This is a genomic window from Roseibium sp. M-1 (genome assembly GCF_054515675.1).
Genome location: NZ_CM137257.1, coordinates 6,027,077 through 6,083,638 on the forward strand (window position 1 = coordinate 6,027,077; position 56,562 = coordinate 6,083,638).

At 61.6% G+C, this 56,562-nt stretch carries 53 protein-coding genes and 1 riboswitch (2 of these 54 only partly in view); of the genes, 22 read left to right on the forward strand and 31 right to left on the reverse strand.

The window, feature by feature from the left end:
- Nucleotides 1-433, forward strand: the 3' portion of a protein-coding gene (locus ACX3M4_RS27100; RefSeq protein ID WP_459356036.1) for an MFS transporter. It extends 419 nt beyond the left edge of the window; only the last 433 of its 852 coding nucleotides appear in the window; its start codon lies off the left edge, out of view; the stop codon is at nt 431-433.
- A gap of 157 nt (nt 434-590) precedes the next feature.
- On the opposite strand, the gene ACX3M4_RS27105 is transcribed toward ACX3M4_RS27100, so the two are convergent.
- Both ACX3M4_RS27105 and ACX3M4_RS27110 read right to left on the reverse strand, forming a co-directional pair.
- A complete protein-coding gene (locus ACX3M4_RS27105; RefSeq protein ID WP_459356037.1) occupies nt 591-1,028 on the reverse strand; it encodes a hypothetical protein in 438 nt (145 codons plus the stop codon).
- A gap of 93 nt (nt 1,029-1,121) precedes the next feature.
- Nucleotides 1,122-2,117, reverse strand: coding sequence for a helix-turn-helix transcriptional regulator (locus tag ACX3M4_RS27110; protein WP_459356038.1), 996 nt, complete (start codon nt 2,115-2,117; stop codon nt 1,122-1,124).
- Nucleotides 2,118-2,379: 262 nt separating this feature from the next.
- Between ACX3M4_RS27110 and ACX3M4_RS27115 the strand changes: the two genes are divergently transcribed.
- The 8 genes from ACX3M4_RS27115 (at nt 2,380) to ACX3M4_RS27150 (ending at nt 10,167) form a co-directional block, all read left to right on the forward strand.
- Nucleotides 2,380-4,353 (forward strand): TonB-dependent receptor plug domain-containing protein, encoded by a 1,974-nt coding sequence (locus ACX3M4_RS27115; RefSeq protein WP_459356039.1) that lies wholly within the window; start codon nt 2,380-2,382, stop codon nt 4,351-4,353.
- Nucleotides 4,354-4,431: 78 nt separating this feature from the next.
- Complete coding sequence (locus tag ACX3M4_RS27120) at nt 4,432-4,734, forward strand: DUF2218 domain-containing protein (protein WP_459356040.1); 303 nt, start codon at nt 4,432-4,434, stop codon at nt 4,732-4,734.
- A gap of 35 nt (nt 4,735-4,769) precedes the next feature.
- Nucleotides 4,770-5,195 (forward strand): hypothetical protein, encoded by a 426-nt coding sequence (locus tag ACX3M4_RS27125; protein ID WP_459356041.1) that lies wholly within the window; start codon nt 4,770-4,772, stop codon nt 5,193-5,195.
- Between the two features lie 23 nt (nt 5,196-5,218).
- Nucleotides 5,219-5,935, forward strand: a complete 717-nt coding sequence (locus ACX3M4_RS27130; RefSeq protein ID WP_459356042.1) for a MotA/TolQ/ExbB proton channel family protein — start codon at nt 5,219-5,221, stop codon at nt 5,933-5,935.
- Nucleotides 5,925-6,299 (forward strand): ExbD/TolR family protein, encoded by a 375-nt coding sequence (locus ACX3M4_RS27135; RefSeq protein ID WP_459356043.1) that lies wholly within the window; start codon nt 5,925-5,927, stop codon nt 6,297-6,299. Before ACX3M4_RS27130 ends, ACX3M4_RS27135 begins: the two co-directional genes overlap by 11 nt.
- An 8-nt stretch (nt 6,300-6,307) precedes the next feature.
- On the forward strand, nt 6,308-6,706 hold the full coding sequence (locus ACX3M4_RS27140) for an ExbD/TolR family protein (RefSeq protein WP_459356044.1): 399 nt from the start codon (nt 6,308-6,310) through the stop codon (nt 6,704-6,706).
- Nucleotides 6,703-7,821: an energy transducer TonB gene (locus ACX3M4_RS27145; RefSeq protein ID WP_459356045.1), complete on the forward strand. Its 1,119-nt coding sequence runs from the start codon at nt 6,703-6,705 to the stop codon at nt 7,819-7,821. Before ACX3M4_RS27140 ends, ACX3M4_RS27145 begins: the two co-directional genes overlap by 4 nt.
- Nucleotides 7,822-8,139: 318 nt before the next feature.
- A complete protein-coding gene (locus ACX3M4_RS27150) occupies nt 8,140-10,167 on the forward strand; it encodes a TonB-dependent receptor plug domain-containing protein (RefSeq protein ID WP_459356046.1) in 2,028 nt (675 codons plus the stop codon).
- Nucleotides 10,168-10,281: 114 nt separating this feature from the next.
- On the opposite strand, the gene ACX3M4_RS27155 is transcribed toward ACX3M4_RS27150, so the two are convergent.
- The 8 genes from ACX3M4_RS27155 to ACX3M4_RS27190 form a co-directional block, all read right to left on the reverse strand.
- Nucleotides 10,282-11,040, reverse strand: a complete 759-nt coding sequence (locus tag ACX3M4_RS27155) for an iron ABC transporter ATP-binding protein (RefSeq protein WP_459356047.1) — start codon at nt 11,038-11,040, stop codon at nt 10,282-10,284.
- Nucleotides 11,037-11,981, reverse strand: coding sequence for an iron chelate uptake ABC transporter family permease subunit (locus ACX3M4_RS27160; RefSeq protein WP_459356048.1), 945 nt, complete (start codon nt 11,979-11,981; stop codon nt 11,037-11,039). Before ACX3M4_RS27160 ends, ACX3M4_RS27155 begins: the two co-directional genes overlap by 4 nt.
- Nucleotides 11,971-12,954 carry an ABC transporter permease gene (locus tag ACX3M4_RS27165; RefSeq protein ID WP_459359508.1) on the reverse strand — a complete coding sequence of 328 codons (984 nt, stop codon included), beginning with the start codon at nt 12,952-12,954 and terminating at the stop codon, nt 11,971-11,973. The genes ACX3M4_RS27160 and ACX3M4_RS27165 overlap by 11 nt, the downstream gene beginning before the upstream one ends.
- 21 nt (nt 12,955-12,975) lie before the next feature.
- Entirely contained in the window at nt 12,976-13,884 is a 909-nt protein-coding gene (locus tag ACX3M4_RS27170) for a siderophore ABC transporter substrate-binding protein (RefSeq protein WP_459356049.1), read from the reverse strand.
- Nucleotides 13,885-14,025: 141 nt separating this feature from the next.
- Entirely contained in the window at nt 14,026-14,661 is a 636-nt protein-coding gene (locus tag ACX3M4_RS27175) for a TetR family transcriptional regulator (RefSeq protein WP_459356050.1), read from the reverse strand.
- Between the two features lie 196 nt (nt 14,662-14,857).
- Complete coding sequence (locus ACX3M4_RS27180; RefSeq protein WP_459356051.1) at nt 14,858-15,139, reverse strand: hypothetical protein; 282 nt, start codon at nt 15,137-15,139, stop codon at nt 14,858-14,860.
- Complete coding sequence (locus ACX3M4_RS27185) at nt 15,111-15,509, reverse strand: hypothetical protein (RefSeq protein WP_459356052.1); 399 nt, start codon at nt 15,507-15,509, stop codon at nt 15,111-15,113. The genes ACX3M4_RS27180 and ACX3M4_RS27185 overlap by 29 nt, the downstream gene beginning before the upstream one ends.
- 128 nt (nt 15,510-15,637) lie before the next feature.
- Nucleotides 15,638-15,846: riboswitch (cobalamin riboswitch) on the reverse strand.
- 274 nt (nt 15,847-16,120) lie between these two features.
- On the reverse strand, nt 16,121-17,278 hold the full coding sequence (locus ACX3M4_RS27190) for a trans-sulfuration enzyme family protein (protein WP_459356053.1): 1,158 nt from the start codon (nt 17,276-17,278) through the stop codon (nt 16,121-16,123).
- A 91-nt stretch (nt 17,279-17,369) separates the two neighbouring features.
- On the opposite strand from ACX3M4_RS27190, the gene ACX3M4_RS27195 reads away from it, so the two are divergent.
- A complete protein-coding gene (locus tag ACX3M4_RS27195) occupies nt 17,370-18,269 on the forward strand; it encodes a LysR substrate-binding domain-containing protein (RefSeq protein WP_459356054.1) in 900 nt (299 codons plus the stop codon).
- A 275-nt stretch (nt 18,270-18,544) separates the two neighbouring features.
- On the opposite strand, the gene ACX3M4_RS27200 is transcribed toward ACX3M4_RS27195, so the two are convergent.
- The 4 genes from ACX3M4_RS27200 to ACX3M4_RS27215 form a co-directional block, all read right to left on the reverse strand.
- Nucleotides 18,545-19,210, reverse strand: a complete 666-nt coding sequence (locus tag ACX3M4_RS27200; RefSeq protein WP_459356055.1) for a DUF1826 domain-containing protein — start codon at nt 19,208-19,210, stop codon at nt 18,545-18,547.
- A complete protein-coding gene (locus tag ACX3M4_RS27205; RefSeq protein WP_459356056.1) occupies nt 19,207-20,436 on the reverse strand; it encodes a GTP-binding protein in 1,230 nt (409 codons plus the stop codon). Before ACX3M4_RS27205 ends, ACX3M4_RS27200 begins: the two co-directional genes overlap by 4 nt.
- Before the next feature lie 67 nt (nt 20,437-20,503).
- Nucleotides 20,504-22,276, reverse strand: a complete 1,773-nt coding sequence (gene aztD / locus ACX3M4_RS27210) for a zinc metallochaperone AztD (RefSeq protein ID WP_459356057.1) — start codon at nt 22,274-22,276, stop codon at nt 20,504-20,506.
- Nucleotides 22,277-22,360: 84 nt separating this feature from the next.
- Complete coding sequence (locus ACX3M4_RS27215; protein ID WP_459356058.1) at nt 22,361-22,582, reverse strand: hypothetical protein; 222 nt, start codon at nt 22,580-22,582, stop codon at nt 22,361-22,363.
- A 412-nt stretch (nt 22,583-22,994) separates the two neighbouring features.
- On the opposite strand from ACX3M4_RS27215, the gene ACX3M4_RS27220 reads away from it, so the two are divergent.
- Entirely contained in the window at nt 22,995-24,149 is a 1,155-nt protein-coding gene (locus ACX3M4_RS27220; protein WP_459356059.1) for an aromatic ring-hydroxylating oxygenase subunit alpha, read from the forward strand.
- A gap of 12 nt (nt 24,150-24,161) precedes the next feature.
- Here ACX3M4_RS27220 and ACX3M4_RS27225 read toward each other — a convergent pair whose 3' ends face one another.
- Both ACX3M4_RS27225 and ACX3M4_RS27230 read right to left on the reverse strand, forming a co-directional pair.
- Nucleotides 24,162-25,148: a DMT family transporter gene (locus tag ACX3M4_RS27225; protein WP_459356060.1), complete on the reverse strand. Its 987-nt coding sequence runs from the start codon at nt 25,146-25,148 to the stop codon at nt 24,162-24,164.
- 286 nt (nt 25,149-25,434) lie between these two features.
- Entirely contained in the window at nt 25,435-26,181 is a 747-nt protein-coding gene (locus tag ACX3M4_RS27230; protein WP_459356061.1) for an SDR family NAD(P)-dependent oxidoreductase, read from the reverse strand.
- 308 nt (nt 26,182-26,489) lie between these two features.
- On the opposite strand from ACX3M4_RS27230, the gene ACX3M4_RS27235 reads away from it, so the two are divergent.
- Nucleotides 26,490-27,776 (forward strand): flavin monoamine oxidase family protein, encoded by a 1,287-nt coding sequence (locus ACX3M4_RS27235; protein WP_459356062.1) that lies wholly within the window; start codon nt 26,490-26,492, stop codon nt 27,774-27,776.
- A gap of 68 nt (nt 27,777-27,844) precedes the next feature.
- On the opposite strand, the gene ACX3M4_RS27240 is transcribed toward ACX3M4_RS27235, so the two are convergent.
- Entirely contained in the window at nt 27,845-28,453 is a 609-nt protein-coding gene (locus ACX3M4_RS27240; RefSeq protein ID WP_459356063.1) for a TetR/AcrR family transcriptional regulator, read from the reverse strand.
- 203 nt (nt 28,454-28,656) lie between these two features.
- Between ACX3M4_RS27240 and ACX3M4_RS27245 the strand changes: the two genes are divergently transcribed.
- Genes ACX3M4_RS27245 through ACX3M4_RS27255 form a run of 3 tightly spaced genes read left to right on the forward strand, consistent with a single transcriptional unit; the run spans nt 28,657 to nt 33,839 of the window.
- Entirely contained in the window at nt 28,657-29,520 is an 864-nt protein-coding gene (locus ACX3M4_RS27245; RefSeq protein WP_459356064.1) for an ABC transporter six-transmembrane domain-containing protein, read from the forward strand.
- Nucleotides 29,521-29,562: 42 nt separating this feature from the next.
- Nucleotides 29,563-30,687, forward strand: a complete 1,125-nt coding sequence (locus tag ACX3M4_RS27250) for an efflux RND transporter periplasmic adaptor subunit (protein WP_459356065.1) — start codon at nt 29,563-29,565, stop codon at nt 30,685-30,687.
- On the forward strand, nt 30,684-33,839 hold the full coding sequence (locus ACX3M4_RS27255; RefSeq protein WP_459356066.1) for an efflux RND transporter permease subunit: 3,156 nt from the start codon (nt 30,684-30,686) through the stop codon (nt 33,837-33,839). The genes ACX3M4_RS27250 and ACX3M4_RS27255 overlap by 4 nt, the downstream gene beginning before the upstream one ends.
- Before the next feature lie 21 nt (nt 33,840-33,860).
- Here ACX3M4_RS27255 and ACX3M4_RS27260 read toward each other — a convergent pair whose 3' ends face one another.
- From ACX3M4_RS27260 to ACX3M4_RS27280, 5 genes are all read right to left on the reverse strand, one after another.
- On the reverse strand, nt 33,861-35,024 hold the full coding sequence (locus tag ACX3M4_RS27260) for a M20 aminoacylase family protein (RefSeq protein ID WP_459356067.1): 1,164 nt from the start codon (nt 35,022-35,024) through the stop codon (nt 33,861-33,863).
- Nucleotides 35,025-35,044: 20 nt separating this feature from the next.
- Nucleotides 35,045-35,860 carry an ABC transporter permease gene (locus ACX3M4_RS27265; RefSeq protein WP_459356068.1) on the reverse strand — a complete coding sequence of 272 codons (816 nt, stop codon included), beginning with the start codon at nt 35,858-35,860 and terminating at the stop codon, nt 35,045-35,047.
- A 1-nt stretch (nt 35,861) separates the two neighbouring features.
- Nucleotides 35,862-36,590: an ABC transporter permease gene (locus ACX3M4_RS27270; protein ID WP_459356069.1), complete on the reverse strand. Its 729-nt coding sequence runs from the start codon at nt 36,588-36,590 to the stop codon at nt 35,862-35,864.
- 79 nt (nt 36,591-36,669) lie between these two features.
- The gene (locus tag ACX3M4_RS27275; RefSeq protein WP_459356070.1) at nt 36,670-37,449 is read right to left on the reverse strand and encodes a transporter substrate-binding domain-containing protein; all 780 of its coding nucleotides are present in this window, start codon (nt 37,447-37,449) and stop codon (nt 36,670-36,672) included.
- Between the two features lie 110 nt (nt 37,450-37,559).
- Entirely contained in the window at nt 37,560-38,333 is a 774-nt protein-coding gene (locus ACX3M4_RS27280) for an ABC transporter ATP-binding protein (RefSeq protein WP_459356071.1), read from the reverse strand.
- 306 nt (nt 38,334-38,639) lie between these two features.
- Here ACX3M4_RS27280 and ACX3M4_RS27285 point away from each other — a divergent pair, with 306 nt between their 5' ends.
- From ACX3M4_RS27285 to ACX3M4_RS27295, 3 genes are read left to right on the forward strand one after another with little or no spacing between them, the layout of a single operon-like run.
- Nucleotides 38,640-39,284: a TetR family transcriptional regulator C-terminal domain-containing protein gene (locus ACX3M4_RS27285; RefSeq protein WP_459356072.1), complete on the forward strand. Its 645-nt coding sequence runs from the start codon at nt 38,640-38,642 to the stop codon at nt 39,282-39,284.
- 11 nt (nt 39,285-39,295) lie between these two features.
- Nucleotides 39,296-40,492, forward strand: a complete 1,197-nt coding sequence (locus ACX3M4_RS27290; protein WP_459356073.1) for a pyridoxal phosphate-dependent aminotransferase — start codon at nt 39,296-39,298, stop codon at nt 40,490-40,492.
- Nucleotides 40,483-42,093: a 5-guanidino-2-oxopentanoate decarboxylase gene (locus ACX3M4_RS27295; RefSeq protein ID WP_459356074.1), complete on the forward strand. Its 1,611-nt coding sequence runs from the start codon at nt 40,483-40,485 to the stop codon at nt 42,091-42,093. The genes ACX3M4_RS27290 and ACX3M4_RS27295 overlap by 10 nt, the downstream gene beginning before the upstream one ends.
- Here ACX3M4_RS27295 and ACX3M4_RS27300 read toward each other — a convergent pair.
- Nucleotides 42,063-44,060, reverse strand: a complete 1,998-nt coding sequence (locus ACX3M4_RS27300; protein ID WP_459356075.1) for an ATP-binding protein — start codon at nt 44,058-44,060, stop codon at nt 42,063-42,065. The genes ACX3M4_RS27295 and ACX3M4_RS27300 overlap by 31 nt on opposite strands.
- Nucleotides 44,061-44,146: 86 nt before the next feature.
- Between ACX3M4_RS27300 and ACX3M4_RS27305 the strand changes: the two genes are divergently transcribed.
- The 3 genes from ACX3M4_RS27305 to ACX3M4_RS27315 all read left to right on the forward strand — a co-directional run bounded on the left by ACX3M4_RS27305 (nt 44,147) and on the right by ACX3M4_RS27315 (nt 46,387).
- On the forward strand, nt 44,147-44,800 hold the full coding sequence (locus tag ACX3M4_RS27305; RefSeq protein WP_459356076.1) for a response regulator: 654 nt from the start codon (nt 44,147-44,149) through the stop codon (nt 44,798-44,800).
- A 98-nt stretch (nt 44,801-44,898) separates the two neighbouring features.
- Nucleotides 44,899-45,567: an SH3 domain-containing protein gene (locus ACX3M4_RS27310; RefSeq protein ID WP_459356077.1), complete on the forward strand. Its 669-nt coding sequence runs from the start codon at nt 44,899-44,901 to the stop codon at nt 45,565-45,567.
- A 16-nt stretch (nt 45,568-45,583) separates the two neighbouring features.
- A complete protein-coding gene (locus tag ACX3M4_RS27315) occupies nt 45,584-46,387 on the forward strand; it encodes a hypothetical protein (RefSeq protein WP_459356078.1) in 804 nt (267 codons plus the stop codon).
- A 102-nt stretch (nt 46,388-46,489) separates the two neighbouring features.
- Here the strand turns inward: ACX3M4_RS27315 and ACX3M4_RS27320 are convergent, their stop codons facing one another.
- The 8 genes from ACX3M4_RS27320 to ACX3M4_RS27355 all read right to left on the reverse strand — a co-directional run bounded on the left by ACX3M4_RS27320 (nt 46,490) and on the right by ACX3M4_RS27355 (nt 56,414).
- On the reverse strand, nt 46,490-48,358 hold the full coding sequence (locus ACX3M4_RS27320; protein ID WP_459356079.1) for a vWA domain-containing protein: 1,869 nt from the start codon (nt 48,356-48,358) through the stop codon (nt 46,490-46,492).
- Nucleotides 48,359-48,478: 120 nt separating this feature from the next.
- Nucleotides 48,479-48,889, reverse strand: coding sequence for a hypothetical protein (locus ACX3M4_RS27325; protein ID WP_459356080.1), 411 nt, complete (start codon nt 48,887-48,889; stop codon nt 48,479-48,481).
- A gap of 360 nt (nt 48,890-49,249) precedes the next feature.
- The gene (locus tag ACX3M4_RS27330; protein ID WP_459356081.1) at nt 49,250-50,677 is read right to left on the reverse strand and encodes a carnitine 3-dehydrogenase; all 1,428 of its coding nucleotides are present in this window, start codon (nt 50,675-50,677) and stop codon (nt 49,250-49,252) included.
- Nucleotides 50,674-51,438, reverse strand: a complete 765-nt coding sequence (locus ACX3M4_RS27335) for an SDR family oxidoreductase (protein WP_459356082.1) — start codon at nt 51,436-51,438, stop codon at nt 50,674-50,676. Before ACX3M4_RS27335 ends, ACX3M4_RS27330 begins: the two co-directional genes overlap by 4 nt.
- Before the next feature lie 2 nt (nt 51,439-51,440).
- Entirely contained in the window at nt 51,441-52,358 is a 918-nt protein-coding gene (locus tag ACX3M4_RS27340; protein WP_459356083.1) for a beta-keto acid cleavage family enzyme, read from the reverse strand.
- An 82-nt stretch (nt 52,359-52,440) separates the two neighbouring features.
- Nucleotides 52,441-53,223, reverse strand: a complete 783-nt coding sequence (locus ACX3M4_RS27345) for a carnitinyl-CoA dehydratase (RefSeq protein WP_459356084.1) — start codon at nt 53,221-53,223, stop codon at nt 52,441-52,443.
- Nucleotides 53,223-55,250, reverse strand: a complete 2,028-nt coding sequence (locus ACX3M4_RS27350; RefSeq protein WP_459356085.1) for an acetate--CoA ligase family protein — start codon at nt 55,248-55,250, stop codon at nt 53,223-53,225. Before ACX3M4_RS27350 ends, ACX3M4_RS27345 begins: the two co-directional genes overlap by 1 nt.
- Nucleotides 55,251-55,253: 3 nt before the next feature.
- Nucleotides 55,254-56,414, reverse strand: coding sequence for an acyl-CoA dehydrogenase family protein (locus ACX3M4_RS27355; protein WP_459356086.1), 1,161 nt, complete (start codon nt 56,412-56,414; stop codon nt 55,254-55,256).
- Nucleotides 56,415-56,491: 77 nt separating this feature from the next.
- Here ACX3M4_RS27355 and ACX3M4_RS27360 point away from each other — a divergent pair, with 77 nt between their 5' ends.
- Nucleotides 56,492-56,562, forward strand: the start of a protein-coding gene (locus ACX3M4_RS27360; RefSeq protein WP_459359509.1) for a GlxA family transcriptional regulator. Its footprint extends 877 nt past the window's final position; the window shows 71 of its 948 coding nt (coding positions 1-71); it begins with the start codon at nt 56,492-56,494; the stop codon falls past the right edge of the window.

The following is a 56,562-nucleotide window of genomic DNA, read 5'->3' on the forward strand; positions in this document are numbered from 1 at the left end:
GCGCATGGGCGGGCTCATCGAAAGGTTCGGCGTTCACTGGATGATAACGGCAGGCTTTGTCGCCTATGCCCTGTCCTACGCGAATTTCATCAGGATCGGTGAGGAGACGACATACCTTTGGGTCGTCCTGCCAAGCGTCGTCCTGATCGGTATTGCCTTTCCGCTTTCGTTTCCCGCCGCCAATGTTCTGGCGACGACAGGCATCGCTGAAAACAGGCGCGGCGTTGCCGCCGGGATACTGCAGACCGGTTATCAGTTGGGTGCTGCCATCGTGCTGGCCGTCACGACCGCCGTCATGGGAGGCGACAGCCAAAGGCTTGAAATTACACAATATCACGATGGTCTCTGGCTTCTGTTGGGCCTTTCGGCCCTCACCATCGCGGGCTCGGTCGCTGCGACCTGTCTGCTTCGGGACAAGCGAGCCAGCCGCTGAGGTGGTGCGGTCACGACATCGCATTCGGCGACTTTCAGGGACGTCATGTTGACTTAACTGGAGCGCCACGTGGTGGGTGACTTCATCTAACTCGTCAACAGAGCGGGATGGCCAGAACCTTATCCGGACGCGCGCGGCTCATACCGATGCGCGTCCATTAGGCTGGCCAATCCGAGTGTAATTTCAGGAGGCGCACGAGATTTGCGGCTTGGTGCAGCAACGGCCCGGGGTCAGCGCCTTCGCAAAGGACAAGAGCCTGTGCCTGCCGGCTGGTGCTGTTTTCCGTCCGTATCGCAGCCAGAAGCCGCATAAAGGCACGTTCGTGACTGGACAGGTTTTCCCGGCAGCACGGGCAGGCCGGATTGGTGAAATTGAAGCCGCCGGTTCGGGCCAGTCGAAGAGCCTTGAAGCATTTCAGCACGGCCATTCCGATTTGAGGACCACGTTCAGGACCGAACCGGATGTCGCAGGTTTCCAGCGCGCTTTCCCAGGCAAGGGAGGCGGGTTCCGTATAGCTCATGCAGATCAGCCGGAGGGCAAGGAGAATGGTCCGGTCCTCGCTGGAGAGGCCCTCGTCCAGCATCGTGACGTGCATGCGCTTTCCGTTGTTTGGCAGGTGGTTGTTGGTCAAACTGTCCCCCATTTGCATTCATGCCGGTCAGGCTTGCGAGTTTGGAAAAAGAAATGGCTACTTCACCTGTTTCGGCGACAGCCCGAATTCGCGCTTGAAGGCGGTGGCGAAGTTTGCGGGAGATGAGTAGCCCGCAATATGAGTGGCCTCGGCGATGGTCACATTGTCCCGCTCCAGGGCTTCGCGGGCGCGTTCGAGCATGAAGCGACGGATGAAGCGGGAGGCCGACAGGCCGTAGGTGCGCGAGAGAAGCCGCTGCAACGAGTTTTGGCTCATGCCGGTTACAAGCGCCAGTTCCTCCGCCGTCACCCAATGCCCGCGCTGCCCGCTGAGATGATGCTCTATCGCCAGCAGCCGCTGCCGGTCCTGTGCCCCGGCGATGCCCGCGGCCTGCGGTTCCCGGGTTTCCGAGATTTGCCGGAACGCCTCTTCAAGGAGACCGTAGACCCGCGAGGTAACATGGAGCCGGTGCTGAAACGGAGAACCGCAGGGCGCTGCGATGATCTGTTCGGCCAGGCTTACGGCATGGCTGCTGGGGGACCAGCTCACATGGGCCAGATGGCTGGCAGCAAACTCGCGGATCATGCCGTAGTCCGGCTCAGCCTCCAACATATGCGTGAGTAGCCAGTCGTGCGAAATGGAAATGATCACTTTCTTGAGCCGGACGCCACGTCGGGCATGCCGGACGAAGATCTCGTGCCGCGTCTGGGAAAAGACCGTTGCGACGGGAACCCAGTGACGGGCTTCGGTGTCGTAGCGCGGCACCGGAATGCGGAAGGAGCCGACATTGGCGTCGATTTCGCCTTCCAGAAACAGCGACACGCTCAGCCTCGGGCCGCAATCCGTCTCGATCTTCAGATCATGCAGGTCTTCCGCGTTGGAAAAATGGACCGAGAGACCGTCCTCGATGGTCATGAAGCTGATTGCGCCGCGCAGAACCTCGTCGCCGGTCTCCAGCGCCGGTCCCACCCAGCGCTGCTGGCGGGCGTCCGGCTGCGCCAGAAGATCCTGCTTGGTCACATAGGTCCTGTGGTGGTCCGTCGGTACAAACATTCCGGTGCGTATTTCCGTTTGTCAGCGGTAACTGGTGTTTCAAGGGAGCCGGTTGCCTCTGCCAGGAGCGGAAAAATCGATCGAAAAGACCCACCCGACCCGCTTCAGGCATTCGCAAAAGAGTTTGGGTGACTGGCAAACGACTTTGCGATTGTCCGTCTCCGGCCAGCCTTTTATCAAATACATGACTTTTCAAGTCAAGTTTAAGCGTATTCATCGCGGCCGGTTTGGCACGCGGGATTTCTGGTGGTTGGGGTAGAATATGAGACGTGGTTTTGCGGCACAGGCCGTCGTGCTGGCATCGGTGAGTGCTTTGGCGCTCATGACAGCGGGGGCAAAGGCAGAGGACACGCAGCAACTCGAGACCGTCGTCGTCAAGGACACGGAAGCGGACAAATTCGAAACGCTGGAGCAGAGCGTCAACATCAGCCGCGAGGAAATCGAGGCGCAGCAGCCGGTCGATCTGAAGCAGCTGTTTCAGGAAACGCCGTCCGTCACCACTGCCGGCGGCAGCCCGGCCTCGCAGAAAATCTACGTGCACGGGATCGATCAGTCCAAGCTTAACGTGACGGTCGATGGCGCGCGGCAGAAGAACAATGTCTGGCACCACAATGGCGACCTCGGCATCGACCCGCGCTTTTTGAAGGCGGTCGAGGTCAACGAGGGCGTCGCGCCAGCCGACGGCGGGCCCGGCGCGCTTGGCGGTACGGTGGAGTTCGAGACCGTCGATGCGATCGACATGCTGAAGGAAGGTCAGAAGCTCGGTGCGCTGGTTTCCTTCGGCTACGACACCAATTCCATGACGCTGACCGGAACCGCAGCCGCCTACGGCATGGCGGAAGGGTTTGAATATCTCGGCACGCTGACCCGCGCAGAAGGCCAGGATTACGACGACGGCGAAGGGTTCACGGAACTTGGCACCGCAGCGGATCTGTGGACCGGTCTCGGCAAGGTGGCCTATCAGAGCCAGGAAGGGCACAGGTTCGAAGTCTCGGGCGAATATTATCGTGACGACGGTTACCGGCGCCTGCGCACGAACATGGGCGCCGTCGGGACAGCCTTCAACGACAATCTCTACGAACGCATCACGACGACTTTCCGGTATTCGCTGGAAGGTGCCGAGGGCCAGTTCGATCCGGATGTCCTGCTTTATTACAACCGCAACAAATTGAACCGGCCGAACAAGTCCGGCTACACGAGGGCCAGCGGCGATTTCAACTCCGACCTGCAGTCCATCGGCGGCCACATCGAGAACCGCTTCCACTTCGCCATGGGCACACTGACGGCCGGTGTCGATTTCTACCATGACCAGGTCGACATCGAACGGTTCCACTTTACGACCGATGCCTCGGAAGACATCACCAATGTCGGCGCCTATCTGCAGGCACGCCTCACGCCGGTCGAGCGTCTCGACGTGTCCGCGGGTCTGCGGGCGGATTTCCAGAGCTACAATTCGGTGGACGACCAGACCTTCGACAATTTCGGCCTGTCGCCGAATATCAATCTCGCCTACGAGATCCTCACCGGTCTGACGGTCAATGGCGGCTATTCCTATGTGTTCGGCGGCCTGGAGCAGGCCGAGGCAGCGCTCTATCACGCCCAGGACTACACCTATTCCGCTGACCTCGATCCGACGACGGCGCACAATGCCAAGCTCGGCCTGACCTACCGCTGGAACGGGCTGACACTCGGCGCGGATCTGTTCTATATCCAGATGTACAATCCGATCGCCTATGATTACGCGACCCTCTCGCGGATCAACGGGGACGAACTGACCTCCAGGGGCTTCGATCTGAGTGCCCGCTTCGACTGGGCCAACGCCTATGTTTCCGCCGCCTACACCCACACAGATGTCGAATATGGCGACCGGATTGCCCTCTTCGGCGACGTGAATGCCGCCGTTCCGGTTGGCGACATCATGACGCTGGGTGCTGGCTACACGTTCGCCCAGTGGGATCTCACGCTCGGTGCAAATGCGGAAATCGCGTTTGAATATTCGAACGAAGACCTTGCCGACAGCGGCTTCGAGAATCCTATCCCTGCCTATGAGGTCGTCAACGTCTTTGCCGAGTGGGCGCCCAAGCTTGGTGAGACCGATTTTTCCTTGAGAGCCGAGGTCAACAACGTCTTTGACGAGACCTACTACAGCCGGGGCAGTTACATCGCGACAAGCCGGGTGACCCCGGTCAATTCGCCGGGCCGGAGCTTCTTCCTGACGGCGACAGCAAAATTCTGAATATGAAATTCAACTTTTTTCGTGCGGGCCGGTTCCCCCGGCTCGCCATTTCGGTGTAAAGAACGGATAGCCAGGGCAATGTTTATCGTCACGTCGACGGCCAGGACCGCCTCAGCCTCGAAATATCTCCAGCAACTCTGCAAACACTTCGCTCACAAGGTTCCCGCCGAATGGGACACCGAGACCGGTGAGGTGTCCTTTCCATTCGGCCATTGCCGGATGGAGGCTTCCCCGGTGCATCTGAGCATCCGGTGCGAAGCCGATGAAGAGCAGAAGATCGCTCGCATGAAACTCGTGATCGACGATCATCTCGAGCGGTTCGCCTGGAAAGAAAAACTGAAACTCACATGGTGCGAGGCGGAAGCTCCCGGCCGGGACTGACGCCCGTGAGATTGCTCCAACAGGAGAGCGGCAGGATGAAAAAATCTTTGGTTCCGGTTCTGGCACTTGTTTCGGCCTGCCTGGGTGCGACTGCCGTTGGCGCGCAGCCAGCCGGTACGATTTCCATCCAGTTGAACGGCGCCGAGACGGTCGGCGATGCCTGCAGGCTGACATTCGTCATCCGCAACGAGCTTGCCAGCCCTGTCAACGCGCTGGGGCTGGATCTGGTGATGTTCGACAAGTCCGACGGCGTGTCCGGCTACGCGGCGATCGACTTTGGCGATCTGCCGGCCGGCAAGACGCGGGTGCGTCAGTATGACGTTGCCAAGGGCGACTGCAGCGGCATCTCACGCGTTTTGCTCAACGAAGTCCGGGCCTGCGAAATCGAGGGCAGCCCATCCGAAGATTGTCTGCCCAAGCTGCAGATCAGCGCCCGTTCCGAGATCGACTTCATCCTTTGACTTGTATCGAGTTGGCTTGAGTTATGCCCGAAGACATTCACGCGGCTCTGCCGCACTTCCTTTCGCCGCTGACAGGACTGGTCGATCAGGGAGGTCCTGTCGTGATCTTCCTGCTTGTCCTGTCGCTTGTCGCAGTTGCCCTGATCGCCGCGAAGGTCCTGCAGTTCACATTTCTCGGTGTTGGCCGGTTCGGCACCGCCCGCAAGGCGCTTGCCGCCTGGCTGGACGGGCATCCGCACGATGCCAAGGCAATCGCCGCGCGCGGCAAATCGATCGCTGCGGACATCATGCTGAAGCTGATCCAGGGCAGCAGCCGAGGAAAAGCTCAGCCAGACATCCTGAAGGAGGATGTGGAGCGCATTTGCATCCAGCGGATCAATACGCTCCGGGCGTATCTGCGCCCGCTCGACATGATCGCCCAGACCGCGCCGCTGATCGGCCTTCTCGGGACAGTGCTCGGCATGATCGAAGCCTTTCGGGCAATGCAAGGAGCAGGCGCTGCGGTCGATCCCTCGGTGCTGGCGGGCGGTATCTGGGTCGCGCTGCTGACGACCGCGGTGGGGCTTGCGGTTGCCATCCCGGTCTCGGCCATCGTCGGCTGGTTCGACAGCCGCATCGAAGCCGAACAGTCCGAGATGGAAGCACTCGTAACGGCCTTCTTTACCGGTGCCATCGCAGAACGCGGTGCGGCCCGGGTGGTGCCGCTCGAAGCGCCGTCGGAGACGAGGCATGCGGTTTAGTCAAAGAGCGCGGCGCAGGCCGGTCGGCCTGACCTCGCTGATCGACGTCATTTTCCTGCTGCTGCTGTTTTTCATGCTGGCCTCCAGCTTCACCCGCTATCAGTCCCTGGACATCTCCAGCGGGGGCGAGGGCGGTGGTGCGGATGTTAAACCTGCTTACCTGCGCATTCATTCCGCCGAAAAGATCGACTTGAACGGTAAGTCACTGGAGAAGTCCGAGATGCAAGTGCGGTTTGCCGAACTGAAGGCGGAAAGCATCGTCGCGATCTGGTCCGGGCCGGAGGCCAATGTCCAGGACGTCGTCGACATCATGTCGGCCGCGCGCCAGACCGGCCTCAAGACCGTTCTGGTGACGGGAAGGTAGGTGCCGTCATGCGTATGAGAAAACCGCAGCGCCGGGAACCACCGGAAAACACCATTCCGCTGATCAATGTTGTCTTCCTGATGCTGATCTTCTTCCTGTTTGCCGGATCGATCGCCCGGGACGACGCCCGCAAGGTCGAGCCGCCGCTGAATATCCTGGAAGACGAAACCATCCGTTCTACAGGAGCTCTGATCGTCGATCCTGAGGGCAGGACCTTTGCAGGGGAGACCGAAATCGCGGTTTCCGACTGGCTGGCGCTGCGCGACGAGGAAGCCGAAGAAAGCGGCCCCATCAAGGTTGCCGCTGACGGAAAGCTGAAGGCCGATGCGCTGGAAAAGGTTCTGAAGGACCTGAAAGCGGCGGGGCGCAGCGATATCGTTCTGATTACCAGAAGAGGCTCGAAGTGAGGTTCCCCCGTTTCCTTGCCGCAGGCGTTGTCGTTTCGCTGGCGCTGCACGGCACTGGCTCGGCGTTTTTCGCCAAGGATCCGGATGAAGTGTCGATCGCGGCATCCGAGGGCGGCGGCGTCTCCGTGATCGGGTCTATCGAAGACCTGGTCGCGGGCGCGGAGGTGGAAAAGGTCACGGACACGCCGCCGGTCGAGGAAGTCGAGCCGCTTGACGAGCCTGTCGAACCGGTGAAGATGCCGGTCGAAATCGCGAAACCCGTGCAGGAAACGCCGGTCCGGCCGGTCGAGATGAAACCGGTAATGCCGGTTGCCGAACCCATGCCGGTGGAGGTTGCGGCTCAGCCCTCCGAGGCCGTGCCTGTCGCAGAAGGCGTTACGCTTGCAGACCCCGTGACGGCGGCTCCTGCAGACGCTCTATTGCTCGAAAACCTGCCGCAAACCCGGCCGGCCCCGGTTGAAGAGGTGAGGCCTGTAGAACCTGTCAACGAGGTACAGCCAGAGCCGCTGCCGGATCAAAAGCCGGTCGAGATCGCTTCTGTCGTTCCGACCGAGACGCCAGAACTGACGGAACCGGTGAAGCCGGAAACGGAACTGCTCGAAGCCGTGCCGGACCCGTTGCAGGATGTAACGGAAACACCCAGAACCAAGCCCGAGCCGCCAGTTCGCAAGACAGAGCCGCGCAAGACACCGGAAAAAACAAAGACGGCCCAGAAGAAGGGCGCGGAAGCCAGTACCCGGAAAGGCGGCGAGCGCATTACCAGCGAGACCGCACGCTCGAATGCCAACGGGCGTGCAGACGCCAAGACGAACGATGGAGGCACCAAGGCCACCTCCAACTACAAGGGCAAGGTCGCCGCGAAACTGCGCCGGGCCAAACGCTATCCCAAGGAAGCAAGGCGGCAAAGACTGGACGCCACGGTCGTGGTCGCCTTCACGATTGCGTCCAATGGATCGGTTTCGGGTGTCCGCGTAACCCGGTCGTCCGGACATCAGGTCTTGGACAAGGCAGCGCTGGACATGGTGCGTCGGGCTTCTCCCATGCCCAATTTCCCGAGCGACATGCGTCTTGCGCGGTTGAACATCGAAGTGCCCATGCGGTTCACGCCGAACTGACCGACCGGGATAGAGAGGGGTCAAATGCACCAAGGCTCGTCCACCAGGCGGGCCTTGGTGCATTGAAAGGTGCGTCGCGATTTCATAGACACACGCGCGACCGGTTCTCCTAATCCGCAGAAAAATGCCATTTCTGCACAGCCTGGCTTTGGAGAAAGCCTCTGGCTGCGCGCGCAAAACATTATTTCAAACACTGTTTTACATGAGTGTTTTTGTCATGTATATGTTGCCGCGCGCCGTGCCACTGCAACGGCCGAGCCACAGTCGGCTGTTCAGCCGGTACCAGCTGCTTAAAAATCTGAAAAAGGGAATTCGGCCATGCTTGATCGCGTGCGTCTATCGCTGCTCTTTACCGGCACAGTTTTACAATCGGCACTCCTGGCTGGGGGTGCAAGCGCACAAGATTCTGCGTCTTCCCCGGAAACTGCGCAGGGGACCACGCTTCAGACGATTGTGGTGACGCCAGGTGTTTCGGAAGAAAATGACGAACATCTGGGCGCGGCAGACAGAGAAAATTCGATCTACATCTCGGCGGAAGATCTTCAGCTTACCAACCCGCAGAACCTGAAGGATGTTTTTGCAGGTGATGCCTCGATTTCGGTCGGTGGCGCCATGGGCCCCGCCCAGAAAGTCTATGTGAACAGCATAGATGAACTCAATCTGGCGGTAACCGTCGACGGTGTTCTTCAGAACAATCGTGTGTTCCATCACAACACGACCAACTACATAGATCCGGCATTGCTCAAATCTGTTCGGGTGGACCCGGGCGTGGCACCGGCAGATGCCGGGCCGGGCGCTCTTGGCGGCTCCATCGTCTACGAAACGGTTGATGTCGGCGATCTTCTGGAGGAGGGGCGGTTCTACGGCGGCTATGCCTCGCTCTCCTACGATACCAACAGCAATGCTTTCACCGAAGCCGGCGCAGGCTATGTCCGCTATGAGGGCTTGGAACTTCTCGGCTACATCAAAAATGCCAATGGCGACAATTACACGGCCGGCAATGGCGAGGAAATGGACGGGACGGCACCGGATTTCCTGAGCTATCTCGCCAAGGGAGCGTTTGAATCCAGCGAAGGCCACCGCTTCGAATTCAGTGCGCAGCAAGTCCAGGACGACGCTCAGCGGCCATATCGGGCAAACTTTGGCGGATTGCCGTCAACAGAACCGGCGACACGCCTCTATGACATCACCCAACAGACCTACTCGGGACGATATGAATATGTGAATGGGACGGGACTGTTCGATCCGACAGTGGTGATCGGCTACAGCGAATCCTCGACCGAAATCCCCTACTTCTATCACAGGAGGTCCGGCAATCTTCTCAACATCGAGAGCGACGGAAATGCCTGGACGTGGTCGGGCAAGGTGGAAAACACCTTCCACCTGTCCGAAGACCACAAGATCACGGCCGGGGTGGACTTCTACAATTCGGAAAGCGAATACTCCGATGCCCTGTACAGCCCTGACGGATACAAGGAAAAGGCACGTGATGTTGGTTTCTATGCGCAGGCGCGCCTGTCGCCGACAGACAGGATAAGGCTTTCCTTCGGCGGCCGCGGCGACCAGCAATGGTTCACAGGTGTCGATGGCACCGAGCTGGAAAATTTCGGCCTCAGCGGGAACGCATTCGCTGCCTTCGATTTGACCGAGCAGATCACGCTCAGTGCCGGATACTCCAATGTGTTCGGCGGCATCGATCTGGAAGAGAACTACATCTTCGACAGCATCTCCAGCTATGACGGCCTCAAGCCTGTCCGGTCCCAGAACCTGATCGCGGGCGTGAAATTCGGGCATAACGGCTTTACCCTGTCCGGAGACGTCTACCAGACCGACTTCGAGAACTACCGGGAATTCACAAGCTCGACCGTCTACAATACTGATTTCAGGGTTCAGGGCTTCAAGCTTGGGGCCGGTTACGCCTGGGACGACGGGTTCGTAAAGGTTTCCTACTCAAATAGCGATCTGACGGTCGACGGCGACTATGTAGATTCCTACAGCGCCAGCGATGTTGGCGCTCCCATCGGTCAGGTTATCTCGGCGGAAGTCGTTCACACCTTCACCGAATTCGGTGTCACGGTTGGCTCCAGCATCGATGCCGCCCTTGATTACGATGGAACGGAAGATGCAGGTGAAAACTCTTTGCCCGGCTATTTTGTCGCCAATGCCTTTGCCGAGTACAAGCCACGGCAGGTCGCACAGCTGACCTTGCGACTGGAGGCAAACAACATCTTCGATGAAGCTTATGCGTCCCGTTCGACATATGGAGTTGAATACGGCACCGATGTGCTGACGCCGCTCTATGAGCCGGGGCGCTCCTTTCTGCTGAAGGCGCAAGTCAAGTTCTGATTTCGGGACCCCAAGGCTTCTTGAACATTGCACTGGTGGCTGGATTTCTATCGATCCTGCCGCCAGTTTTTTTGGAGATCGCCGTCTGCGGGGCAGAGCCCGGAGAAAGCGCTTTCAAGCATGGTGAAGCGCCACCAGCTTGCCGTCCAGTTCCCGGATCGGCACATCCATGTCGTAGATAGCGGCGAGGGTGTCTTCCCGCATGAAGTCGGCAGTGGGGGCTATTGCGGCTACTTCGCCGTTCTTCAGGGCGATGATCCTGTCCGCGTAAGCCGACGCATAGTTGATTTCATGCAGGACCACGACGATGGTCTTGCCGTGCGTGTCGGCAAGGCTTCTAAGCTGCCGCATCAGGTTTCTGGCGTAATGCATGTCCAGATTGTTGAGCGGTTCGTCGAGCAGCAGATAGTCGGTATCCTGGGCATAGGCCATCGCCACCAGGACCCGCTGGCGCTGGCCGCCGGATAGTTCGTCGATGAAACGTTTGGAAAGATCCGTCAGATCGAACATTTCAAGGGCTGCATCGACCTTTTCGCGGTCGATCTCCGCCGGCCGGCCGAGGTGATGCGGAAAGCGGCCGAAGCCGACCATCTCCTTGACGGAAATTCTGGAGGCGACGCTGGTGTCCTGGCGCAGGATTGCCAGTTTTCGGGCGAGCTTCATCGCCGGGCTTTGGACGACATCCAGCCCGTCAAAGCTGATGCGTCCGGTTTGCAGCGGCAGAAGGCGTGCCATCAGGGCAAAGAGCGTGGACTTGCCGGCGCCATTGGGCCCGATCAGGGCCGTGATGCCGCCTTTTGCGATCTTAAGAGACACGTTTTTCAAAACCGGTGCGCGGCCGTGGTGGAAGCTGACATTGTCGATCTCGATCATGCCCGCGCCTTTCTCAGGATCAGGAAGAGGAACACGAGGCCCCCCAGAAATTCGATCACGATGCTGAGGCTGCCGCCCATGCCGAGCACGCGTTCGAATAGGGTCTGACCGCCGACCAGCACGATGACCGCAATCAGCACCGACGCGATCAGCAGGCTGCCATGATGATGGGTCTTCAGAAGTTCATAGGTCAGAGCGCTCACCAGCAGGCCGAAAAACGCGACAGGTCCGACAAGGGCGGTCGAGGTCGCGACCAGCACGGTGACGAGCGCCAGGCCGACGAACAGTTCACGCCGGTGGTTGAGCCCAAGGCTGATCGCCTGCTCCCGGCCGAGAGCCATGACATCCAGGACATGACGCTTGCGCCAGGCCAGAACGCAACACAGCAGGATGAGGCCGGCCGAGATCACAAGCAGTTCTGTGTCGACGCGGTTGAAGCTCGCGAACATGGCGCCCTGCACCACGGCAAAGGCATTCGGGTCGATCATGCGCTGCAGCAGGCTCGTCAGGCTGCGGAACAGCACGCCGAAGATCACCCCGACAAGAAGCACGCGGAAGAGATCCTGGAGACCGTTGCCGAGCAGGGTGCCGAAAAGTGCGAGCGCAGCGGCCGTGAGCAGGATGACTTCGAAAGCGAACTTCGTCTCCGGCGCCAGGGCGGCATACCCGAAACTGCCAAGCGCAAAAACCAGGCCCGTCTGGACGAGGAGATAGAGCGCGTCGAACCCCATGATGGAGGGTGTCAGGATACGGTTGCTGGTGAGCGTCTGAAACAGAACCGTCGAAAGGGCGACGGCAGCTGCCACCAGCACAAGCGCGGCCAGTTTGGTGCCCCGGAACGACAGGACAAAGCCCCAGTTGCCCCGCGCACCCAAAGTCAGATAGGCCAGGATCGCAAGCAATGCACAAGCGCCCAGGAGGAGGAGTTTCCTATCGGGCATGAGCCGGCCTTGCAAACAGCAGCCAGAGAAAGACACCGGTGCCGACGGCACCGAAGACTGTTGCGGCCGGAATCTCGTATGGATAGCGCAGGAGCCTGCCTGCCACATCGCTTGCGAGAACCAGTGTTCCGCCGGTCAGTGCAACGAGCGGCAGGGTTCTGCGGGCATTGTCGCCATGAAAGCGGCTGACGATGTTGGGAACGACCAGGCCGACAAAGGGCAACATGCCGACCGTAATCACGGTGAAGGACGTGATCAGGGCAACGATGCCCAGGCCGACAACCAGCACATGGCGGTAGTTGAGCCCAAGGCCGATTGCGGCGTCCCGGCCGAGGCCGGCGATGGTGAACCTGTCAGCGTAGAGATAGGCTGCGAGCGCGACCAGGCCGGAGGCCCAGAGCAGTTCGTAGCGGCCCTGAAGAACGCCGGAAAATTCGCCGTGCATCCAGATGCCGAGATACTGGATCAGGTCGTTCTCGTAGGCGATGAACGTGGTGATGGCGGCAATGACGCCGCCATAGATGATCCCGGTCAGGGGCACCAGCAAGGGCTGTGTTGGCGGCAATTTCTGCACAAGAGCCAGGAATATGGCCGTGCCGCCGAACGCAGCACAGCAGGAGACGGCCATCTTCAGGAAGATCGAGCCTGACGGCATCAGCAGCGTCACGATCAGAAGTCCGAGGGCCGCGCACTCACCTGTGCCCGCGGTTGCCGGTTCGACAAACCGGTTCCGTGCCAGCATCTGCATGATGACACCTGCGACGGCCAGAGATGCACCGGACAGAATTGCCGCGCATGTGCGCGGTACGCGGCTGATCAGAAAGAGTTCAAGACCTTCCTTGCTCTGAAGCAGCTCCACAATCCCGACATCCGCAGCCCCGATGGCAAGACTTGCCAGGGTGAGGGCTGTCAGCAGGCCGGCCACCGCGCAGAACCAGATCTGCGCGGAGGAGGGGAGATGGTGGACGTTCAGGCGCAAGGGTCCTTCTACCGATCAGTTGGCCTTGGAAAACGCTGCCGACAGATCGGTCAGGGTTCCAAGCACGGACTGATATCCGCCGGCGGAAATGTAGATCCTGGCGGCGTCCAGGTAGACGACCTGACCGTTTTTCCAGGCCGTCGTCTCCGCGACCAGCTTGTTGTCCAGGGTTTCCCGGGCAGAAGCGCCGTCTGCGCCAACGGCTGCCGCCCGGTCGATGACCAGCAGCCAGTCAGGATTGACGTCTCGGATAAACTCGAAGGAGACCCCTTCGCCATGGGTGGAGTCCTCGATCTCCTCCACCGCCGGGGCGATCCCGAGTTCCGTGTGCAGCCAGCCGAAGCGAGAGCCCGGCCCGTAGACGCTGATCTTGGGGCCGTTGGTCAAAACGATCAGGGCCTTGCCCGCTGCCGCTCCTTGCTGCTTGAACGCGTCGATCGCCTTTGCCAGATCCTGGTCCAGCTTGCCGGCTTCTTCGGCCTTGCCGAACAGAGTGCCATAGGCGGCCAGTCGCGCACGTGCCTGGTCCAGGAGGCCGTCGCCCCAGATGGTCATGTCGATTGTCGGGGCAAGGGCCGAGAGGGCTTCGACCTGGGTCGAGGACCGTCCGCCTGCGATGATCAGGTCCGGCTGCAGCGCATTGATCGCCTCGAAATCCGGTTCGAACAGGGTGCCTACCGGTTCGGCCGCCTCGGCAACGCCTTCAAGATAGTCGACGTAGAGATTTGCCGGAGCACCGGCGATCTCGACACCCAGGGCAGAGAGCGTGTCGATCGCCGCGATGTCGAAAACTGCGATCCTGGCCGGTTGCGAAGGGACCTCTGCCGGACCGCTCGCCGTTTCAATGGAAATTGTGTCAGCCAGGCTTGCCTGGGTACCGAGTGCAGCCGCAAAGGCGAGCGCCACCCAATGGAAATTGCGCATAATGCGTCTCCAGATGTGGACGCCTGGCTATTCCCCTGAAATGGCTGAGCGTATTGAAATTGAATGTGCCGCAGGACTGATCGATCCAAGCGCCTTCGGCCGGTCCGTCATGCCAAATGCCGACGTGGAATTCAACAGTTCTCAGGCGTCAATTGATCTTTCAAGGCTCGACAGGTAGGCCTTGACCCCGGCGACGAGGAACGCACGGACGGCATTTACCAGTGCGCCATTGTCTTCGCCCGCCGCCATTGCTTCCATGGCGTCGACAGATGTCGTGAACATCAGGCCGATCAGCATCTTAGGATGCAGGGTGTTCCGGTCGAGATCGGGCACAGTCGCGGCCAGCATCTCGAACAGTCTGGATATTCCGGGCGCACTGTAATCCTGCGCCTTGACCAGGACGCTCTCCTGTTCAGAGGAAGCCCGCTGGATCAGAAAGATGAACGGGTCCCTCTGTCCGGTTTTCGGATTGAAGCCAAGATTGACCAAGGCATCGAAATAGGCGCAGGTGAGGTCCTCGATGCTCGGAGGAGAGCCGTTGCCTGCATTCTTGACCGCTTCGAGGCGGCCCAGAAGTTCGGTATCCAGTTGCTGAAAGCGGCTCTTCAGAAGTTCCAGAAGCAGGTCGCTCTTGCTGCCGAAGTAATAGTTCACAGAGGCGACATTGGCTTCCGAGGCGTCCGTGATCTCGCGCACGGAAGTGGCCGAAATACCCTTTTCAGCCATCAGTCTTTCCGCATTCAACAACAGGCGCTGGCGTGTCGGTTCCGGCTCCATACTCCCTCCTCGGTTGGTCTGGAGGATGTAGACCGAAAGACGGGAGAGTTCAAACGTTGTTTGAAAAAGAGAGCCTGTTTCCTTTCATGTGTCAGGACGGTCAAAAAGGGGGCTCCAATCCGGTCGTTTATCTAATTTGCAATTTGATCCCAAAAGCCGCCAATCGTTCCGACCGCAATTTGTGAAGCCGTCGCCGTCAGCGATCACTCGGGTGATCGATGAATGTTATGCCGCGATAGTCCTTGCGGAAGCGGCCGAAGTCGCTGAGTGCCGGGACGACCTGTTCCAGAAACAGGCGCCCCACTTTCGTTGAGCCGCCCGGGAAGGCGACGCAGCCGTCGATGGCACCGGCCTTGGCCCAGTCCTTTATCGCGGCGACGGCATCGGTGGGCGTTCCAACAACCAGCCAGTGCGCCGATCCGATGACTTCCGGCCATAGCAGAAGGTCTTCAAGCGCCGTTGCGCGGGAAAATGACAACGTCCGGATCAAGCGCGACGATTGCCTCATAGTTCGGTTCGCTCTGGGTCTGCCCGGTAACAGCAACCGAGCCGTCCTCGGGCCAGTAACCCGGTTCCTTGAGACCATCAGCATCGAGACCGACAAGGGTTTCGACCCCGGCCACCGCGCGGACGAATTCGCCGTTATAAGCATTGAAGGCGACGATCCGGCTGACCGGGTTTTCGAAGGTGACGGTGACATCGGTTTCGTCGGTCACCGAGATTGGATCAGCCAGGGCAGCGCCGGTCACACCGGCCAACACAAAGACGGCCGCAATGGCCAGGCGAACGTGGCGAAGGTCCGGAACCTTAATTCGGCCGGACAGATTTGAAGAAATGGTCGTGAGCAAGTGTCCCGTGCTCCAGTTGCGGCGAAGCAAACGGAGACGGGTATGACCCATGGCCGGCCAGGTAGCCGGGATCGGTACACCTTCGGGTGCAAGTCATGAGACCCTCCTCCAGGACACCCCGCCCGGGTTTGATTGAACAAGCGCCGGCAGGTCTCCTGGCTTGTGGGTCAACACGCTCCCCGGCCTTCCCAGATCCGTTCCGGTCCAGTGGCCAGCTTGAGGGCGCTCTTCGCTTACAGTTGCGGGGACAGCTCCGGGTTTGCGACGTGCTCAAGCCTCCGCCGTGCACCGGATTCCCTTTTCATTCCTTTCGGAAACCGACGGCTCTTTGTGCGGGATTCCTCAAGACTAGTCAACGGCAGCATAAGGAAAACAGGCAGTGCAGACACATGCGGCCGGCCCTGGCGTTACTGGCAGTATTCACAGTAGGGCATTTTGGCGTTTGTCTTCTGAGCGCCCCTCTTTTCGGTGCTACCGGTTCCCCCCGGGTCAAGACGGCAACCCGGCGTGGCATTTAACGAAATATCTCGATGTCGTATCGGCGGGGCCAATTCCCGTTCTTTCACCTTCAGGACGGGAGTGAAAGAGAACCCCCGCAGATAGGCAGACCCTCAGGCCAGCATGCCGAAGAAGCGATCCAGGTCGTTGCGCAGGTCGCGTTCGTCCTCCAGTCCGATGCTCAGCCGCAGGATGATGCTGTTGTTGCGGGGATGCGGGGGCACGCGCGACGCAGCGACGTTCATCGGGGCGACCAGGCTGCGCGTGCTGCCCCAGGACGAGCCGATGGAGAACACTTCCAGCCCGTTCAGTGCGGCGTCGAGTTTCGGTCTGGCCGTCTCCGGGAGGACCACGGAGAAGACGCCACTTGATCCGCTGAAATCGCGTTTCCAGAACACGTGACCCGGGCTGTCCGGCAACGCGGGAAACAGAACTTCGCCAATGCCCCGGCCTGAAAGCTCGGTGGCGAGACCGGTCGCCACGCGGCCCACATGAGACAGACGCAGGGCCATCGTTTCCAGCCCGCGCAGCACAAGCGACACGGCATCCGGTGCGACCCCGATGCCCAGCATCCGCATCGTGTCGCGCAGCCGGCGGCGCAGATCCGGGTCGGCAACGGTGACGGCGCCCATCAGAACATCGGAATGACCTCCCGCGTATTTGGTCAGCGCCTGGGCCGAAAAATCGATGCCGTGTGCGAGCGGTTTGAAGAGCAGCGGCGTTGCCCAGGTATTGTCGATGCCGGTCAGAATGCCGCGCGCGCGGGCCACGGCCGCAATGGCGGGAATGTCTTCCACTTCCATCGTCGTCGAGCCGGGTGACTCGGTCCAGATCAGGCGCGTCTGCGGGCGGATGTGCTCCTCGATCCCCGCGCCGATGCCGGGTGGATAAACGGACCAGGAAATGCCCATGGGTTCCAGAAGGTCACGGCACAGGCCGGTTGCGGGCGGGTAGACCGTTTCGGGAAGGAGCAGGTGGTCGCCCGGCCGGAGCACGCTGAGGAAGACAACGGATATCGCCGCCAGCCCCGAAGGCAAAAGCACCGTCTTCGCACCGCCCTCCAAGGCACTCAGCTGAGCCTCCAGCACGCGGTGTGTCGGCGTGCCGTGCAGGCCATAGGAATATCCGTCCAGATCGCGCTTTTCGCGGTTTGCGTAGTCAGCGGCATCGTCGAAGACGATCCCGGACGCACGATGCGTCGAAACGCCAAGGGAAGTGTATCCGTCTTTCGAAACCTCGGGATGATGGACGGTGAGGGTTGCATCGTGCATGCGCAGGCTCCTTTTCTGTCGGGGAAACATTGCACGGCGGTCGACGCAGGAATACTGATAGAGGCTTATCAGTCTATGCGAAAATCTTATAATGCAGCACCGTCAGCTCGAGGCCTTCAATGCGGTCATGATTTCCGGCTCAACCGTCCGGGCCGCGGAACTGATGCGGGTAACCCAGCCTGCCGTCTCCCGGCTGATCGCTGAGCTGGAGCAGGCGGTGCGTTTTCCCCTGTTCGACAGGGTGCGTGGCCGGTTGGTGCCCACGCCTGAGGGCCGGCTTTTCTTTCGCGAGGTCGAGCAGAATTTCCGCGGCATGGACCGGCTGCGGGCGGCGGCGGCCAACATCCGGGATTTCGGAACCGGGTCGTTGCGGGTGGCCTCCCTTTCGGCGGCGGGCGTGTCCCTTGTCCCGGCGGCGGTGCGGGCCTTTCGTGCCCGGCATCCCGATGTGCGTATAACGCTACACATCACCTGGTCGGCCGCGATCCGCAACGGGGTGGCGGACGGCCGGTATGACATTGGAATCGCGGCGGATGAGATCGAGCGGACCGGTGTCGACAGCCAGGTCTTCGGCAATTACCCCGGGGTCATCGCCATGCCCTCGGATCATCCGCTTGTTTGCCACGACGAGATAACTCCCGCCCTCTTGAAGGATTGCCCGATTGTCGGCCTTGCGCCGGAGGACCAGGCACGTCACCGGTTCGACACCGCGATGAAGAGGGCGGGGGTAACGCCTCGCTACATCATCGAGACGCCCAACGCGGCGACCGTATGTGCCCTGGTGCTGACAGGCGATGCGGTGGGATTCGTGAACCCGCTGGTGGTTCGCCAGTTCCTCCAGGACGGCCTTGTTTTGCGCCCGTTCTCGCCGGCAGTGCCCTTCAGGACCTACATGCTTTTCCCACCCAACAGCCAGAAATCCCGCCTCGTGAAGGACTTTGTCGGCGAGTTGATGAAGCTCAGGAATACGAGCGAAGCGGCTGGCGGGTGAGGGGCGGTTGTATGCCCGAAGAGGGATCGAATTCAACCTGTTGGAATATCCTCCCCTCGTGAAGCAGCAGGTAAAGGTCGCGCCGTCCGGCAGATCTCACCGGTTGAAGGTTCTCCTGCAAGCATCCGCTTGCTGCCCATTCGCGTGAAGTCGCATGCGTTGGAACCGTCGTCGTCGGTCTGGTTGCAGATCGGGAGCGTAGTATCGGCCTGATTCCATCAAGCGAATTGAAAGGGTACCTGGTGTCGGCAGTCGCGTTGCCCTTTCGCAGCATATCAGATTGCCGGATCCGCAACGTCGATCACCAGCAGCAATCTTGCGCCGGTGTGCGGGTGAACGGCGGGCGATCTGTGCAGAAGGCCGCATCGTTCCTCGGACGGCCATTTTCCGCCTTTGAAGAGGCCCACGGCGCCGGTGCGCATGTTCCGGACGCGTGCGGGGTTTGTCTGGTGCACCTCCGGCACATATTGCGTTCCGTCGCCGCGGTAGGTGCACAGGAGTCGGGCCGGAACATTGTCCAGGTGGAACTTCGGGCACATCGCGTCGTCGGAAACGTCGAAGCGGATCTGCACATACTCCGCTTTCATGATCCGGCCGAAGATTGCCGCCAGCGCTCCGACGTCGCTGGCCAGCATGTTCAACCATCGCTCCTCCGGCATGCCGGCAATCCTGCAGGCGGCCAGAGCCGCTTCCCCGGCAAGAGCGACCGGCAGGGTGGTGCGCATTTCCGGAAGCCGGTTTGCCGGCAGGGCGTCAATCCAGGACTGGAATTCCGGATCGGGGGTGCGTTGCCAAATGGCCGCCGCGACACCTGGGGCCTCGATCAGGAGCAGAATGTCATCATCTCTGCCGATGAGAACATCCTGCGCGCTGCCTTGACGGACACCAAGACGGGCACATTGTGTGTGCCCTGCCGCGTTCGAAGATGCCAGACCGGTCATGCCGCAGCCGCGCCCCTGTTCCAGCGGGGAAAGGGGTCGGGCAGGCGGGCGAAGCGGGCCAGATCGTCGCCGGACGCTTCGTCGATCAGGCAGTCGTCGAGACGCTTCTGCAGCGGTGCCCAGTCGATGCCCGACCCGATGAAGACGATTTCCTGGCGGCGGTCGCCAAAGGGCTCCGACCAGTGGTTCTTGACATAGGCAAGTGCGCGTTCGTCCTGCGGCCACCGATCGCGCGGTACGGAGACCCACCAGGTTCCGAGCGGACTGACGCTGGAGAGCGCGCCGGCGAGCGAGAATTCCGCCACCCAGTCCGGCCGCGTCGCAACCCAGAAATGACCCTTGGCGCGAATGACGCCGGGCAGGGGACCGTTCAGCAGCTCGTGGATCTTTTGCGGATCGAACGGGCGGCGTGCCCGGTAGACATAGGAGGCAACGCCATATTCCTCCGTCTCGGGTACATGATCGGCAAAACCGTAGAGCTCCTTTGCCCAAAGCGGGTGTTCATGGGCCTTCTCGAAGTCGAAGAGCCCGGTGTTCAGGATCTCCTCGATGGCGATCCGGGCATAGTCGGCCTCGATGATCTTCGCATCCGCGTTGAGGCTGCGGATGATCTTGCGCGCGGCATCCACCTGGGAAGGCTTGGCAGCGCCGACCTTGTTGAGGACGACGACTTCGGCAAATTCGATCTGGTCGGTCAGAAGATGCACGAGCGTGCGCTCGTCGTCCTCGCCAAGTGTCTCGCCGCGGTCACGCAGGAAGTCGTGGCTGGAATAGTCTTTCAGGAGATTGACCGCATCCACCACCGTGACCATCGTGTCGAGCCGGGCGACGTCGGCAAGGCTCTGGCCGGCCTCATCGCGGAATTCGAAGGTCGCGGCCACGGGAAGCGGTTCGGATATGCCGGTCGACTCGATCAGCAGGTACTCGAACTTTCCTTCCCCGGCGAGACGGCGGACTTCCTGCAGGAGATCGTCCCGAAGCGTGCAGCAAATGCAGCCGTTCGACATTTCGACAAGCGTTTCGTCGGTCTTGCTCAGTTCCGCCCCGCCTGCCCGGACAAGGTCCGCATCGATATTGACTTCAGACATGTCATTCACGATCACCGCAACGCGAAGCCCGTCGCGGTTGTTCAGGACGCGGTTGAGCAAGGTGGTTTTTCCGGCCCCGAGAAATCCGGAGAGAACGGTTACGGGGAGGCGGTCTGTGCGACTGGTTTTTTCGAGCACGGCAAGCTCCAGCTTTCTCTAAAGGTGAAGTTGCGCCCGGCAAGGCTGCCGGGCGCGTCCAGGGCTGTCAGTGAGCCAGCATTTCCGCGACGATTTCCTCGGCGTTGAGGGACGAGGGATAATAGGTCGGCCAGTTCGTCAGCTCTTCCAGCAGGGCGGCGCGATCGTCCCCCCAGTAAAGGTGGTAGTGATCGGCCTTGTCAGGGGCGATCCTGTGGTCGCTGAACTGGATGAATTGCGGTGCGGCCGCGTCACCCTCGACCTTCTTGAAGATGAAGCGGACCCCGCGATTGCCCTTCTTGTAGGTCAGGATCTCCCGGCCATCGCTTACATAGCTGGCCTTGAGCGGCACCCCTTCGGAGAAGAAGGTCACGGTTTCACCGTCGATCGTGATGCGCTCGACGTCGGTCCGGTAACCGGTGTCGTAATAGGCCTTGTATTCCTCGGCGGTCTTGTCGCCATGTTCCGCCTTGTGGGTCATGACCTTGTCGAGCGATCCGTCCCGGAGATACGGATAGACGGACTGCCAGTCGCCTTCCCAGTCCGACAGGGTTCGCGCCTGGATCTGGTCGTCCTCGAAATAACCCTTGTAGACCTGATCGTCCGCGTGACTGTGGGCGTGCTTCTCATTAGCCGCGTCGCCGTGCATATCGCCGGAGCCTCCGACGGCGACGATGTTGTAGGGCTTGCCGTCGACTGCAATTTCACCCGCCTTCCTGAAGTCGGCGGCACCGACGAGATGAAGCTTGCCGGCCAGCGGATCCGTGACGACGATGGTGTCGCCTGCCACGGCCACCCGCGGACGCGGATCGCTCCAGTGTCCATCCATCGAATAGGCGTTGGTCAATGCCAGTGAGTTGGTGATGGCGCCCTTCAGGATGTCGAGCTGGTGAAGCTGGCCATCTTCGGTGAAGACATAGGAAAATTGCGGCCGGACCGGATCGACGGTGAAGTGAACGCGGCGCATCGGCAGATCGATCAGCCGGAAGTCTCCGCCATCTGTCGGGTCGATGATCACCACCTTGTCAGCGCCGTAGTTGCCAAGGAAGTACTGGATGCCGATGCCGCCGATGACGGTGGTCGATTTGCCTTCGGGAAGCGTGCCGGGATAGGGCACATGGCTGATCTGCGGTGCGCCATCCCCCCCGGTGACGACGAGCAAACCCGTTGCGCAGGCAAAGACCAGCAATTTGCCGGACGCTGCTTCGCCGTGCAGATCCGGGCATTCGGCTATTGTGCCGGTCTGCTCGCCTGCCCGGTCAAGAACGCGGATGCCGACCGGCAGTTTGGACGGGTCCTCGGGATGGGGAACGGATACCAGATCGTGATCGCCATAGGCGACCGCGACCCCGTGATGCGGTGCGCCGGCTGCCACCGCACGCGCGTCGACCTTGCCTTTCAACGCGTCGCTTTCGCTGAAGACACGAGCGACGCCTTCCTTGTCGAAGAAGACAGCCAGTTGTCCGTCATGCTCGACAAAGTGGACAGGATACTCGCCCGCGATCTCCGCTCCTGTGATCTTCGGTAATGCGACCTCGATGTCGCCGTGATCGCCATGGTCTTCAAAGGCGATGCCGCTCGAGATCGCGGTGATGAGATTGCCGTCCCGCTGAACGGCAAAGATCGCTTCACCGCCCTTGCTGCGGTAAAGCGAAGCCGGTGCCTTGAGCGGGAACGTATCGATCGTCTCGCCCTTGACGGCATCCACGACCGTTACCTTCGGAGCACCATGATCCGAAACGAACAGGCGCCATGCCGTCACTTCGTCCGCCTTGGCGGGCACTGCGGCCGAGGCGAAGACGAGTGCCAACGCGGCTGAAGCAAACAGGTTTTTCCGCATTCCGTTCTCCAATATGTTATACCATTACATTTCTTGATCAAAAGAAAGGCGGAGATCCCCGCCTTACCATTCGCCTGGACCGTCTCAGCTTCCCGAGACCACATGTTTGATCGCGTCCATGCCGTGCTGCATCCTCTCGATGCAGGTCACGGCAGGACGATTTTCATCCGACAAGGCTCCCAAGTGGAGCGTGCCGCCGGTTTTCAGAGCCGTTTCGCTGGCGATCTGCTGAAACAGCCGGGGATTGGTGAGCTTGTCCAAGAAGATCGCCGAATCCCGGTCGCGCTTGACCGGCTTCTGCAACACAGGCCGGCTCCGGCAATTTCCTATTGCACACCGTCAGGCCTGCAGTACGAACGACTATGTTATGTTGTTACATTCGTCAATAAAAATGTTATATCGTAACCTGCGTTGAGTTTCGGTGCCGGAGGTTGTCCATAGGGAGCCCGGGTATTCGGTGGTACGGACACGCGGCGCGATCCACGCCTTTGTTGCAGGCCTTTGCGAACTGCAATTTCGCTTCTCTTTTCGCCGGGACACGGCTCCTGCCCTTAAGGCGGTTCCTCTCGGACTGGTTGGTATGTCGCACACGGTTTGCCCAAACGGCAATGTCCACTCTGTTTGCTGTTTCACATTGATTGACAGTTCATTCAAAATAAGGGCATTTTATCACGGTATTTCAGAATGTTCTGTCGGTCGAAAAGTGGAGGTTGGTCCGATGAGCGAGATGATTGCGCGTCCCGAAGGTTCACCTCTGCTTGATCATTGTCCACCATCGTTGCCGGCGCGCTCCTATTTCGATCCCGCGTGGCATGCGGCAGAGGAGAAGGCAGTCTGGCGCCGGAGCTGGGTCTATGCCGGGCGGGACAGGGATCTGCCTGAAATGACCATGCGGCGGATGTCCGTCGGTGGTCAGAATATCGTCCTGGTCAAGGACCGGGAGGGACATGTGACCGCGTTTCACAACACCTGCCGTCATCGAGGTTCGGAGCTCTGTACAAGCGACGAGAAAAGTCTCAAGTCGAAGCTGATTTCCTGCCCCTACCACCAGTGGAGCTACAGTTTTTCCGGCGATCTCGTCCGCACGCCGTTTGTTTCGGTTCCAACGGATTTCCGCAAGGAGAAGTTCGGCCTTTTCAAGGTGCATGTGCGGGAATGGAACGGCTTCCTGTTCGTCTGTCTTGCCGATACGCCGCCCGATTTCGACAATGTGCCCGATCTTGGCGCGAAGGCCTTCGACAACTGGCCGATGCGCGAGCTTGTCACCGGCCACACCTGGGTCAAGCAGCTTTCCTGCAACTGGAAGATCTTCTGGGAGAACTACAACGAATGCCTGCACTGCCCGGGCATTCATCCTGAACTGTCTGAGATGGTGCCGATTTATTCCAAGGGGTATATGGCACCGAACGAAGCGCCGGACTGGCAGCCGGACCTGGAGGCGGTCCAACCGGCACTGAAAGCCGGAGCGCGCAGCTGGACATTGAACGGACAGCCTTGCGGGCCGGAATTCCAGAACCTGTCGGCGGCCGAACGGGAAGCGGGACAAACCTTCGTCACGATGCTGCCGGGTCTGTTCGTCGTCGCCCATGTCGACTATGTGCGTGCGGTCTCGGTGCGGCCACTGGGACCGGAACTGACCGAACTCAAGGCGGAATGGCTGTTTCTGCCCGAAACGCTGTCGGCGCCGGGCTTTGACATGGGCAATGTGGTGAACTTCGCCGGCATCGTCATGAGCCAGGACGGCGACGCCTGCGAGATGAACCAGCGCGGCCTCAGATCCGAGAAGTTCGAACACGGCACCTTGATGCCGCAGGAATTCGAGGTTCACCGCTTCCAGGAGTGGGTGCGCTATGCCATGGCGACGGAGAGCTGATCCTCTGAAGCCCTATCGGCGGACAGCCACGCGCTGAGCCGAGAGGTGTTTCCTGCCGGCGCGGGCTTCACGAATGGCGATGGTGATCCCGGAGACCAGGATGAGCGTGATGCCGATGCTTGCCAGGGCATCGGGAATATCGCCCCAGATCAGGAAGCCCCAGCTGACTGCCAGCGCAAGGCTCGTATATTCGAAGGGCGCGACGATGCTGGCCGACGAGAGCCGGTAGGCCTGGCTGATGAGGTACCCGCCGGCGGTGATGGTAACGCCGGTGATCGTGATCAGCATAAGCTCGCGATAAGAGGGAAGAACCCAGGGTCTGAGCAGGAAGTCGGCAGCCGGTCCGCCGGATCCGGCAAAGCGGCCGTCGCCCAGGGCAAGCGCAAGAACCAGCGAGCCGGCAAGAAAGCCGACCTGCGCATAAACGGCCATCGACAGGGTGCTTTCACGCAGACCCATGCCCCTCGTGATCGTCTGCATCACCGCATAGGCGAGCGCGGAGAGGGCGGGCAGAATATACACCCACTGGAAGTCAGGTGATCCGGGCCGGATAATCAGCATCACACCGCAAAAGCCGACCACCAGGGCGGCCCAGCGGAAGGGCCCGACGCGGTCTCCGATGAAGATTGCCGAAAGGGCCGTCAGCAGCATCGGTGCGATGAAAAAGATGGCTGCAGTGTCCGCCATCGGCAGAGCGGCGAGGGCCGCAAAATAGGTGATGTTGGAGACGGAGACCTCCAGACCGCGCACCAGATGCTGAACCGGCCGGTCCGTCCGGAAGGCTTCGATCAGCGACCTGCCGCCGCGAAACAGCAGCAGCGTCAAGACCAGCGCGATCGCGGACCTCATGGCGACCGCCTGGTGCAACGGGACGGTTGTCTCGGAAATGTGCTTCATCGTCATGTCGCCGAGCGAGAAGCTGACAACAGCGCCAAGGATACAGACAATGCTGGTGACCACAGGATTGCGGTCCCAATTCAGGGCATTCGAAGTGGTCATGCGGCGTTCGATCTACCGATGTCGGAAAGCGGATGTGCCTATCCGTCAAAGGCCCGGACGAGCATGTGTTCATGCTAGGCACAAAGGGATCTGATTTGCTTGTCAGATTTCCGCCAAAGATAGCCAGAATACGACGAGCACCATGGCCTTCAGCGGCTCGCCGGAAAGTGTTCCTGTCATTTCTTTCAAGGCCTTGGTCCCTCCCCACGGCCCGGATGAGAATCATCCTCCGGATGCGGAAACCGCCAGCCCTTCACCCAGCACCCGGACACCGAGCGAAATCTGCCTAAAGCGCCAGAACGCCGCCATCGACGGCGATGGCCTGTCCGGTGAGGTAGGTGTTGGCCGGGCGCAGGATCGAGAGCATGGTTTCGACAATTTCGGCGGGTTCGCCCAGGCGTTTCATCGGAACGCCGGTGGCCAGGAAATCCTGACGGTCCGCAAAGCCGCTTTCGGTCACGAGCGGGGTCGGGCTGAAGAAGGGGCAGATGGCATTGATGCGGACGTTGTGGCGGGCGAACTCGACCGCCGCGGTCCGGGTCAGGCCGACAACCGCGTGCTTGGCGGCGGCATAGGCAGCGAGCTTTGGAGCCGCGTTGAGGCCTGCGACGGAGGCAACGTTCAGGATAGCGCCGCCGCCGCCGTCAAGCATCAAGGGGATCTGATGTTTCATGCCGAAGAAGACACCTTTGGTGTTGACCGCAAAGACCCTGTCCAAATCGGCTTCGGTGGTCTCCAGAAAGCTCTTCATCGGCGGGGCCATGCCGGCATTGTTGACGGCAATGTCCAGGCAGCCGAAGGCTGTTCGCGCAAGGGTACACAAGGCATTGACCTCGGTCTCCTTCCTCACGTCGCAGGGCAGAAACTCCGCAGGGCCGGGCAAGTCTCCTGCCACCCGCTCCAGGCCGGCCTTATCGATGTCGCCGAGAACGAGATTTGCCTCCAGAGCCGAGAGCCGCGCGGCAAGCAATTTACCGAAACCGCTGGCGGCGCCGGTGATGAGAATGGTCTTTCCGGAAAATTCCGATGTCATCTGACGCCCTCCAAGGCAATCTTTTCTGTTTAGCGGTGAGAGGGCGGCAAGAACAAGGGGCGGTCCTGCTGGCTCAGGCGAGCCAACTTCAAGAATGGTCAAGGCATGCCGCGTTTTACTTGGGCTGCCGGGTATCCTCGAGGACATTGGTCCGGCGTGCTTGCTGCAGGCAAACCTGTTCCCGCCTTGCGGGGAAACACTCGGCTGGCGTCGCGATGGGTTCAAAAAATCCTCTCGCCGGTGCTCTTGTCCTGCGGTAATTGCTCATGCAATATTGAATGAACGTTCAACAAATATGGAGGTCCGTCGTGACTTATGACTGCGTTGTGATCGGGGCCGGATATGCGGGGCTGAGCGCGGCGGAGCTGCTGATATCCGCGGGGTGGAGCGTGCGTGTGATCGAAGCGCGCGAGCGTGTGGGCGGACGCACGAATTCCCTGGTCAACGGGCTGGGCGAACGGGTCGATATCGGCGGTCAGTTCATCTCGGACGAGATGCAGAATGTGCTGGATCTGGTCGACCGTTTCGGTGCCCGGTTGATCGCGCCGGATGTCACGGCAGGCCGTCCCGTCGCGCTTCCAGGACCGGACGACGCGGCGCATTTCGCGGAAGCCTTGAAGCTTTACTATTACCAGCTTCCAAGCGGGGCGGACGTGACGGCGGAGGAGGCCGGGCTTTCGGTTGCCGGCTGGATGGAACGGACAATTGCCGACAGGGACGTGCGCCTCGCTGCCCGCTCGATGGCCGAATGCGCCAATTGCATCGACGCCGAGGCATTGCCGTTCAGGGAACTTCTGCATTTGCGCGACACGGGGCCGGAAGGCTTTACGGAGATGCAGTATTTCGTGGAGGGTAGCCTTCATCGGGTTGCCGAGCTGCTGGCCGCGGAGCTCGGTTGCGTCGATCTCGACAGGCCGGTCCGCAAGGTGACCCGCTCCGGTAACGGCTTTCGGATCGAGGCCGGGGAAGACGTCTACCGGGCGCACACGGTTCTTGTCGCCACATCGCCTCTGCAGGCACGGGAAATGCTCTTCGAGCCGGCGCTGTCCAGTGACCTGATGCAGGCGCTGCAGGCATTTCATCCGACGGATACCTACAAGTTCCTGATCCGCTACGATCGGGCGTTCTGGCGGGACGAGGGGCTCAGCGGGCTTTGCCAGTGGGTTGAGCCGTCGGGCATGTGGTTTGGCGATTCCAGCATGTCGCCCGAAAAGCCCATGCTGGTCGGGTTCGCAGGCGGGCCCAGCGCGGCGGTTCTGCGCGCCATGCCGCCGGAAGACCGCAGGGTGAAAATCCTCGGCGATCTGGCAAGGGCACTCGGAGAAGAGGCCGCAGAGCCACTCGATTACGTCGAGCGTGACTGGGGCGGCGATCCGCTCGCAACCGGCGGCTACAATGCCTATGCGGCGGGGCCTTTCGGGGCCGGCGCGGTGGCGGGGATCCGGCAGGGCGAGGGTGCCATCTCCTTCGCCTCAACGGAACTGGCGACGCGGTTTCCCGCTTATGTCGAGGGGGCTATCCGGGCCGGGCGGGACGCCGCCGCACGGATGCTGTCCCGAGAACAGGCCACATCCCGCGATCAGATGACCGCGTGAATTGACTTCCGGCATGCAGGGCAGTGCTTCTGGTGGTTCAATCGAGCCGGTTGAAGCGCTGCCACTGATCAAGTCCCGGCCGGCATAATCATGTTCTGAACAGCTGTCTTGAGCGCCCTGACTTCCTGAGGCGTGGCCAACCTGCCGGCAAAAGCAACGCGCAGGGCCAGACCTTCGACGAGATCCAGCAGGAATTCCGCGCACGTACGGTGGCTGAGGCCATCCTTGCCACTGCCTTTCGGTCTCAACTTGCCGACGGTTGTCTCCAGAACCCGGAGCAGCTCTTCGCGGTTTTTGAGGAAACCGGTCGATATGTCCGGATTACGCATGGCCTCCGACAGGATCTCGATCGTCAGTGCGGCATTCGCAGGTGTGCTGCACATGGCGAGATAATCCGCAACAAAGGTTTCAAGCGCCGCTTTCTGATCGCTCGCGCCGGAAAGCGTTTCCTGAAGAGAGGCCAGTTCCTCCGCTTCGAGCCGGGCAATTTCGGCGATCAGTTCCGCCTTTCCCGCAAAGTGATTGTAGATGTTGCCGAGGGACACCTTCGCGGCCCGGGCAATGTCGCGGATGCTCGTCTGGTGAAAACCCTTCTCGATGAAGCAGGCAGCGGCGACTTCCACGATATGCTCGCGCCGGGCATCCTTGGTTTCGCTTCGGGACAGGGGTAGGGGCATGGCGACTCACGCGGCAAAGATTGTGCTTGATTTTTCCCTTCCTATATGATGAACGATCGTTCGTCCAATTTTTATCTGAACGAACGTTCGTCCAAATTTGTCTGTTGCGGGGAGTGGCGGGCGCTGGGCCGAAACGGAAAGGTCCTTCAGGCAACCCGCCGGCAACGGGACAGCGGAAGCGGTTCGGGAAACAGGGAGGTGTCATGCCCATTCGAATAGATCTTGCCTTTATCCTCAAGGCATTCCGGCGGCAGATCGGCCTGACCTGGGGCATCGTGCTGGTGGAAAACATCCTGATTGCCCTTATTCCGCTGTTCATCGGAATGTCGGTCGACGGTTTGCTGGCCGGCCGGATAACGGAGCTTCTTTGGCTGGTGACGACGCTTTCAGCTCTCGGGATGGTCGCGATCGCAAGGCGTCTCTACGACACCCGCGCCTACGGAACGATCCGTCTTCGCCTGGGCCACGTCCTGCAGGACCGGACGGCGGGGCTGGAGGTTTCCAGGCGGACCGTGCGGGTCGACATGACGCGAGAGCTTGTCGACTTCCTGGAGAAGGAAGTTCCGGAGCTTCTGACCGCGATCATTCAGATCGCCGTCAGCCTCGGGGTGCTGATCTGGTTCGGTCTGCCGCTCGGGATTTCGGCGCTTGCGGTCGGGCTCGGGATCATCCTGGTCTACGGCTGTTTCCATCGCGTCTTCTACGCCCATAACGGCCGGTTGAACGACCAGCGGGAGCGGCAGGTCGAGCTCCTGGCCGGTGGCAGCCGGCTGGCGGTGTTCCGGCATCTGCGCGCGTTGCGCAGCCATGAAGTGGCCATTTCCGATACCGAGGCAGTGGTCTATGGCAGCATCTTTCTGCTTCAGGTCGCGTTCATCGCCTTCAATCTCCACGCAGCCGCGGCTTTGCCCGATGTTACCGCCGGCAGGATCTTCTCGATCGCAACCTATTCCTGGGAATATGTCGAGGCGGCCCTGATGCTGCCGCTGACACTGCAGAGCTGGTCACGGCTGAGCGAAATCACCCGGCGAATCAACAGTCCTGAAACGGGGGCTCAAAATGCCTGAGGCCCTTCCCGTGACCGCAGCATGTTCCCAGGGACAAGGCCTATGAGAAAAGCGTTTTGGGTTCTGCTTGCGCTGGGCGCTGTTGGGCTGTTGCTCAGCGAGGTGGAGGATACGGCCGACGTTGCCGCCTCACACCAGACGGCAGTCTTGCAGCCGGTGGCCTTCACCACAGCCATCACCGGCAGTCATGCCGGTGCCGTGTCGGTTTTCGCGGAAGTGGCACCGCGCTGGCAGGTGGAGTTACAGGCGCGCGTCACGGGGATCGTCTCAGGGGAGGTGCCCCTTGCGCTGGCCGGGACGCGGGTTGTCGCGGGAACGGTGCTCCTGAAACTGGAAAATGCGCCCTATCGGGCAAATCTGGCAGAGGCACGCTCCAGTCTGGAGAGTGCCAGGCTCGAATTGCTGCAGAAAGAGAAAAAACGCGACATAGCCCTGAAGGACTGGCGCGCGGTACGACCCGGGATCGAGCCGCCTGACCTGGCCATCCACCTGCCGGAAGTTCGCGTGGCCGAAGAAGCGGTCGCCGCTGCCCGGACCCGGCTGGAGGCTGCCGAATACGATCTGGCATCCACCGAATTGAAGGCGCCCTTCCATGCCATCGTTGCCCGGCGTCAGGTGAGCCCGGGGCAGAATATCAATGCGGGAGAAAGCCTGTTTTCGCTGCTCGACGACAGCAAGCTGGATATACAGGTTTCGGTAAACGAGCGTGAATGGGCTCTGATGAACCGCGACTGGCAGAGCGTCGAGGCTGTTCTCCTGAATGAGAGCGGCGACAGGGCCGGCACGGCGAGGGTCACACGTGGCGGCGGGTTCCTCGATCCGCAATCGCGCAAGTATCAGATCTTTCTCGAAGTGGAAAAGGACCGCAGTTCCGGGATCCTGCCGGGGCAGTTCGTGCGGGTGGACCTGCCCGGAGCGCCGGTTTCCGGCACGCTGCAGATACCGGAAAGCGCACTTACGCAGGATGGATTTGTCTGGTTCATCGATATGGACGACCGTCTGCGGCGTTTCGAGGCGCGGGCCCTGTTTCACAACAACGGCCGGGTGATCGTGGAGGTGCCGGAGGAACTGCGCCGGACGCAGGATTTCCGGATCGTGACGCTGCCGATGAACGCCTATCTGCCGGGACAGAAAGTCGCCCCGGTGGAAGGGGAGATTGCGAAATGACCCGGCTCACCAACTGGTTCCTCCGCAATCCCGTGGCTGCCAACCTGCTTATGGTTTTTCTGCTGGTCGCCGGCATCGTCTCGATGTTGACCGTCCGCATCGAGGGCTTTCCGAAGATCCCGGCCGACATGATCACGGTCACGACGGTCCTGCCGAATGCCTACACGGCGCAGGTGGACGCGCAGATCACGCTGAAGATCGAGAAGGCCCTGGAGGATCTGGAGAATGTGAAGTCGATCCAGTCGGTCTCAGCGCCGGGGACGTCCGTCATTTCGATACGCAAGACGAACGGCACCGACCTGCAGAAACTCCTCGACAAGGTTCGGCTGAAAGTGGACGGGATCTACGATCTGCCGAAGGACGCCCGCCGTCCGGTGATCGATACCAACGCCTATGACATGCCGGCGCTCTATGTGCAGGTTTATGGCGACACCGATCTGAAAAGCCTGCAGAAGATCGCCCGCGATCTGCGCGCGGACCTGCTGGCCGATCCGCAAATTTCCCGCGTCACCGACATGGGCCTGCAGGATCAGGAGATCGCGATCGAGTTCCAGCCCGGCACGCTGGAACGGTTGGATCTGACGATTGCCGATGTGATGGATCGCATCCGGGCCTCGGCCCTTTATTTCCAGGGCGGCACGTTGCGCACAAGGGGCGGCGACATAACGCTCAGGGCCGACAATCAGGCCTTGTCCAAGCGGGACTACGAGGAGATCCCGGTCGTCACCTGGCCGGATGGGACCGTGACGCGGCTTGGCGATATCGCCACGGTGACGGACGGGTTTGAGGAAATCAACATCGAGGCGCGATTCAACAGGCAGCCCTCCGCCGGCATGGAGATCATGATCGGCCGCAGGGACAATCTGCTGCATGTTTCCGATGCGGCGGAGGCCGTCATCGCCAAGACCCAAAGCCGGTTGCCGGAAGGTGTGCGAATTGCGATCTGGGGAAATTCAAAAACCTATATTTCCGATCGGCTGGAGCTTCTCGGCAGCAATGCGTTGCAGGGCCTGTTTCTGGTCGCGCTGATCCTGGCCGTGTTTCTCGATGCCAAACTGGCCTTCTGGGTTGCCATGGGCATACCCGTCTCCATGGCAGGGGCCTTCGCGCTCGCCACGACGGGCTGGATCGACTATTCGCTCAACGACATCACCACATTCGGCTTCATCATCGTGCTGGGCATCCTGGTGGACGATGCGATCGTGGTCGGGGAGAGTGTGCATGAGCACAGGGGGCGCATCGCCGATCCGATCAAGGCAACGGAAACCGGGGTCGAGCTTGTTTCCACCGCGACGGTGTTCGGTGTGCTGACGACGGTTGCCGCCTTCTTCCCCATGCTCCTGATCGACAGTCCGCTCGGCAAGGTGCTGTCGGGATTTGCCGGTGTCGTCATCCTGGCGCTGTTGTTCTCGCTGATGGAGAGCAAGCTGATCCTGCCGGCACATCTGGCGCATCTGAAATCGCCGCCAGAACGAACGCACCCGGTCGCCCGGGCGTGGAAACGGGTGCAGAAGAGTGCGCAGGCGCTCCTGGCCGGCTTCCGCGACAGGATCTATGCACCAGTGCTGACCTGGTCGCTTGCAAACAGATATGCCGTCCTGATCTGTTTTACTGCCGCCGCGGTCCTGACATTCGGACTGATGGCCAAGGGGCAGATCAAGTCGGCTTTCTTTCCGACCGTGCCCGGGCAGGTGATCACCGTCAATCTGCAGATGGACCAGCGGGCCCCGTTCCATCTGACGAACTTCAATGTCGGTCAGCTGGAAGCGGCCGTTCTGGCGTTAAACAGCGACAAGTCGCTTCAGAACGCCGACGGCGAAGGGCCTGTCGCGCATGTCTTCAGCTTCGTCAACGGCACGGCCTCGGCGGAAATGTATGTGGAAGTGACGCCGTCGGCGGAGCGTCCGGGGCTTGCGGCCAACGACATTCTGCAGGCCTGGCAGAAAAACCTCAGTCCGATGGAAGGTGTGTCCAAGCTGAGTTTCACCGCCAGCGAGGATTTCGGCGGCGGCTTCCAGATCCGGATGACCGCCAAGGACCGCGCGGTTCTGGAACAGGCTGCCCTGGACCTCCGGCAGAAACTGGGTGAATTTGCCGGCGTCTCCAACACTCGCGACACGATCCTGGGCGGACAGCCGGAACTGCGGCTCAAGCTGAAACCGGAAGCGCAAACTCTCGGGTTTACCTCCGAGCGGCTCGCCAGCCAGATCGGTTATGCCTTCGGCGGCGGGGAGGCCCAGCGCATTCATCGTGGCAATTCCGAAGTCCGCGTGATCGTGCGCAACGCCAGGACCGCGCGCGACCGGGTCGAGGATCTCCTGAAGCTGCGGCTTAGGAACGAGAGAGGCGACTGGATACCCCTGTCGGGCGTTGCCACTGTCGAGGCACGTTACGTCGCCGATCACATCGAGCGGCGAAACGGTGCCCTGACGGCGACCGTGCTGGCCGATATCAATCGCGAGGTGGTGGCGCCCGAGGAAATCGGGCAGGCGATCTTCGGCACGTTCAGTGAAGGGCTGGAAGCCAAATATCCGGGGCTGGAGATTTCGGCCGGCGGCGAGCTGGAAGATATTGGCGAGATGAAAGGCGGCCTGGTCAAGGCCTTCATCATCGCCTGCTTCCTGATCTATGCGCTGATGGCAGTACCGCTCAAATCCTATTTCAAGCCGGTCATCATCATGTCCGTGGTGCCGTTCGGTTTCGTCGGAGCCGTTCTGGGACATGTCCTGATGGACCTGCCCTTCTCGATGCTGTCCTTTTTCGGGGTGCTGGCCCTGATCGGCGTCATCGTCAACGACAGTCTCGTGATGATGACCTTCTATATCCGGTCACGCGAAGAAGGCATGGCGCATGCGGATGCGGTCAGGCGCTGCGGCATCGACCGGTTCCAGGCGATTTTCCTGACGACGGCGACGACGGTCGCCGGCCTGATGCCGTTGATGAGCGAAACCTCGGAACAGGCGCGCTACCTCATTCCGGCCGCCGTTTCGCTGGCCTATGGCGAACTGTTCGGAACGCTGATCACCCTGATCATCATCCCGGTGCTGCTGGCGATTTCCGAAGATGTGCGGCGCCTGCTGTTCGGGAAAGAACGGCCACAAGGATTGCCCGTTGGCGGGCAGCTTCCGATGCCGGAACCCGGCTCAAGCTAGGCAATTGAGCCGGGAAACAGGTCATTTTCCGGAGAGGAAATCCTCGGCGAGTTCCACCCAGAAGGTGGTGCCGATGGGCAGGATTTCGTCGTTGAAATCGTATTTGGGATTGTGCAACGGCGGATCATTGTCGGTTTTGGCGGTGCCGAGCAGGAAGTAGCAGCCGGGGCGCTCTTCCAGGAAATAGGCGAAATCCTCGCTGCCCATGAAGGGCCGGGTGAGATTGGTCACCTTGTCGGTACCTGCAAAGCGCTCCGCCAGGGCGCGGACATAGTCCGTCTCGGCCTTCGGATTGATCATCGGCGGATAGCCGCGCTCATAGTCGACCTCGGCGCGCATGCCGTAGCTGGCGGCCTGACCTTCCGCGATCAGGGTGATGCGGCGCTCCTGTTCGTCGCGGACGTCCGGATCGAGCGAGCGAACGGTTAGGCGCATCTCGGCGCGTTCCGGAATGACGTTGCTGGCAACACCGCTGTTGAAAGCACCCACCGTGATGACGGAGGCCTGCAGCGGGTGGATGTTGCGGGAGGCAATGCTCTGCAATGCCATGATGATGCTGGCGCCGCAGACGATCGGGTCTGCAGCGGCCTGCGGTTCCGCGCCGTGGCCGCCCTTGCCGATGACGGTGATCTTGCACTCGTCAGCGGCCGCCATCATCGGGCCATCGAGGAAAGCGAACTGGCCGAAGGGAAGCGACGGGTCGTTGTGAAGGCCGAAGACGGCGTCACACGGGAAACGCTCGAAGAGGCCGTCGTCCATCATCAGCCGCGCGCCGCCGAAGTTCTCTTCCGCCGGCTGGAAGATGAGGTGGATCGTGCCGTCGAAACGCTTGCGTTCGGCCAGGATCTTCGCGGCACCCAGCAGCATGGTCGTGTGGCCGTCGTGGCCGCAGGCGTGCATGACACCCGGATGGGTGCTGGCGTACTCTGCCCCGGTTTCTTCCAGGATCGGCAGGGCGTCGAAATCGGCGCGAATGCCGATGCTCTTTGAGGACGTGCCGTTGCGCAGCGTCGCGACGATGCCGGTCTTCGAAAGTCCGCGGGTGACTTCGTAGCCCATGGCCGTCAGTTCGGCGGCGACATAGTCGGAGGTCTTGAACTCAGACAGGCCGATCTCCGGGATCGTGTGGAGATGGCGCCGCGTGGCGACGAGATCGGGAAGGATATTCGGGGTCTGAATTGTCATTTACGCACCACAAAGGGCCATTAGGCACCGCGACTGGGAATCCGGTTTTCCAGGAAACGGAAGAGCATTACCAGAATCCCGGTGAGACACATATAGATCAGTGCGAGCAGCAGCAGCGGCTCATAGGTCAGATAGGTATCCTGTCGCACTTTGGAAATGACCGCATAGACATCGACGACGGTGATCGTCGCGACCAGGGGTGTCGATTTCAGCTGCAGCACGGTTTCTCCGCTCAAGGTCGGCAGAGCGCGGTAGATAGCGCGGGGCAGCCAGATGCGGCGGAACATGGTGAAGCGGCCCATGCCGAAGGCGCGGGCGGCTTCCAGCTCACCGCGCGGCACGCCGGCAAAGGCGCCGCGCATCACCTCACCCTCATAGGCGGCGAAGGAGAGCATCAGCGCGGTAAAGCCATATGGCCAGGCCTGGCGCAGATAGGGCCAGGCGAAGGATTGGCGGATTTCCGGAAACTGCGCGAAGACCGAGCCGAGGCCATAATAAAGCAGCCACAGCTGCAGCAGCAGCGGCGTGCCGCGGATGAGCGTGCAGAAGCCACGCGCGAGCCAGGCGAGCGGCCAGGGGCCGGTGACCTGGACAAGGCCGATGGGCAGGGCGAGCAGAAAGCCGATGCCTGCAGTGGTGAACAGCAGGAACAGGGTCTCGCCGATGCCGTCGATCAGCCTCCATTGATATTTCGGCAGCCAGTCCCAGCGCATGAACCAGATCGCGCAGAAGACGATCAGTCCGAAGACGGCGATAAGAAAAATCCGGTGCGGTTCCAGCAGACGGCGCGGTGGCGGCGGCACGTAGGCGGGCATGGTGGTTGGGCTATCGCTCATCTTACACCGGCCCCGCTATGCCGCGTCTGGCACGTTTTTCGATGCGTGCGATGACCTGGTTGGAGACCAGCGTCAGCGTGAGATACATGAGACCGGCGGCGCAATAGAAGAGCATGTAGGCCTTGGTGCTGCCCGCAGCCTGACGGGTGACCAGCGTCAGCTCGGAGAAACCGACAACGGCAAGAAGCGCCGTGTCCTTTGTGGCGATCAGCCAGAGATTGGAGAGACCCGGGATGGCATAGGGCAGCATGGCGGGCAGGGTGATGCGGCGCAGCGTCTTGAAGGGCGACATGCCGTAGGAGCGCGCAGCCTCGATCTGGCCCGGCGGCACCGCCTTGATCGCACCGCGCAGGACTTCGGTGGAATAGGCGCCCTGGACGACGCCGATGACGAAGATACCGGCGGCAAGGCCGCTGATGTCGACACGCGGCAGGCCGACTGCCAGGAGCAGTGCGTTGACCGCGTCGGTTCCGGCATAATAGAGCAGAAGGATCAGCACCAGTTCAGGCACCGCGCGGATGACGGTGGTGTAGATCTCAAGCAGGTCGCGCAAGATGGGGCCGCCGTAGAGCTTGCCGAAGGCACCGGCAATGCCGATCAAAAGGCCGAGCGTGAAACCGCCGACGGCGAGCTGCAGCGAGGCGGCAAAGCCCGCGAGCAGGACCCCGCCCCAGCCGGGCGGCGACAGGGCAAGCAGGTCGAGATTTAAAAATCCGGTTTCGACAGCCATCGGCAGCGGTCACCCTTGCTTGGAAGTTTCCGCCCGCACCAAAAGGCGCGGGCGGACATTCAGAGGATGAGCGGGTGGATCAGCCGCCGTAGATGTCGAAGTCGAAGTAGTTTTTGGAGAAGGTGTCGTAAGTTCCGTTGTCGCGGATCGCCTTGATCGCGGCGTTGACCTTGTCTTTCAGTTCGGTTTCACCCTTGCGGATGCCGACGCCGACACCGGCGCCAAGGATTGCCGGATCGTCGGCAACATTGCCCTTGAGTTCGCAGCAGGCCCCGGCATCGGATTTGAGGAAGGCGTCGAGGGCGATGGCGTCCGCCTGGACGGCGTCAAGACGGCCGGCAGCGAGATCCTGATTGGCTTCGTCCTGGGTCTGGTACTGCTTGATCTCGGCAGCGCCTCCACCGAAATACTTGTCGGCATAGTCGGCATGGATGGTGGAGACCTGGACGCCGACGATCTTGCCGGCAAGGCCTTCCGGCGTCGCGTCGAATTCGTCACCCTTCGCACCGATGATGCCGGTTGGGGTGTTGTAGTACTTGTCGGAGAAATCGATGGTCTTGAGGCGTTCCTCGGTGATCGACATGGAGCCGATGATCATGTCGATCTTGCCGGACGTCAGCGCCGGAATGATGCCGTCCCAGGCAACCGGTGTGATGACGCAGTCGAGCTTGGCTTCGGCGCAGATCGCTTCCATGAACTCGACTTCCCAGCCGATCCACTTGCCGCTTGCATCCGGCGAGGTGAAGGGCGGATAGGGCTCGGCGGCAACGCCGACCTTGACTTCCTCGGCCATCGCGCCGGTGAAGGCGGCTGCGCTCATTGCGGATGCGACCAGTGCTGCTTTCAAAATGTGTTTCATGCTGTTCCCCTGTTTTTCGACTTTGTTGCCGGATCTCCCCGCGCCTTGTGCGGGACGATCATTCTTCATGCTGATCCGGATGGGCTACGTCCTCCCGTGCCCAACCGGATTTAGTGGATCGAGCTGATGAATTTCTTCAGCCGGTCCGATTTCGGGTCGCCGAACACCTGGTCCGGCGGGCCTTGTTCCTCGATGACACCGTTGTGCAGAAAGATGACGTGGCTCGCGACTTCACGGGCGAATTTCATTTCGTGGGTGACAAGGATCATTGTTCGCTGTTCGCGCGCCAGATCGCCGATGACACCCAGCACCTCGCCAACCAGCTCCGGGTCGAGGGCGGAAGTCGGCTCGTCGAAGAGCATGGCGAGCGGCTGGACGGCGAGGGCGCGGGCAATCGCGGCGCGCTGCTGCTGGCCACCCGAGAGAAAAGCCGGATAGACATCCTGTTTTTCGTGAAGACCGACACGTTGGAGAATGGTCTCGGCGATGGCGACAGCTTCGTCGCGCTTCATGCCGAGGACATGGACGGGAACCTCGATCACATTCTGCAGCACTGTCATGTGCTGCCAGAGATTGAAGCTCTGAAAGACCATTGCAAGCTGGCTGCGGATGCGCTCGATCTGCTTGCGGTTGGCGGGTCTGAGGCCGTGATGGCCATCATCCTTCAACGCAATGGTCTCGCCATGAATGGTGACCGACCCGGCGCTGGGCAGTTCCAGCATGTTGATGCATCTGAGAAAGGTGGATTTGCCGGAGCCCGAGCCGCCGATGATGGCGATCACATCGCCCTGGCGAGCCGTCAGGGAGACGCCCTTGAGGACCTCCAGGGCTCCGAAACGTTTAAAGAGGTCGCGCACCTCGATGGCTGGCGCCGCTGGTTCCATCCTACCGCCATTGCCCGGTCAAGCCGGTGCAGCTGTTGTTACTGTTCCCCGCTGGCCCTGTTCTTTTTGCCGGTGCGGCGCCAGCCGTCCGCCCGGTAAGTATTGTCAGCTTTGCACTTGTCCAGTAATTATTCAACCGTATAATAACGAAAAAATGCAGGGCCGGTTCGAATTTTCGCCGGCGGGCCAGGTGGAGGATCCCAGAATGGCGCGGGAGGCGGAAGTGACTGCGGCAGCAAGGTGCCCGGCATCGCCTTTTGGCCCGTGCGCCCGGGCCCGGTTGCGTTTCATTGCCTGGTGGAACCCATGAGCCGGCGTCCGTTCCATCGGGCCGGCGAGGCTGAGCGGCGGGCGGATCTCATTGCCGCGACGCTGGACTGCATCTCGGAATTCGGCCTTCAGGGCGCGACCGTGCGGCGGATCGCGGCACGGGCCGGAGTGACCCCGGGTCTGATCCGGCACTATTTCTCCAGCAAGGACCAGATGCTTCAGGACGCTTACCGCGAAGTCATGACCGGAATGACCGGCGCCGTCGCAGCTGCCGCCAACGGAAATCAGGCGACGGCCCGGGAGAGGCTGCACGACTTCGTCACCGCAAACCTGACGCCGCCGGTTGCGGATGGCCGGACCCTGTCCTTCTGGGCCGCCTTCATCAGCCACGTGCGGGCCGACCCGGTCTTTGCCGAAATTCACCGGGAAAGCTATCTCGCTTTCCGTTCCGTTCTTGAAGCGCTCGTTGCCGACGTATTGGCGGAAACGGGCGAATACCCCGACCAGGTGACATGCCAGAAGCTTGCGATCGCCATCAACGCGATCATCGACGGCCTCTGGATCGAAGGAACGCTCGTCGGCGACCTCTTTTCCGAAACACCGCTGCCGGAGATTGCCATCCGGTCCGTTGAAGCCCTTCTCGGCGGGATAAGCCTTTCCGCCGACACGACCCCGAACTGAAAGATCCGAACATGCGCTTTGCGTCGATCACCGACCGTCTTGCCCATCTGGGCTCGGGAAAATGGACCGTACATATCAAGGCCCGCGAGATGGCGGCCGAAGGCATCCCCGTTATCGAACTGACGATCGGCGAGCCGGATATCATGCCGGACATCGCCCTGATGGACGAGGCCGACCGAGCCATGCGAGCGGGCCGCATCCGCTATTCCAACGGCCGCGGCGAGCCGAGCATCGTCAAGGCGCTGACGGAGAAATATCGCGCCCGCCGGGCGGACGTGACGGAGCGCAATATCCTGTGTTTTCCGGGCACGCAGACGGCGCTCTTCGCAGTCATGCTTGGCCTTGTCGAAACCGGCGATGCAGTGCTGGCAGGCGATCCGCTCTATGCGACCTATGAAGGCGTGATCGCCGCGACAGGTGCCCGCATGGTTCCCGTGCCGCTGCGGCCCGAAAAGGGGTTCCACCTGCAGACGGAAGATCTGGAAAAGGCCATCACGCCGGACAGCCGGGTATTGCTGCTCAATACGCCGCACAATCCGACCGGGGCAACGCTGACGCAAGACGAGATCGCCGCCATCGGCGACGTCTGCAAGCGTCACGACCTCTGGATCGTCTGCGACGAGGTCTATGAAAAGCTGATCTTCGACGGCAGCTTCGCCTCGCCATTCGATCTGCCCGAACTGGCGGAACGGACCATCGTCGTTTCCTCAATTTCGAAATCCCATGCAGCTCCCGGCTTCCGGTCTGGCTGGGCGGTCGGGCCGGAGGAATTCGCGACCCGGCTCCTGGCCGTCTCCGAGACAATGCTGTTCGGCGGGCAGCCTTTCATTGCCGACATGACGGCCAAGGCGATTGCCGGAAATTTCGATACCGCCGAGCGCATGCGCGAGAGCTATCTGCGGCGGGCGAAGCTCATCATCGATCACCTTGCAGGCCACGCTGCGTTGAAACCGATGATGCCGCAGGCGGGCATGTTTCTGCTTGTCGACGTCAGCGCAACGGGCTTGACGGGATCCGAATTTGCCGAGCGGCTGCTTACCGAAAAGCATGTGGCGGTGATGCCGGGATCGTCCTTCGGTGATCAGGCAGCCGGTTTCATCCGTCTGTCGCTGACGGTCGCAGATGACGTTCTCTCAGAGGCAACCGACAGGATAGCAGCGTTTGCCGACAGCCTCGGCGCGGGCGAGGGGAGCCGGAAATGGGCATGACGAAAACAGTCGGCGAAGCACTGATCGATATTCTGGAAACAAATGGCACGGAGGTCGTCTTCGGCATTCCGGGTGTCCATACGGTCGAGCTCTATCGCGGCCTCGCCGGTTCGAAAATCCGCCACATCACGCCGCGACACGAACAGGGCGCCGGGTTCATGGCGGACGGCTATGCCCGCGTTTCCGGCAAGCCGGGTGTCTGTCTTGTGATTACAGGGCCGGGGCTTACCAACACCATCACGGCGATGGCGCAGGCCTATCAGGATTCCGTGCCGATGCTGGTGATTTCGGGCGTTAATGCCCGTGCCAGCCTCGGTCACGGCACAGGCAAGCTGCACGAGCTACCGGACCAGCATGCTGTGATGGCACCGCTTACCCTGATGACACACACGCTTCTCGATCCGGACGATCTGCCTGAGGTGATGGACCGGGCCTTTGCCCTGCTGCAATCCGGACGGCCCGGGCCGGTGCATATCGAGATCCCGACGGATGTCATGGCGAAGCAGATTGTGCTCGGTGATCTCCGGCCGGTGAAGGCCCATGGCCCGCGCGCGGCGGCAAACCAGGTGAGTGAGCTCGCGGAGAAATGCCGGTTGGCGCAGCGGCCGGTGATCCTCTGCGGTGGCGGGTCGGTCTCGGCCGCATCCGAGATCAAGGTTCTGGCGGAGTGGCTCGATGCCCCGGTGGTGACTACGGTCAATGCACGCGGGATCCTGTCCGGGCATCCGCTGTCGGTCCCGGCAAGCCCGAGCCTTGCGCCGGTTCGGCGGCTACTCGCCGATGCCGACCTGGTGATCGCGCTTGGAACGCAGATGGGCCAGACCGACTATGACATGTATGCCGACGGCGACTTCCCGGATCTTGAAGACCTCGTCCGGGTCGACATCGATCCGGCACAGCTGACGCGCGGCAGCCGGGCGTCGCTTTCAATTCTCTCGACAGTTGGCCAGCTTCTGGAGGATCTTCTGCCACTGGTCGAAGCCAGGACCGGGGAAACCGGCGGTGCTGACCGGGCCGCGGTTTGCCGCAACGTGGTTGAGGCCGAGCTTGAGCCGAAGATGAAGGCGGAAATTGCCGTGCTGGAGACGGTCCGAGACACGCTGCCGGGCTGCATCATCGTCGGCGACAGCACCCAGGCGGTCTATTCCGGCAATCTTTCTTTCGAGGCCGGCCGGCCGAGGGGCTGGTTCAATGCAGCGACCGGTTTCGGCGCGCTGGGCTTCGGGCCACCGGCGGCGATCGGCGCCAGCGTCGGCGAGCCTGATACACCGATTGTCTGCCTCGTCGGGGACGGCGGCTTCCAGTTCTCGCTCGCGGAAATCGGATCGGCGAAGGACTGCGGTGCGAAGGTGATCTTCCTGGTCTGGAACAATGACGGCTACGGCGAGATCCGCAGCTACATGGAAGACTGCGGCATTGAACCGGAAGGGGTCACGCCGTCCGCACCGGATTTCCTGAAGATCGCGGAAGCCTATGGCGTACCTGCCGTCCGGCTGGACGACGTGGCAGAGCTTTCAGGGGCGCTACAGCGATTTGCCGGAGAGGCCGGGCCGAGCCTGATCGAAATCCATCAGACAAACACGCGCGGCGCGACGGCCTGAGTCTGGACGTTAAGCGGGACCGACAGACTGAACTGCGTTCCCTTGCCCTTTTCCGACAGGCAGGTGAGTGCAAGGCCGTTGTCCCGGGCGAGGTCGAAACAGACGCTGAGGCCGAGGCCGTGGCCCTTCGAGGTGTCGCCCTTGGCATAGGCTTCGGCATAGTGCCGGAGTTCGTCCGGCGTCAGGCCAGAGCCCGTGTCGAGGACGCAAAGATCAAGCGTTTCGCCGCGGTTGCGGATACCGACCAGTACCTTGCCGCGGTCGGTGTATTTGACCGCGTTGGCGACGAGATTGCTGAGGATGCGCATGAGGATGAGCGGCGGCACGGAGATCCTCCGGCTGGAGGGGACCTGGCGGAGCTGGAGCCCCTTGGAAACAGCCTCCTCGCCGAACATCTGCTGGACCGTGTCCAGCAGCAGCGAGATCTCATAGGGTTCCGTCTCCGAAGCAGCGATATCCGGGACCGGCGTATCCTGGGCGTCATCCTCAGCGGCGCCTTCGGCTTCTCCGGGTGATGTCTCGCTCAGATAAGAGTTCGACAGCGCCTCCATGTAGTCGAACGCTTCCTTGAGCCGTTGCCGGACGACCGGTTCCATCTGGGCAGCGAGATTGTCGAAGCTCAGGCGCAGCGAGGCGATCGGCTGTTTCAGATCATGCGAGGCGGTGGCGAGCTGGCGCTGGCGCAGGCTCGCAAGGTCTCTTGCACGGGTGTAGTTGCGCTCGGCAACCAGCAGCTCGTGGCTGCGGCGGGCTTCGGCTTCCAATGCCGTCAGTTCCGCCTTGACGGCTTCGGCATGCTGACGGCGCAGATTGATGATATGTGCGGTCAGACCGGTCATGGTGGCGATCAGCAAGAACGAGAAAACGCCTTTGACCGCCGTGGAGACGGGCACGATTTCCGCTCTGAGGCCGATCAGGGTTATGGCGACGAGGGCAACGACGAGAAGGGCGCCCAGCGCCGAGACCGCCATTCCGGCGTAATGAACGTCGCCCTCGGCGCGGCGCCAGACGTTGCTGGCGACAAAGGTTGCGATCAGCATCAGCGCGACCAGCCCGTTGCCGAGAAGCGCGGCGTGGGTGCCAGGCGAATAGAGCGAAAAGACAAAGCCTGCGAGCGAGATGCAGGCGAGGCCGGTGAGGCCGATGGAAAGGGGCGTTTCGTGGCCGCCCTTCGCCAGCGACCGCCCCGCGGCGACGAAGCCGACGCCGGAGAGGGCGTAAAGCAGGAAAAATCCAGTCGGGCTTTGCAGATCCGGATTGTCCGGGAAGAGAAACCGGAACCAGATCCCGTCGATAAAGGCGATGAAGGCAAGGCCGATCGCGAACTGGAAGGCGTAAAGCAGGCCTATCCAGTTCTTCATGGCGAGATGAAAGCCGGCGAAGAAGACCAGGCAGGAAATCGTGAAGGCATAAAAGGCCGTATGGGTGACGCCCGAAGCAAAGGCGGAGGCTTCCAGTTCCACCGGGGTTTCAAGCGCCATCTTGAAGGACTGCACCGGCCCGAACTTGAAATTGACCAGCAGCGTGATGCTTTCCTGCGGTGCGATCTGAAAGACGGGTGTCCGCAGCCGTGTCACCGAATGGTCTTCGGGTGCGAATGGTTCGAAGATGGAATAGTTGATCAGGTTCTCGGTAAAACCGCTTTCACGGATGACATAGGCATCGAGTTCGCTGACGAGCGGCAGGTCGATCGTCAGCACGAAGGGATCGGGAGCACGGCCGTCATCAAAGGTGGCGTTGACGATCTCGACTGCCGCCCAGGCTTCCGGCGCATAGTTTGTTGCGAGCATCGAGGCGCTGAGGCTCGGCGAAAAGCGGCCCTCCCGGAAACGGCTCAGGATTTCGGCCAGCGAGGCTTTCGGGTCGCTTTCGTAGACGAGATGGGCTTTCAGTTCCGCAACGCCTTGCCCAGGCTGCAGCCGGACGGCTTCTGCCCGGGCAGGGCCGGACACAGCCAGTCCGATCAAGAGCAGCACCCAAGGGAGCAGAATTCTGGTCATTTCCTCAAAGGCATGTCAGATTTGAAGGGACTGCTGCCGCAGGATCGGGAACCGTGGAAGATCAACGATATAGTGCCATTATTGCGGACGATCACGCAATCGTCCGATCGGGCTTGAGAGACGCGCTGGAAAAGCCCGGGATGATCGAGCCGGAGGGGATCCGTGTCGTGGCCGAAGCGGGGGATGGCCTCACTGCCATCGCGGAAGTGCGCCGGCACCGCCCGGACCTGCTCCTGCTGGATGTCTCCATGCCGATGGCTGGCGGTGTCGAGGTGCTCATCGAGGTACGGCGCTGGTCGAAGGACACCAGAGTGGTGGTGTTGACCGGTATTTCCGCCGTGGGGCTTCTTTCCGACCTGATCGAGACCGGTGTCGACGGCCTTTTCTCCAAAGCTTCCGACAATGCCGAGTTCTATCAGAAGCTGCCGGGGATCCTGCGCGGCCAGCGGCATATCGCGGAAGGCTTCCTGAAACTGCTGGAAGAGGCACCGGCGGTACCGGTGCTGACGGACCGGGAACGCCAGACGCTGAACCTGATCCTGGCCGGCAGATCGAACAAGGAGATTGCCGAGGGTCTCGGCATCAGCATCAAGACCGTCGACAAGCACCGCACCAGCCTGATGCAGAAGCTGAATGTGCATTCCGTACCGCAGCTCATGGCTCGGGCACTCAAGGACGGCATGATCGATCCTTCGCAGGAACTCTGAACGTTTTGCGGTGCGGCCTGAAATGGGGGATTGGCCCCATGGAGGCCCGGCAAGGTTCATGGCTCAATCGGACAGTCACCTGAAGACTGGAGAAAGCCATGACCCGATCGTCTCTCACCCGAGCCAGGATATTTGCCGCCACCGTCGCCGGTTCGCTTGTTCTTGCGACAGGCGGCCAGGCGCAACCAGCGTCAGACACAGACGGCTTCCGCGAGATCCGGGTCGCGCCGGGGCTTGCCACCGGTGCCGATTTCATCGACGTCCTGACGCCCTTTTTTAAAGGGCATCCCGAAAGCGAAGAAGGCAACGCGGCGCTGGACCTGAGGGTGCGCAAGGCGGGGAGCGGATTTCGAGTAGACATCGTCCTGACAGGTTATCTTGACGACAGCCTTGTGGGGGAACACTTCCGGGGCACCGTCATTCGAACGGATCGTGGCAATTGGGAGCTTTTGACCATGGGCGTCAAACCGATCTGCGCCCGCGGGACCAATATCGATGGGGTCTGCACGACGGAACGGGATGCCCCTGCGATGTTCCTGACCCCGGGAGCCGCGCCAAACGGGGTCTCCATGTGCGTCACGATTGCCCCTGGCGACGTCCTGAATGTCCGGCAGGGACCGGGGGCGCGGTTTGCGGCCACGGGAGCCCTTGCGGCGGGAAGCTGTGATGTGGAAGTCTCCACCGTCTGTGAAGGCAGTTGGTGTGAAATCCGTTCGGGTGCGATTTCCGGATGGGTGAATACCCGTTATCTTGAGCCCGCAAACTAGGAACCTTGTTCGAGCAATGCCGGAACGGACCGCATTTTCCAGACTTTCTGCCAGAAGCCTCCTCGCCGGAGGCTTGCTGCTGTCCTGCGCGTCGATCGCGGTCTTCGCAAGCGAGGTGAACGCCCCGACCTTCCTGGAAAGCGGCAGCAACGACCTGATCCGCTTCCAGAAGGGAGAGGTGCCGCTTCCGGCTACGGAGGCTGCCGGGGCGGTGCCGGCCGACCGGGTGCCGGAAGACATGCTCGAGCAGGATGAGGATACGGCCGCGGAGAGCCGGCTGGTGGAACCGGAGCCCCCTGCCGGCCGGATCGACCGGCTGATGGCGCCTGCCGAACCTGCCGCCGACGAGGCCTTCGCACCGGCGAGCGAGGCCGCGCGCATGCCGGCATCAAAACGGGAACGGAAAGACGCAGACGCGGAAAACACCAAAATCCAGGGCATCGCACAATCGACCGGCGGGCTCTACGCGGCACCAGCCGCAGCGCCTGTCCTGCAGGAGGCCGTACCTGCTCTTCAGGATGCGCCGCAGGACGTTGCCCCGCTGGACGACGCGATCTCGGCCAGGCTGGTCACCGTCTGCCTCAACAATCCTGAGGAAGCCAGCGGTGCCAAGGGGTTCGACATCCGCCGGGACGGCCCGCCGCGCTATGTGGCAGATATCGGTTCGACCGCCTGCGCGCGGTTCGAGCCGACGCGGCATACGCTCTATCTCTGGAAGACAAACGACAATGGCACCCTGTCGCTGATCCTGTCGAGCCGGCTCGATCTGGTTGACGCGGACGGGACGCAGGTGTCCCTGGACTGGTTGAAGGACCGGTAGGGGACTGCGAATTACTTCGCTGCGCTGCGCCCGGGATGACAATCGGTGCGCAAAAGACCGGCAGGGAGGCCTGCCGGTTTTCGTTTCGGTTGTGAAGTCCGTTCAGCGTTCGGCGACTTCAGCCAGGCGGACGAGGTTGAGGAATTCCGAGCGGTAGCCGAAGGGGTCTGTTCCCCGGTTCTGGCTGGCAAGCTTCTCGATGGCCTCGAAGTCCCAGTCGCCGAGATAATCGGTGCCCTTGAGCATCTGGCCGAAGCCGGCGACAGAGGCGGCAAAGAGCGTCTCGGTGAGCGGGATGCCGCGCGTGTCCGCTGTGACGGGCGTCTCGATCAGAGTGCTTTCCTTTTCACCCGGCAGCTTGTAGCGCAGCTTCACGAAGGCGAGTTCGCCCGAATAGGAGCCCGAGACCGGCGGCAGCTCGACACTGGTCTGGTCATATCGGAGATCTGAATATTTCTCCGCCGGCGAGCCGACAGGGGTGATCTCGTAAAGGGCAGTGACGTTGTGCCCCGCACCGATGTCGCCGGCATCGACCTTGTCGTTCCTGAAGTCCTCGTTGCGCAGGGCTCGGGTCTCGTAGCCGATGAGGCGGTATTCGGCGACGGTCTGAGGGTTGAACTCCACCTGGATCTTGACGTCCTGGGCGATCATCGAGATCGAGCTGACGACCTGATCGACGAGCACCTTGCGGGCTTCGGAGAGCGTGTCGATATAGGCGGCGACACCCTGGCCGTTCTGGGCAAGCGTCTGCATCAGTTCGTCATTGTAGTTGCCTCGGCCGAAACCGAGCACGGAGAGTGTCGTGCCCTTTTGCCGCTGTTCGGAGATATAACGCTTCAGGCTGTCCGTGTCGGAAAGGCCGACGTTGAAATCGCCGTCTGTCGCCAGGATGATCCGGGCCTGTTCGCCGTCGCCGCCCATCTTTTCCGCCAGCGCGTAAGCGCCTTTCAGACCGGCATGGCCGGCTGTCGAACCACTGGAGGTCAGCGCGTTGATCTTCTCCAGGATCAGCGACTTGTCGGTGACCCTGGTCGGCTCAAGCAGCACGCCGGAGCTGCCGGCATAGGTGACGATGGCGACCTCGTCCTCGTCTCTCAATGTGGAGAGTAGCAGGCGGAAGGACTGTTGCAGCAACGGCAGCTTGTTGGCATCCGCCATGGAGCCGGAAGTGTCGATGAGGAAGACGAGGTTCTGCGGCGGCAGCTCTTCCAGCGCCACCTTGTAGCCCTGGATGCCGACCTGCATCAGCCTGGTGTTCTTGTTCCAGGGCGTTTCGACGACGGAGACATTGGTGGAGAAGGGATGGCCGTCCTTTTCCGGGACCGGATAATTGTAGTCGAAGTAGTTGACCATCTCCTCGACACGGACGGCGTCCGGGTTCGGCAGGCGGCCAGTGGTCAGCGTGCTGCGGAAATAGGAATAGGAGGCCGTGTCGACGTCGATGGAGAAGGTCGAGACAGGGTCGGCGCTGACGCGTTTCAGGGGATTGGGTTCGGCGGAGGCAAAACGTTCCCGGTCCGGCAGTTGCAGGACGGGGGCAACGGCTTCTCGTGCCGGCTGGTGGAGATTGTACATGCCGCCTGCCGGGGAAGACGAATGCATCGAGAGCTGGCCGGTCGCCTTGGCTTCATTTCGCGACTTGTCCGACCGGGAGGGCCCCGGGGCAGGCAATGGGGCAGGCAATGGGGCAGATTGGGGCTCGGCCAGCACGGTTGGCTGAGGAATGTCGGCAAGGACGTGCGGCGACGCGCGGCCTTCTGCAGGTGGGGGCGCAAGGCGGTCGGTGCTGACGTTCTCGTCCTTTTCGTGTTCGGGCTGGGGGACGACCTGCATCGTGTCGTCGATTGGCGATGTCAGCAGATGGCCTATTGCCTGCCAGTCGACCGTCTGAGCGGCGATGCCGGCAAAGGCGATGGTGACGATGGACGCGGAGCTGATCAGCACGGCCTTGGGCATGTGTTTGCCAAACATGGAACAAATCCTTTGCTTCGCCCGGAATGCAACTCCGGGACGTTGGGACGAGAGAGACTTTGGGAGAACGGGCAAATGCCGCACCAAGGGAAGGTGCGGCGATTTGCCGGCAAAGTCGTCTTAGCGGAAGACGATCCGGTAGCTGGAGCCGCGGCTGCAGACGGAGGTGCCGGAGTCGGCGTACCAGTAGTTGGAGCGATCCCAGCGGCCGTTCGATTTCAGCTTGCGGAACTGGACCCGGACGTAGGTGCTGGCATTGTTCACGCCTTCCAGATTGCGGGTGACGCTGTAGGTACCGCCATTGGCTATGACGCGGTTGGCGATGTTTTCCGAGCGCCAGCGGTTGGAGCCGAGGTCGCGGTAGTCGAGGTCGAACAGCTGGATCGGCTTTCCGGTGTTGTTCTTGACCGTGATGTTGACCTTCTTGCAGATATCGAAACCTGCAGCGGCCGGCGTGATTGCGCCGAGCGAGGCGAGGCCGGCAACAGCGAGGAAGGCTGCGGTGGCTGCGGTCTTGGCAAGGTACTTCATGTCTCTATTCCTTTCTCTGAAATGAACTCCTTTGGAGCGGGGGCATCGATCTTTCGATGAGAGAAAGGTGCCAGACCGGCGGGCCGGGCAGTATGGGGTCAACACCCCAATCGGAGAGCGCCATGAGATCAGGACATCGGCAGCCTATCTGTTCGTCATCCCGGACGCAGCGAAGCGGAGATCCGGGACCGGGGAGGCACATGTAATTGTAGGGAAATCACGAAGTCGGAGAGGTTCTGCCTCCCCGGTCCCGGCTCGCGCTGCGCTTGGCCGGGATGACGAAGGAGAGATATTGGCTTCAAAAAAGAACGAAGCCCGCCTTTTCAGACGGGCTTCGGGTAATCCGTGCAGGTCATCGACTTAGGCGTTTCGCTGACCGACGAACCGGCCGGCACCCTCAGGCAGAGGCAGGGACTTGTGGGCGTCGGTATAGGCCTGGAGCCTGGCGGCAACTGCGGCTTCCGGCGGGCAGCTGGCGCGGGTGTTGAGGTCGACGTGCAGCAGCAGAGTTTCCATGGTTGCGGCGAGCTTGCCGTCGCCGTTCTTCAGGAAATGGAAGAGCTGCATCTTCTTGCCTTCGCCCTGCAACACCTGGGTGGTGACGGTCAGGCGTTCTCCGGCTTTCAGTTCGTCCAGATAGCGCAGGTGGTTCTCGACGGTGAAGTAGCTCTTGCCGGAAGCGACATAGTCGAGGTCGGCGCCGATCATTTCCATGAAGCGGTCGGTGGCGGCGGCGCCTGCCTCCAGATAGTGGGCCTCGTTCATGTGGCCGTTGTAGTCGGTCCAGCTCTGCGGAATCTGGCGGTCGCCGGTGACCGGAAGATCGACTTCCGCCGGAGAGGCCAGTGCCTTTTCATGGGCGTTGATGACGCCGCCCGCACCGCTGCCGCTTTTCTTCAGGGCCCGCATGATGCCGATGAGGTTGTCGTCGCGCAGGCGTTCCAGCTCTCGGATGGAGCGGTGGCCGGACTGGGCGTCGGACTGGCCTGCAATGAGGTCAACCAGTTCGTCGGTGAATTCCGGCACGTCCATCAGCTTGGTCCAGGGCCAGGAGAGGCAGGGACCGAACTGGGCCATGAAGTGCTTCATGCCGGCTTCGCCGCCGGCGATGCGGTAAGTTTCGAAGAGACCCATCTGCGCCCAGCGCAGGCCAAAGCCCATGCGGATCGCCTCGTCGATCTCTTCCGTCGTCGCGATGCCGTCCTTGACCAGCCACAGCGCCTCGCGCCAGACGGCTTCCAGGAAACGGTCGGCAATATGGGCGTCGATTTCCTTGCGCACATGCAGCGGGAACATGCCGATGCCGCGCAGGATATCAGCGGCACGAGCCGTCTCGGCGGGGTCGCCGACGAGTTCGATCAGCGGCAGCAGATAGACCGGATTGAAAGGGTGGGCGACGATAGCGCGCGCACCAGCCGCCGTCAGTTCCGAGGGCTTGAATCCGGACGTGGAGGAGCCGATGACGGCAGTCTTCGGCGCAAGTTCGGTGAGGCTGCCGAGAACCTTGTGCTTCAGGTCCAGGCGTTCGGGCACGCTTTCCTGCACCCAGTCGGCGTCCGCGGCAGCTTCGGCGAGGTCGGAATGGAAGCTGAGCCTGCCTTCCTCCGGCAGGCGCTTGTCATAGAGCGCGGGCAGGCTGCGGCGCGCGTTGGCGATCACTTCGCCTATCTTGCGCTCCGCTTCCGGGTCCGGATCGAAAATGGCAACGTCCCAGCCGTTGAGGAGGAAGCGGGCGGCCCAGCCGCCGCCGATCACGCCGCCGCCGACGATGCATGCTTTTTGGGTCATGGTGCAAGTGTCTCCGTATGGCCGTCGATGGCCAGGATCTGTCCTGAAATTTTGGCGCCGCCTTCGGACGCCAGGAAATGAATGCTGTTGGCGACGTCCTGGGCCGTGACCCAGGTCCTGAGCGACACGCCTTTGACGTAGCTCTCCCGGATCGCCTCTTCAGTTTCACCGCGTGCAGCCGCTTCCATGGCGACGACCCTGTCCATGCGCGGGCCTTCGACCGCGCCGGGACAGACCGCGTTGACGCGGATGCCGTGCGGGCCGAGTTCCATCGCCAGCGTCTTTGTCAGGCCGACGATGGCCCATTTGGCCGAGGCGTAGGGCGCGCGGAACGGATAGCCGAAGAGGCCAGCCGTCGACGAGGTGAGGGTGATCAGGCCGTGGCCCTGGGCTTTCATCACGCGGGCGGCCCAGCGGCAGGTCAGAAAGGCGCCGTGCAGATTGGTCGCGACGCAGCGCTGCCATTCCTCGTAGTCCAGCGTCTCGATTGCGCCTGCCGGACCGCCGGTACCCGCGTTGGAGCAGACGACGTCGATGTTGTCCCAACGGCTTTCCAGACCGCCGAGAAAGGCGTTCATCTGAGCTTCCGACGTGACATCGGCGACTTCCGCGACAGTGCCGGGATGGGCAGTGGCAAAGCCTGAAACGGCCGCAGGATCGGCATCGCAGATCGCGACTTCATCGCCATCTTCAAGGAAGCGTTCGGCGATGGCGCGGCCAATCCCCGATGCTCCCGCCGTGACCAGGATCCTGCGGCTCATGGTCAGGCGCTCACGGGAGCGCGTTTGGTGAGGCCAAGCTTCTCGCGCACGGCTTGCGGTCCGATGACCCTTGCGCCCATGCCTTCGACCACTCCGACAGCCTTTTCGACCAGCTGCGCGTTGGTGGCAAGAACACCCTTTTCGAGGAAGAGGTTGTCTTCGAGGCCGACGCGGACGTTGCCTCCGGCGAGGATCGCGGCGGCGGCATAGGGCATCTGGTCGCGGCCGAGGCTGAAGGCCGACCAGGCCCAGTCGTCCGGGATGGCATTGACCATGGCCATAAAGGTGTTGAGGTCATTTGGGGCGCCCCAGGGCACGCCCATGCAGAGCTGCACCAGTGCCGGTGAGGCGAGAGTGCCTTCCTTGACGAGCTGCTTGGCGAACCAGAGATGGCCCGTGTCGAAGGCTTCGATCTCCGGCTTGACGCCAAGTTCGGTCATCATCGCCCCCATGGCACGCAGCATGCCCGGGGTGTTGGTCATGACATAGTCGGCTTCTGCGAAGTTCATGGTGCCGCAGTCGAGGGTGCAGATTTCCGGCAGGCACTCGCGGACATGGGCCATGCGTTCGCTAGCGCCGACCATGTCGGTGCCCTTTTCGCTGAGCGGGAGCGGGGATTCCGTCGAGCCGAAGATCATGTCGCCGCCCATCCCGGCGGTGAGGTTCAGGACGACGTCGACATCGGCGGCACGGATCAGGTCCGTGACTTCGCGGTAGAGGTCGAGACGGCGGGAAGGAGCGCCGCTTTCCGGGTCGCGCACATGGCAGTGGACGATGGCGGCGCCCGCTTTGGCAGCGTCGATGGCGCTGTCGGCAATCTGTTTCGGGCTGCGCGGCACGTGGGGGGACTTGTCCTGGGTTCCGCCCGAGCCGGTCACGGCGCAAGTGATGAAGACGTCCCGGTTCATTTGCAACGGCATCTTAAACTCCTCGATCAGCGGAAGCTGATTGTTTTTAAAGTGTTAGATCATCTTGTCTGCGTTCATCCGAAAGCAGGATGATCTAGCGGCCCTTCCAGACCGGATCGCGTTTTTCGGCAAAGGCGCGGGCGCCTTCCTTCTGGTCTTCCGACCGGTAAAGCTTTTCGACGGTTTCGAACTGGCTCTTGGTGATGCGGTTCATGGCGTCCTGGAACTTCATGTCCTCCGCCTCGCGCACGATTTCCTTCAGCGCCGCATAGACAAGCGGCGGACCGGAGGCGAGCAGTTCGGCCAGCTTCCAAGCTTCCGCCATCAGCTCGTCTGCCGGATAGATGTGATTGATGAGGCCCCACCGAGCGGCTTCCTCTGCCTCGAGCCAGCGGCCGGTCAGCAGCATCTCCATGGCGATATGATAGGGAATGCGTTTCGGCAGCTTGACGCTGGCCGCATCCGCCACGGTGCCGGAGCGGATTTCCGGCAGGGCAAAGGTTGCGTGGCTGGCGGCGAGGATGATGTCGGCGGATATCGCCAGCTCCAGGCCGCCGCCGCAGCAGATGCCGTTTATCGCGGCGATGACCGGCTTGTTGAGGCCGCGCAGTTCCTGCAGGCCGCCGAAGCCGCCAACGCCATAATCGCCATCGACCGCATCGCCGTCCGCGGCGGCTTTGAGATCCCAGCCGGGGCAGAAGAATTTCTCGCCCGCTCCCGTGATGATGGCGACGCGCAGTTCCGGATCGTCGCGGAATTCAGTGAAGACGTCGCCCATGATCCGGCTTGTGGCAAGATCGATCGCATTGGCCTTGGGCCGGTCCAGGGTGACGGCGAGCACGTGGCCGCGCCGTTCTGTCTTAATGGGGTTGTCCATCAGTCTCCTCCCAGTCTTACCAGCGCATCGGCGGCGATGGCAAAGTCCGCGCCGCAGAGGAGCGGATTGATTTCAACTTCCTCGACCGGGGCCGAGACAACAAAGTCCTGCACCGCGAGAGCCGCGGCAACAATCGCATCCAGATCGCAGGCCGGCTTGCCGCGATAGCCATGCAGGACGCGGCTGATCTTCAGGCTGTCGAGCGCCTCTCTGATCTCGTCTTCGCTGGCAGGGACGATCAGCGATGCGCTGTCGGCCAGCATCTCGGTCAGGATACCGCCGGCAGCAAGGGTCAGAACGTAACCATGGGCCGGGTCACGGACAATGCCGATAAGCAACTCGGCGAGCGTGCCGGTTACCATTTCCTCCACCAGGAAGGACGATACCGGCATCTTGCTTGCGGCTGCATGAACTTCACAGGCGGTCTGGAGGCTCAGCGCCACGGCACCGGCCTCTGTCTTGTGGGCGATGCCGGTGCCCTTCAGAACGACCGGGAAGCCGATCTCTTCGGCTGCATTGGCGGCTGCTTCCGCGCGCTCAGCCGGGCGGCTTTCCGGAATGCGCAGGCCATGGCCTTTCAAAAGGATCTTGGCGTCCTTTTCTTCCAAGAGGCGCGGATTGGCGATGGGACCGGGGATCTTCACCTGCGCTGGGGAAAGCTGTTTCCCAAGTTCGGCGGCAGCTTCGATGGCACTCATGGCTTCTTCGAGACCGCAAAGGGGGACGATGCCACGGGCGATCAGGTCAGCGGCGAATTGCTCCGGCATGGTTTCCGGCAGCGAACTCAGGATTGCCATTGGCTTGCGGGAGGCGCGACCGGCGGCTTCAACCGCATCCACCACCATCAGCCAGGCCGTCGCGTCGCAGCGGTCGAGGCGGGGGATGTCGAGGATGACGATGCCCAGCGAGACGTCGCCCAGCATCATGGCGGCGTAACAGCCGCTCATGGCTGCTTCATCGCCCCAGATGTAGGTGTGGTAGTCGAGCGGATTGGCGAGGGCGACCTTGGGTCCAAGTACCTCGGCAAGGGCATTGCGTTGTTTCGGGGTCAGCGGCGGGAAGGTGACGTTCCGGCCAACGGCCGTATCCGCGATCAGGCTGGCTTCGCCGCCCGAACAGGACATGGAGACGATGTCGGCGCTCGGCAGAGGTCCGGCGACATGAACGAGCTTCAGGGTTTCCAGAAGCGCAGGCAGGCTTTCGACGCGGGCAATGCCGAGCCGCTTGAACAGGGCATCGGAGCCGGCGGTGCTGCCGGCAAGGGATGCCGTGTGCGAGACGGTGGCGGCGCGGGAGGATTCCGAGCGGCCGATCTTCAGGGCGACGATGGGTTTGCCGAGCCGGTGAGCCCGGCGGGCGAAGGCCTCAAAGGCGGCAAGATCGTCGAGCCCCTCGATATAGAGGCCAACGGCCGTGACACGGTCGTCGTCCAGAAGGGCATTGCCGATGGCGGAGAGGCCTGTCTGGGCCTGGTTGCCGGCGGTCATCAGATAGGCGATCGGCAGGCCGCGCGTCTGCATGGTGAGATTGAGCGCGATATTCGACGACTGGGCAATGATCGCGACGCCACGATCGACGGGCGTCAGGCCGTGCTGATCGGGCCAAAGCGCGGCGCCGTCAAGCGCATTGAGAAAGCCGTAGCAGTTGGGGCCGAGGACCGGCATGTCTCCGGCAGCCTCAACAAGTGCCGCCTGAAGATCAGCGCCGTCGGCAAGCTCTCGCAGGGCTTCGCTGAAGCCGGAGGCAAAGCAGATGGCGCCGCCCGCTCCGCGCCGGGAGAGGGCGCCGACGACCTCGATGGTGGCATTGCGGTTGACGCCGATGAAGACGGCGTCAGGCGCTTCCGGCAATTCATCGACTGTGGTGTAAACCCTGCTGCCACCGACTTCCGTGCGGGAGGGATGCACCGGCCAGAGCTCGCCGTTGAATCCGGCCTTGCGGCATTCGCGCAGCACGCTTTCGCACCAGGTGCCGCCGCCGATGACGGCAATCGTCGAGGGTCTCAGAAGACGTTCAAGTGAGCGCATTCATCAGGCTCCGAGCGGGCGGAAGATGTCGCGGCTGATGATGTGGCGCTGGATCTCGCTGGTGCCGTCCCAGATCCGCTCGACACGGGCATCGCGCCAGAAGCGTTCGATCGGGAAGTCGTCCATCAGCCCCATGCCGCCGAAGATCTGCAGCGTCGTGTCGGTGACCCGTGCCAGCATTTCGGTCGCATAGACCTTGGCGCTGGCGATCTCGCGGTTGGCAGGCAGGCCCTGGTCGAGACGCCAGGCGCCGGCGAGCGTCAGCCAGTCGGCCGCGTCGATCTCCGTGATCATGTCGGCAACCTGGAAGCCGATGCCCTGGAACTTGGCGATCTGCTGGCCGAACTGCTTGCGCTCGGCGGCATAGTTGACCGCATAGTCGAAGCAGCGGCGGGCGCGGCCGACGCTCATCGTCGCGACCGTCAGCCGGGTTGCATAAAGCCACTCGTTCATGACGTCGAAGCCGCCATCGACCTTACCCAGAACTTGTGAATCCGGCAGGCGGCACTTGTCGAAATAGAGAATGTAGTTCTTGTAGCCGCGATGGCTGACGGACCTGTAGCCGTCGCGCACCTCGAAGCCGGGCGTGCCCCTGTCGACCAGGAAACAGGTGATGCGCTTCTTCGGGCCCTTCGGAGTCTCATCGACGCCTGTCGCGACGAAGACGATGAAGAAATCCGCGTGTTCGGCACCGGAGATAAAGTGCTTGGAGCCGCTGATCACCCAGTCGCCGCCGTCTCGCACGGCCTGGCATTTCATGCCTCGGACATCCGACCCGGCATCCGGTTCGGTCATGGCAAGGGCATCCATCTTCTCGCCGCGTACCGCCGGCAGCAGGTAGCGCTCCTTCTGCTCGCCCTCACAGGCCATCAGGATGTTCTGCGGCCGGCCGAAGAAGTGGTTGAGGGCCATGGAGCCGCGGCCGAGTTCACGCTCGACCAGGGTGAAGTCCAGATGGCTGAGACCGGCGCCGCCGACTTCTTCCGGGAAGTTGCAGGCATAGAAGCCGAGATCGATGCATTTCTGCTTGATCTCCTCGCCGAGTTCCTTCGGCACCTGGCCGGACTTCTCGACCATGTCCTCATGCGGATAGATCTCGTTTTCGACGAAGGAGCGGACGGTGGAGACGATCATCTCCTGTTCTTCGCTCAGACCAAAATGCATCAGGACCTCCTCTTGCCTCAGCGCTTCGAGAGTGAGACAAGTGGCGTAGCGCCACTATGCAGTTTTGGCTTCAAATGATGCAGGTTTTGCAGAAATCGTCACAGGTCCGGAATATCTGCGTTCTCCTCTTTGAGAACTTCTCCAACCA

Coding starts and splice junctions, on each gene's coding strand:
- ACX3M4_RS27230 (WP_459356061.1), bottom strand. CDS start 26,181: ATGACATCGGAATTTTCCGGAAAGACCATTCTCATCACCGGCGCCGCC.
- ACX3M4_RS27105 (WP_459356037.1), bottom strand. CDS start 1,028: ATGCACGTCACGATGCTGGACGAGGGCCTCTCCAGCGAGGACCGGACC.
- ACX3M4_RS27220 (WP_459356059.1), top strand. CDS start 22,995: ATGAGCGAGATGATTGCGCGTCCCGAAGGTTCACCTCTGCTTGATCAT.
- aztD (WP_459356057.1), bottom strand. CDS start 22,276: ATGCGGAAAAACCTGTTTGCTTCAGCCGCGTTGGCACTCGTCTTCGCC.
- ACX3M4_RS27355 (WP_459356086.1), bottom strand. CDS start 56,414: ATGCATTTTGGTCTGAGCGAAGAACAGGAGATGATCGTCTCCACCGTC.
- ACX3M4_RS27115 (WP_459356039.1), top strand. CDS start 2,380: ATGAGACGTGGTTTTGCGGCACAGGCCGTCGTGCTGGCATCGGTGAGT.
- ACX3M4_RS27255 (WP_459356066.1), top strand. CDS start 30,684: ATGACCCGGCTCACCAACTGGTTCCTCCGCAATCCCGTGGCTGCCAAC.
- ACX3M4_RS27345 (WP_459356084.1), bottom strand. CDS start 53,223: ATGGACAACCCCATTAAGACAGAACGGCGCGGCCACGTGCTCGCCGTC.
- ACX3M4_RS27270 (WP_459356069.1), bottom strand. CDS start 36,590: ATGGCTGTCGAAACCGGATTTTTAAATCTCGACCTGCTTGCCCTGTCG.
- ACX3M4_RS27160 (WP_459356048.1), bottom strand. CDS start 11,981: ATGCCCGATAGGAAACTCCTCCTCCTGGGCGCTTGTGCATTGCTTGCG.
- ACX3M4_RS27310 (WP_459356077.1), top strand. CDS start 44,899: ATGACCCGATCGTCTCTCACCCGAGCCAGGATATTTGCCGCCACCGTC.
- ACX3M4_RS27150 (WP_459356046.1), top strand. CDS start 8,140: ATGCTTGATCGCGTGCGTCTATCGCTGCTCTTTACCGGCACAGTTTTA.
- ACX3M4_RS27285 (WP_459356072.1), top strand. CDS start 38,640: ATGAGCCGGCGTCCGTTCCATCGGGCCGGCGAGGCTGAGCGGCGGGCG.
- ACX3M4_RS27120 (WP_459356040.1), top strand. CDS start 4,432: ATGTTTATCGTCACGTCGACGGCCAGGACCGCCTCAGCCTCGAAATAT.
- ACX3M4_RS27130 (WP_459356042.1), top strand. CDS start 5,219: ATGCCCGAAGACATTCACGCGGCTCTGCCGCACTTCCTTTCGCCGCTG.
- ACX3M4_RS27140 (WP_459356044.1), top strand. CDS start 6,308: ATGCGTATGAGAAAACCGCAGCGCCGGGAACCACCGGAAAACACCATT.
- ACX3M4_RS27190 (WP_459356053.1), bottom strand. CDS start 17,278: ATGCACGATGCAACCCTCACCGTCCATCATCCCGAGGTTTCGAAAGAC.
- ACX3M4_RS27155 (WP_459356047.1), bottom strand. CDS start 11,040: ATGATCGAGATCGACAATGTCAGCTTCCACCACGGCCGCGCACCGGTT.
- ACX3M4_RS27295 (WP_459356074.1), top strand. CDS start 40,483: ATGGGCATGACGAAAACAGTCGGCGAAGCACTGATCGATATTCTGGAA.
- ACX3M4_RS27195 (WP_459356054.1), top strand. CDS start 17,370: ATGCAGCACCGTCAGCTCGAGGCCTTCAATGCGGTCATGATTTCCGGC.
- ACX3M4_RS27250 (WP_459356065.1), top strand. CDS start 29,563: ATGAGAAAAGCGTTTTGGGTTCTGCTTGCGCTGGGCGCTGTTGGGCTG.
- ACX3M4_RS27315 (WP_459356078.1), top strand. CDS start 45,584: ATGCCGGAACGGACCGCATTTTCCAGACTTTCTGCCAGAAGCCTCCTC.
- ACX3M4_RS27135 (WP_459356043.1), top strand. CDS start 5,925: ATGCGGTTTAGTCAAAGAGCGCGGCGCAGGCCGGTCGGCCTGACCTCG.
- ACX3M4_RS27350 (WP_459356085.1), bottom strand. CDS start 55,250: ATGCGCTCACTTGAACGTCTTCTGAGACCCTCGACGATTGCCGTCATC.
- ACX3M4_RS27265 (WP_459356068.1), bottom strand. CDS start 35,860: ATGAGCGATAGCCCAACCACCATGCCCGCCTACGTGCCGCCGCCACCG.
- ACX3M4_RS27125 (WP_459356041.1), top strand. CDS start 4,770: ATGAAAAAATCTTTGGTTCCGGTTCTGGCACTTGTTTCGGCCTGCCTG.
- ACX3M4_RS27175 (WP_459356050.1), bottom strand. CDS start 14,661: ATGGAGCCGGAACCGACACGCCAGCGCCTGTTGTTGAATGCGGAAAGA.
- ACX3M4_RS27200 (WP_459356055.1), bottom strand. CDS start 19,210: ATGACCGGTCTGGCATCTTCGAACGCGGCAGGGCACACACAATGTGCC.
- ACX3M4_RS27330 (WP_459356081.1), bottom strand. CDS start 50,677: ATGACCCAAAAAGCATGCATCGTCGGCGGCGGCGTGATCGGCGGCGGC.
- ACX3M4_RS27280 (WP_459356071.1), bottom strand. CDS start 38,333: ATGGAACCAGCGGCGCCAGCCATCGAGGTGCGCGACCTCTTTAAACGT.
- ACX3M4_RS27275 (WP_459356070.1), bottom strand. CDS start 37,449: ATGAAACACATTTTGAAAGCAGCACTGGTCGCATCCGCAATGAGCGCA.
- ACX3M4_RS27260 (WP_459356067.1), bottom strand. CDS start 35,024: ATGACAATTCAGACCCCGAATATCCTTCCCGATCTCGTCGCCACGCGG.
- ACX3M4_RS27290 (WP_459356073.1), top strand. CDS start 39,296: ATGCGCTTTGCGTCGATCACCGACCGTCTTGCCCATCTGGGCTCGGGA.
- ACX3M4_RS27225 (WP_459356060.1), bottom strand. CDS start 25,148: ATGACCACTTCGAATGCCCTGAATTGGGACCGCAATCCTGTGGTCACC.
- ACX3M4_RS27325 (WP_459356080.1), bottom strand. CDS start 48,889: ATGAAGTACCTTGCCAAGACCGCAGCCACCGCAGCCTTCCTCGCTGTT.
- ACX3M4_RS27110 (WP_459356038.1), bottom strand. CDS start 2,117: ATGTTTGTACCGACGGACCACCACAGGACCTATGTGACCAAGCAGGAT.
- ACX3M4_RS27245 (WP_459356064.1), top strand. CDS start 28,657: ATGCCCATTCGAATAGATCTTGCCTTTATCCTCAAGGCATTCCGGCGG.
- ACX3M4_RS27240 (WP_459356063.1), bottom strand. CDS start 28,453: ATGCCCCTACCCCTGTCCCGAAGCGAAACCAAGGATGCCCGGCGCGAG.
- ACX3M4_RS27340 (WP_459356083.1), bottom strand. CDS start 52,358: ATGCCGTTGCAAATGAACCGGGACGTCTTCATCACTTGCGCCGTGACC.
- ACX3M4_RS27170 (WP_459356049.1), bottom strand. CDS start 13,884: ATGCGCAATTTCCATTGGGTGGCGCTCGCCTTTGCGGCTGCACTCGGT.
- ACX3M4_RS27320 (WP_459356079.1), bottom strand. CDS start 48,358: ATGTTTGGCAAACACATGCCCAAGGCCGTGCTGATCAGCTCCGCGTCC.
- ACX3M4_RS27335 (WP_459356082.1), bottom strand. CDS start 51,438: ATGAGCCGCAGGATCCTGGTCACGGCGGGAGCATCGGGGATTGGCCGC.